The sequence below is a fragment of the Micromonospora noduli genome, from assembly GCF_003264475.1.
Taxonomy (GTDB): domain Bacteria; phylum Actinomycetota; class Actinomycetes; order Mycobacteriales; family Micromonosporaceae; genus Micromonospora; species Micromonospora noduli.
Genome location: NZ_PYAC01000021.1, coordinates 1 through 56,944, shown reverse-complemented (window position 1 = coordinate 56,944; position 56,944 = coordinate 1). Strand labels below are relative to the sequence as shown.

Annotated in this window: 53 protein-coding genes and 2 tRNA genes (1 of these 55 cut by a window edge); 22 read left to right on the top strand and 33 right to left on the bottom strand. The window is 71.0% G+C overall.

Annotation, left to right across the window (positions count from 1 at the left end):
- Positions 1-376: the 3' portion of a snapalysin family zinc-dependent metalloprotease gene (locus tag MED15_RS21015; RefSeq protein WP_112583964.1), read on the top strand. The gene continues 185 nt to the left of window position 1, outside the view; only the last 376 of its 561 coding nucleotides appear in the window; its start codon lies beyond the left edge, outside the window; it ends in the stop codon at positions 374-376.
- Positions 377-430: 54 nt separating this feature from the next.
- Here the strand turns inward: MED15_RS21015 and MED15_RS21010 are convergent, their stop codons facing one another.
- The 5 genes from MED15_RS21010 to MED15_RS20990 all read right to left on the bottom strand — a co-directional run bounded on the left by MED15_RS21010 (position 431) and on the right by MED15_RS20990 (position 8,278).
- Positions 431-1,351, bottom strand: coding sequence for a hydroxymethylglutaryl-CoA lyase (locus MED15_RS21010; RefSeq protein WP_112601220.1), 921 nt, complete (start codon positions 1,349-1,351; stop codon positions 431-433).
- A 142-nt stretch (positions 1,352-1,493) separates the two neighbouring features.
- Positions 1,494-2,831, bottom strand: coding sequence for an acetyl-CoA carboxylase biotin carboxylase subunit (locus tag MED15_RS21005; protein WP_112699494.1), 1,338 nt, complete (start codon positions 2,829-2,831; stop codon positions 1,494-1,496).
- Between the two features lie 71 nt (positions 2,832-2,902).
- Positions 2,903-3,502 (bottom strand): TetR/AcrR family transcriptional regulator, encoded by a 600-nt coding sequence (locus tag MED15_RS21000; RefSeq protein WP_112736722.1) that lies wholly within the window; start codon positions 3,500-3,502, stop codon positions 2,903-2,905.
- 100 nt (positions 3,503-3,602) lie between these two features.
- Positions 3,603-6,488: a hypothetical protein gene (locus tag MED15_RS20995; RefSeq protein ID WP_112736720.1), complete on the bottom strand. Its 2,886-nt coding sequence runs from the start codon at positions 6,486-6,488 to the stop codon at positions 3,603-3,605.
- A gap of 2 nt (positions 6,489-6,490) precedes the next feature.
- Entirely contained in the window at positions 6,491-8,278 is a 1,788-nt protein-coding gene (locus tag MED15_RS20990) for an HSP90 family protein (RefSeq protein ID WP_112584013.1), read from the bottom strand.
- 120 nt (positions 8,279-8,398) lie between these two features.
- Here MED15_RS20990 and MED15_RS20985 point away from each other — a divergent pair, with 120 nt between their 5' ends.
- On the top strand, positions 8,399-9,622 hold the full coding sequence (locus tag MED15_RS20985; protein ID WP_112583960.1) for an MFS transporter: 1,224 nt from the start codon (positions 8,399-8,401) through the stop codon (positions 9,620-9,622).
- Here MED15_RS20985 and MED15_RS20980 read toward each other — a convergent pair.
- The gene (locus tag MED15_RS20980; RefSeq protein WP_112736747.1) at positions 9,619-10,776 is read right to left on the bottom strand and encodes an FAD-dependent oxidoreductase; all 1,158 of its coding nucleotides are present in this window, start codon (positions 10,774-10,776) and stop codon (positions 9,619-9,621) included. The genes MED15_RS20985 and MED15_RS20980 overlap by 4 nt on opposite strands.
- 105 nt (positions 10,777-10,881) lie before the next feature.
- Here MED15_RS20980 and MED15_RS20975 point away from each other — a divergent pair, with 105 nt between their 5' ends.
- The 3 genes from MED15_RS20975 (at position 10,882) to MED15_RS20965 (ending at position 13,273) form a co-directional block, all read left to right on the top strand.
- A complete protein-coding gene (locus MED15_RS20975; RefSeq protein ID WP_112583959.1) occupies positions 10,882-11,463 on the top strand; it encodes a TetR/AcrR family transcriptional regulator in 582 nt (193 codons plus the stop codon).
- A gap of 71 nt (positions 11,464-11,534) precedes the next feature.
- Positions 11,535-12,083, top strand: a complete 549-nt coding sequence (locus tag MED15_RS20970) for a SigE family RNA polymerase sigma factor (protein WP_112583958.1) — start codon at positions 11,535-11,537, stop codon at positions 12,081-12,083.
- Positions 12,080-13,273: a hypothetical protein gene (locus MED15_RS20965; RefSeq protein WP_112736718.1), complete on the top strand. Its 1,194-nt coding sequence runs from the start codon at positions 12,080-12,082 to the stop codon at positions 13,271-13,273. The genes MED15_RS20970 and MED15_RS20965 overlap by 4 nt, the downstream gene beginning before the upstream one ends.
- Positions 13,274-13,400: 127 nt before the next feature.
- Here MED15_RS20965 and MED15_RS20960 read toward each other — a convergent pair whose 3' ends face one another.
- From MED15_RS20960 to MED15_RS20935, 6 genes are all read right to left on the bottom strand, one after another.
- A complete protein-coding gene (locus MED15_RS20960) occupies positions 13,401-14,303 on the bottom strand; it encodes a sulfurtransferase (protein ID WP_112699498.1) in 903 nt (300 codons plus the stop codon).
- Positions 14,304-14,322: 19 nt separating this feature from the next.
- Entirely contained in the window at positions 14,323-14,769 is a 447-nt protein-coding gene (locus MED15_RS20955; RefSeq protein ID WP_112699499.1) for an imidazolonepropionase-like domain-containing protein, read from the bottom strand.
- A gap of 2 nt (positions 14,770-14,771) precedes the next feature.
- Positions 14,772-15,539, bottom strand: coding sequence for an SGNH/GDSL hydrolase family protein (locus tag MED15_RS20950; protein ID WP_112583954.1), 768 nt, complete (start codon positions 15,537-15,539; stop codon positions 14,772-14,774).
- 173 nt (positions 15,540-15,712) lie between these two features.
- A complete protein-coding gene (locus MED15_RS20945; protein WP_112726605.1) occupies positions 15,713-16,843 on the bottom strand; it encodes a TolB-like translocation protein in 1,131 nt (376 codons plus the stop codon).
- Between the two features lie 227 nt (positions 16,844-17,070).
- Positions 17,071-18,240: a TolB family protein gene (locus MED15_RS20940; protein ID WP_112726604.1), complete on the bottom strand. Its 1,170-nt coding sequence runs from the start codon at positions 18,238-18,240 to the stop codon at positions 17,071-17,073.
- Positions 18,237-18,767: a SigE family RNA polymerase sigma factor gene (locus tag MED15_RS20935; RefSeq protein ID WP_112583951.1), complete on the bottom strand. Its 531-nt coding sequence runs from the start codon at positions 18,765-18,767 to the stop codon at positions 18,237-18,239. The genes MED15_RS20940 and MED15_RS20935 overlap by 4 nt, the downstream gene beginning before the upstream one ends.
- A 140-nt stretch (positions 18,768-18,907) precedes the next feature.
- Between MED15_RS20935 and MED15_RS20930 the strand changes: the two genes are divergently transcribed.
- From MED15_RS20930 to MED15_RS20915, 4 genes are read left to right on the top strand one after another with little or no spacing between them, the layout of a single operon-like run.
- Complete coding sequence (locus tag MED15_RS20930; RefSeq protein ID WP_112699502.1) at positions 18,908-20,677, top strand: proline--tRNA ligase; 1,770 nt, start codon at positions 18,908-18,910, stop codon at positions 20,675-20,677.
- Between the two features lie 57 nt (positions 20,678-20,734).
- Positions 20,735-21,160, top strand: a complete 426-nt coding sequence (locus MED15_RS20925; RefSeq protein ID WP_030487636.1) for a CBS domain-containing protein — start codon at positions 20,735-20,737, stop codon at positions 21,158-21,160.
- Between the two features lie 35 nt (positions 21,161-21,195).
- Positions 21,196-21,624, top strand: coding sequence for a SufE family protein (locus tag MED15_RS20920; RefSeq protein WP_112736716.1), 429 nt, complete (start codon positions 21,196-21,198; stop codon positions 21,622-21,624).
- Positions 21,625-21,644: 20 nt separating this feature from the next.
- Positions 21,645-22,286: a DsbA family oxidoreductase gene (locus tag MED15_RS20915; protein WP_112736714.1), complete on the top strand. Its 642-nt coding sequence runs from the start codon at positions 21,645-21,647 to the stop codon at positions 22,284-22,286.
- A gap of 74 nt (positions 22,287-22,360) precedes the next feature.
- On the opposite strand, the gene MED15_RS20910 is transcribed toward MED15_RS20915, so the two are convergent.
- The 6 genes from MED15_RS20910 to MED15_RS20885 all read right to left on the bottom strand — a co-directional run bounded on the left by MED15_RS20910 (position 22,361) and on the right by MED15_RS20885 (position 26,512).
- Positions 22,361-22,909 carry a YbaK/EbsC family protein gene (locus tag MED15_RS20910; protein WP_112601232.1) on the bottom strand — a complete coding sequence of 183 codons (549 nt, stop codon included), beginning with the start codon at positions 22,907-22,909 and terminating at the stop codon, positions 22,361-22,363.
- 95 nt (positions 22,910-23,004) lie between these two features.
- Positions 23,005-23,199, bottom strand: coding sequence for a hypothetical protein (locus MED15_RS20905; RefSeq protein ID WP_030331904.1), 195 nt, complete (start codon positions 23,197-23,199; stop codon positions 23,005-23,007).
- Between the two features lie 37 nt (positions 23,200-23,236).
- Entirely contained in the window at positions 23,237-24,019 is a 783-nt protein-coding gene (locus MED15_RS20900; protein WP_112736712.1) for an SDR family oxidoreductase, read from the bottom strand.
- 79 nt (positions 24,020-24,098) lie between these two features.
- On the bottom strand, positions 24,099-24,752 hold the full coding sequence (locus MED15_RS20895) for a GAP family protein (RefSeq protein WP_112601234.1): 654 nt from the start codon (positions 24,750-24,752) through the stop codon (positions 24,099-24,101).
- Positions 24,753-24,803: 51 nt separating this feature from the next.
- On the bottom strand, positions 24,804-26,192 hold the full coding sequence (locus MED15_RS20890; protein ID WP_112736710.1) for an MFS transporter: 1,389 nt from the start codon (positions 26,190-26,192) through the stop codon (positions 24,804-24,806).
- A gap of 59 nt (positions 26,193-26,251) precedes the next feature.
- Positions 26,252-26,512, bottom strand: a complete 261-nt coding sequence (locus MED15_RS20885) for a hypothetical protein (RefSeq protein ID WP_112583944.1) — start codon at positions 26,510-26,512, stop codon at positions 26,252-26,254.
- A gap of 218 nt (positions 26,513-26,730) precedes the next feature.
- Here MED15_RS20885 and MED15_RS20880 point away from each other — a divergent pair, with 218 nt between their 5' ends.
- Positions 26,731-31,203: a cation-translocating P-type ATPase gene (locus MED15_RS20880; protein WP_112736708.1), complete on the top strand. Its 4,473-nt coding sequence runs from the start codon at positions 26,731-26,733 to the stop codon at positions 31,201-31,203.
- A 12-nt stretch (positions 31,204-31,215) separates the two neighbouring features.
- Here MED15_RS20880 and MED15_RS20875 read toward each other — a convergent pair whose 3' ends face one another.
- Positions 31,216-31,518, bottom strand: coding sequence for a hypothetical protein (locus MED15_RS20875; RefSeq protein WP_244220527.1), 303 nt, complete (start codon positions 31,516-31,518; stop codon positions 31,216-31,218).
- A gap of 9 nt (positions 31,519-31,527) precedes the next feature.
- Here MED15_RS20875 and MED15_RS33590 point away from each other — a divergent pair, with 9 nt between their 5' ends.
- Positions 31,528-31,671 carry a hypothetical protein gene (locus tag MED15_RS33590; RefSeq protein ID WP_167457699.1) on the top strand — a complete coding sequence of 48 codons (144 nt, stop codon included), beginning with the start codon at positions 31,528-31,530 and terminating at the stop codon, positions 31,669-31,671.
- A gap of 96 nt (positions 31,672-31,767) precedes the next feature.
- Positions 31,768-32,568, top strand: a complete 801-nt coding sequence (locus MED15_RS20870; RefSeq protein WP_112736706.1) for an MBL fold metallo-hydrolase — start codon at positions 31,768-31,770, stop codon at positions 32,566-32,568.
- 226 nt (positions 32,569-32,794) lie between these two features.
- Here MED15_RS20870 and MED15_RS20865 read toward each other — a convergent pair whose 3' ends face one another.
- The 8 genes from MED15_RS20865 to gyrB all read right to left on the bottom strand — a co-directional run bounded on the left by MED15_RS20865 (position 32,795) and on the right by gyrB (position 41,106).
- Positions 32,795-33,214: a CBS domain-containing protein gene (locus tag MED15_RS20865; protein ID WP_091396513.1), complete on the bottom strand. Its 420-nt coding sequence runs from the start codon at positions 33,212-33,214 to the stop codon at positions 32,795-32,797.
- Positions 33,215-33,597: 383 nt separating this feature from the next.
- Entirely contained in the window at positions 33,598-34,701 is a 1,104-nt protein-coding gene (mraY, locus tag MED15_RS20860; RefSeq protein ID WP_112583941.1) for a phospho-N-acetylmuramoyl-pentapeptide-transferase, read from the bottom strand.
- A 373-nt stretch (positions 34,702-35,074) separates the two neighbouring features.
- Positions 35,075-35,150: transfer RNA gene (locus tag MED15_RS20850), tRNA-Ala, on the bottom strand.
- Between the two features lie 41 nt (positions 35,151-35,191).
- Positions 35,192-35,320: a DLW-39 family protein gene (locus tag MED15_RS34290; protein ID WP_209444550.1), complete on the bottom strand. Its 129-nt coding sequence runs from the start codon at positions 35,318-35,320 to the stop codon at positions 35,192-35,194.
- Between the two features lie 42 nt (positions 35,321-35,362).
- Positions 35,363-35,436, bottom strand: a tRNA-Ile gene (locus MED15_RS20845).
- Positions 35,437-35,587: 151 nt separating this feature from the next.
- Positions 35,588-36,502 carry a DUF3566 domain-containing protein gene (locus MED15_RS20840; protein ID WP_112583940.1) on the bottom strand — a complete coding sequence of 305 codons (915 nt, stop codon included), beginning with the start codon at positions 36,500-36,502 and terminating at the stop codon, positions 35,588-35,590.
- 4 nt (positions 36,503-36,506) lie between these two features.
- On the bottom strand, positions 36,507-39,029 hold the full coding sequence (gyrA, locus tag MED15_RS20835; RefSeq protein WP_112583939.1) for a DNA gyrase subunit A: 2,523 nt from the start codon (positions 39,027-39,029) through the stop codon (positions 36,507-36,509).
- A gap of 130 nt (positions 39,030-39,159) precedes the next feature.
- Complete coding sequence (gyrB, locus tag MED15_RS20830; protein ID WP_112583938.1) at positions 39,160-41,106, bottom strand: DNA topoisomerase (ATP-hydrolyzing) subunit B; 1,947 nt, start codon at positions 41,104-41,106, stop codon at positions 39,160-39,162.
- Positions 41,107-41,627: 521 nt separating this feature from the next.
- Here gyrB and MED15_RS20825 point away from each other — a divergent pair.
- On the top strand, positions 41,628-42,182 hold the full coding sequence (locus MED15_RS20825) for a hypothetical protein (RefSeq protein ID WP_112583937.1): 555 nt from the start codon (positions 41,628-41,630) through the stop codon (positions 42,180-42,182).
- Here the strand turns inward: MED15_RS20825 and MED15_RS20820 are convergent.
- The gene (locus MED15_RS20820) at positions 42,167-42,655 is read right to left on the bottom strand and encodes a MarR family winged helix-turn-helix transcriptional regulator (RefSeq protein WP_112732028.1); all 489 of its coding nucleotides are present in this window, start codon (positions 42,653-42,655) and stop codon (positions 42,167-42,169) included. The genes MED15_RS20825 and MED15_RS20820 overlap by 16 nt on opposite strands.
- A gap of 124 nt (positions 42,656-42,779) precedes the next feature.
- Between MED15_RS20820 and MED15_RS20815 the strand changes: the two genes are divergently transcribed.
- Positions 42,780-43,007: a hypothetical protein gene (locus MED15_RS20815; protein ID WP_091396532.1), complete on the top strand. Its 228-nt coding sequence runs from the start codon at positions 42,780-42,782 to the stop codon at positions 43,005-43,007.
- 35 nt (positions 43,008-43,042) lie between these two features.
- Here the strand turns inward: MED15_RS20815 and MED15_RS20810 are convergent, their stop codons facing one another.
- The 5 genes from MED15_RS20810 to dnaA form a co-directional block, all read right to left on the bottom strand.
- Positions 43,043-43,654: a DciA family protein gene (locus MED15_RS20810; protein ID WP_112601241.1), complete on the bottom strand. Its 612-nt coding sequence runs from the start codon at positions 43,652-43,654 to the stop codon at positions 43,043-43,045.
- Complete coding sequence (gene recF / locus MED15_RS20805; protein ID WP_112583934.1) at positions 43,644-44,777, bottom strand: DNA replication/repair protein RecF; 1,134 nt, start codon at positions 44,775-44,777, stop codon at positions 43,644-43,646. The genes MED15_RS20810 and recF overlap by 11 nt, the downstream gene beginning before the upstream one ends.
- Positions 44,778-44,793: 16 nt before the next feature.
- Complete coding sequence (gene gnd, locus MED15_RS20800) at positions 44,794-45,666, bottom strand: phosphogluconate dehydrogenase (NAD(+)-dependent, decarboxylating) (protein WP_112583933.1); 873 nt, start codon at positions 45,664-45,666, stop codon at positions 44,794-44,796.
- Positions 45,667-45,706: 40 nt separating this feature from the next.
- Entirely contained in the window at positions 45,707-46,840 is a 1,134-nt protein-coding gene (dnaN, locus tag MED15_RS20795) for a DNA polymerase III subunit beta (RefSeq protein ID WP_112583932.1), read from the bottom strand.
- Positions 46,841-47,615: 775 nt separating this feature from the next.
- Positions 47,616-49,442 (bottom strand): chromosomal replication initiator protein DnaA, encoded by a 1,827-nt coding sequence (gene dnaA / locus MED15_RS20790; protein ID WP_112584010.1) that lies wholly within the window; start codon positions 49,440-49,442, stop codon positions 47,616-47,618.
- Between the two features lie 625 nt (positions 49,443-50,067).
- Between dnaA and rpmH the strand changes: the two genes are divergently transcribed.
- The 8 genes from rpmH to MED15_RS20750 all read left to right on the top strand — a co-directional run bounded on the left by rpmH (position 50,068) and on the right by MED15_RS20750 (position 56,256).
- Positions 50,068-50,205, top strand: a complete 138-nt coding sequence (gene rpmH / locus MED15_RS20785; RefSeq protein ID WP_007453904.1) for a 50S ribosomal protein L34 — start codon at positions 50,068-50,070, stop codon at positions 50,203-50,205.
- Between the two features lie 34 nt (positions 50,206-50,239).
- Complete coding sequence (gene rnpA, locus MED15_RS20780; protein ID WP_112583931.1) at positions 50,240-50,656, top strand: ribonuclease P protein component; 417 nt, start codon at positions 50,240-50,242, stop codon at positions 50,654-50,656.
- Positions 50,653-50,949, top strand: coding sequence for a membrane protein insertion efficiency factor YidD (gene yidD / locus MED15_RS20775; protein WP_091396555.1), 297 nt, complete (start codon positions 50,653-50,655; stop codon positions 50,947-50,949). Before rnpA ends, yidD begins: the two co-directional genes overlap by 4 nt.
- 2 nt (positions 50,950-50,951) lie before the next feature.
- On the top strand, positions 50,952-51,941 hold the full coding sequence (gene yidC, locus MED15_RS20770; protein ID WP_112736743.1) for a membrane protein insertase YidC: 990 nt from the start codon (positions 50,952-50,954) through the stop codon (positions 51,939-51,941).
- Between the two features lie 212 nt (positions 51,942-52,153).
- On the top strand, positions 52,154-52,771 hold the full coding sequence (locus tag MED15_RS20765; protein WP_091397533.1) for a Jag family protein: 618 nt from the start codon (positions 52,154-52,156) through the stop codon (positions 52,769-52,771).
- Positions 52,772-52,775: 4 nt separating this feature from the next.
- The gene (rsmG, locus tag MED15_RS20760) at positions 52,776-53,630 is read left to right on the top strand and encodes a 16S rRNA (guanine(527)-N(7))-methyltransferase RsmG (RefSeq protein WP_112736703.1); all 855 of its coding nucleotides are present in this window, start codon (positions 52,776-52,778) and stop codon (positions 53,628-53,630) included.
- Positions 53,631-53,886: 256 nt separating this feature from the next.
- A complete protein-coding gene (locus MED15_RS33580) occupies positions 53,887-55,212 on the top strand; it encodes a ParA family protein (RefSeq protein ID WP_112736701.1) in 1,326 nt (441 codons plus the stop codon).
- A 27-nt stretch (positions 55,213-55,239) separates the two neighbouring features.
- Positions 55,240-56,256, top strand: a complete 1,017-nt coding sequence (locus MED15_RS20750; RefSeq protein ID WP_112583928.1) for a ParB/RepB/Spo0J family partition protein — start codon at positions 55,240-55,242, stop codon at positions 56,254-56,256.
- Positions 56,257-56,944: the final 688 nt, after the last annotated feature.

Sequence of the window (56,944 nt, the reverse complement as noted above, 5' to 3'; positions counted from 1 at the left end):
CAACCTGACGCTCTCCGCCAACTGCGGCTCCAACCTGCGCATCTACCGGATCACCGGCGGCGGCTCGTACGCCCAGCGGACCAGCCTGGGCAACGGCCGGGTCTACATCGACACCCAGCAGGCCGCCCAGTACAGCGTGCTGCGGATCATGACCCACGAGATCGGGCACATCCTCGGCCTGCCGGACAACTACAACGGAAACTGCGCCCTGCTGATGTCCGGCGGCAGCGCCGGCACCAGCTGCACCAACGCCTACCCGAGCTCCGCCGAGGCGAGCCGGGTGAGCAACCTCTTCGCCGGCACGTTCAGCGCCACGGACCGCAGCGCGGACATCTTCCGCGACAGTTGGCCGAGCGCCCTCACCTCAGTGAGCTGATCGACCTGGCACGTGGAAGGGGCCGGCGCGCGCGCCGGCCCCTTCGTCGCGTCCTCAGCTCGGCAGCGGCGTCAGCCGGGTACGCGGACCGGCCCGCAGCACACCGGACGGCAGCTTCTTGCCGAGCAACTCCTCGGCCAGCTCCGCCGCCTCGATCAGGGCCGGCAGGTCGATGCCGGTGTCGATGCCCATGTCGTGCAGCATGTGCACGGCCTCCTCGGTGGCCAGGTTGCCGCTCGCTCCCGGCGCGTACGGGCAGCCACCGAGGCCACCGACGCTGGCGTCGAACTCGGTCACCCCCAGCTCCAGCGCGGTCAGCAGGTTGGCCAGCGCCGTACCCCGGGTGTTGTGGAAGTGCAGCAGGACCGGCACATGCGCGTTGCTGTCGCGTACCGCGGTCAGCAGCTCGCGGACCCGACGTGGGGTGCCCATGCCGGTGGTGTCGCCGAACGCGACCCGGTCCGCGCCGTCGCGGACCACCCGGTCCACGATCCCGGCCACCCGCTGCGGGTCGATGTCCCCCTCGTACGGGCAGCCGAAGCTGGTCGCCACGATCACCTCGACCCGCGCCGACGCACCGTGCAGCAGGTCGATCAGCTCGGCGATGTCGTCCAGCGACTCGTCCGTGGACCGGTTGACGTTGCGCCGGTTGTGGGTGTCGCTGGCCGAGACCACCACCTCGATCTCGGTGAATCCGGCGGCGAGGGCCCGCTGGGCGCCTCGGGTGTTCGGCACCAGCGCGGAGTACCGCACGCCGTCGGCCTTCACCGCCCGCTGCCACACCTCGTCGGCGTCGGCCATCTGCGGGATCGCCTTGGGGTGCACGAACGACACCGCCTCGATTCGGCGTACGCCGGTGCCGGAGAGGGCGTCGAGCAGCCGCACCTTGGCGTCGGTCGGGATCGGGTCCTCGTTCTGCAACCCGTCCCGCGGCCCAACCTCGCGGATCGAGACGGAATCTGGCAGGTCCGCCATAAGGGGTCACCTCACTGTGACGAAAGCAGCGCTTAGGGGGTCCTCCCAGCATGCCACCCCACTGTTGATCAAGAGGTTTGCGTCATCCGCGGGGCAGATCCTGACGGAAACCTCTTGATCACCGCGGGTGGGCGGGGGGCGGTCAGCGCATGCGGGAGACGATGCCGGTGTCGTAGGCGCCGGAGAGAAACTCGTCGTTGGTGAGCAGCTCGGCGAAGAAGGGAACGTTGTTCTTCGGGCCCTCGATCTGGAAGGCCGCGACGGCTGCCTTCGCGCGATCGAGCGCCTCGTCGCGGGTCGCGCCGCTGACGATCAGCTTGGCCAGCAGGCTGTCGTAGAACGGGGTGACCGTGTTGCCCTCGGTGTAGCCGGAGTCCACCCGGACCCCCTCGCCCGTCGGCTCCACCCACGTCCTGATCACACCCGGGCCGGGCAGGAAGCGCTTCGGGTCCTCCGCGTTGATCCGCATCTCGATGGCGTGCCCACCCGGGGTCAACGCGTCCGGGTCGAACGTCGGCGCCAACCCGGAGGCCACCCGCAACTGCTCCTCGACCAGGTCGATGCCGTAGACGTACTCGGTCACCGGGTGCTCCACCTGCAACCGCGTGTTCATCTCCAGGAAGAAGAACTCGCCGGTGGATGGGTCGAGCAGGCACTCCACAGTGCCCGCGTTGCGGTAGCCGACCGCCTCGCCGGCCCGCACCGCCGCCGCCAGCAGCCGGGATCGCAGCTCCGGTGAGACCGCCGGCGACGGGGACTCCTCGACCAGCTTCTGGTTGCGCCGCTGCACCGAGCACTCCCGCTCGCCGAGCGCCACCACCCGGCCATCGGCCAGGCCGAGGATCTGCACCTCGACGTGCCGTACCCGGGGAAAGTACCGCTCGATCAACACCGAACCGTCGCCGAACATCCGCTCGGCGAACGCGCGCACCTTGTCGTACTCGGTGCGCAGCGCCGCCTCGTCGACGGCCACGCCCATGCCCATGCCGCCACCGCCGGCGGCGGCCTTGACCATCACCGGGTAGCCGATCTCGGCCGCGGCCGTCACCGCAGCGTCCAGGTCGGCGGCCGGGTCTGTGGTACCCGGTGCGACCGGAACACCGGCCGCCGCCATCAGGTTCCGGGCGTTGATCTTGTCTCCCATCGCGGTGATCGCGTCCGCGTCGGGTCCGACCCAGATCAGGCCGCTCGCCTCGACGGTACGGGCGAACTCGGCGTTCTCCGACAGGAAGCCGTACCCGGGGTGGATCGCCTGCGCGCCCGTCGACTTCGCGGCGGCGAGGATCGCCTCGGTGTTGCGGTAGCTCAGCGCCGGGTTCGGTGGGCCGATGAGGACGGCCTCGTCCGCCTCCGCGACGAACGGCAGGTCGGCGTCGGCCTCCGAGTGCACCGCGATCACGCGGATGCCGAGCCGCTTGGCGGTCCGGATGATCCGGCGGGCGATCTCGCCCCGATTGGCGACCAGCAGTGACTCGATCATGTTTCCTCCCGGCGTCCGGATGGTGGGACGATGTCAGGGAATCATGACCGGCACGGTTCTGACGAGTCGGCTCAGGCGAGCAGCGCGGCCAGGGTCGCGCCGCGCAGCAACTCGGCGCGACGTCGCCGATCCACCTCACCACCGAGGAACGGCGTCGAGTTCATCAGGCCGAACGCGGCGTGCGCGAGCACCCGCGCCTCACCGTCGGGCATCCCCGGGTGCAGCGCGGTGAGCACTGTCACCCAATCCTCGACGTAGAGCCGTTGCAGGCGACGAATCCGGCGCCGCGGCTCCTCGGGCAGGCGGTCCAGCTCGTGCAGGTGCAACGCGATCACCGCCGGGTTGGCCAGCGCGAACTCGACGTGGAAGTCGATCAGCGACTCCAGCACCCCGCGCGGGTCGTCCGAACCCCCGGCGGCGCGTTCCCGCCCACCGGCCAGCAACCCCTCACTGACCGGAATCAGCGCGGCGGCCAGCATGGCTTCCTTGCCGGCGAAGTGGTGGTAGAGCGCCGGACCGGTGACCCCGGCGGCCGCGCCGATGTCGTCCATCGACACGCCGTGATAACCACGCGCCGCGAACAGACCTACCGCGATCTCCAGGATCTCGTCCTTGCGGGACCTGCGCCGGCCCGCACCCGCCGCACCCCGTGCCTGCTGCTCCACCGTCACCGGGCAAGCCTAGACCGCGACGAGCCCGCGATGGTTGCCGGTCAGTTCCGTCCGCCCCCGGCCGGGCCGCCCCTGACCTGGCCAGGGGCGGCCGGCGAGGTCAGTCGTCCTCGTCCAGGTCATGCTCCGCGCGCAGCGCGGCGGCTTCCGCGGGTCGATCGAGCAGATCCAGTGCCCTAGCCAGCAGCCAGGCCGTCTGGCGGACCTGCCGCGAAGCGGCCGGCAACCCACCGAGCACGCGGCGCAGCAGCGGTTCCGCCTCGGCCGGCCGGTCCAGGCGCAGCAGCAGCTCACCGATCAGGGCCTCCACCTGGGCGGCCTCGCCGAACGCCTCGATCGAGCGCAACCGGTCCGGTACCCCGGTGAGCCGGCCCAGCGCCTCGTCCAGTCGCTCCTCCCCGGTGAGCACCCGCGCTCCGGCCTCGGCCGCCATCGCCAGCTCGTACAGCACCGGCGGATCGGCCTGCCCGGCCAGCTTCGCCGCCAACCCGTCCACCACCTCGACGGCGCGCAACGCCGCGTCCCGGTCGTCGGCCCAGAACCAGGCGTACGTCTCCCGTCGGCGCGCACGCAGCTCGTCCAGCGGCAGATCACCGAGCCGGTACGCCTCAGCCGCCGCGGCGAACCGCTCGCCCGCCGCCGCGTCCCGGTCGGCGTCGTAAAGGATCCCGCCGGCCTCCTCCAGCACCTGCGCCCGGTGCGGAAGATTGTCCGGTCCGTCCAGATTGCTGGCCAACTGCTCCAACAGGGCCAACGCGGGATCGATCTCACCAAGTCCGGCGTAGACGCCAGCCAGCAGGTGCCGGCAGCGGTCGGCCTCCGCCTGGGCGCCCAGCCGATCCAGACCGAGCACGGCCTCCTCGGCGACCTCGGCGGCCTCGGCGAGCCGGCCCACCATCCGGTACGCGTTCGCCAGCTCCCACCGCAGGAACGCGTCCCCCTCGGCGCCCCGCTCCACGCACAGCGTCACCGCCTCGACGAAGTCGTCCACCGCGTCCGGGGCCCGGCCGGCCGCCAGCAACGCCCGGGCGCGAGCGACCCGGACCGGCAGCTCCGCGTCCGCCGGTGCCGCCTCCAACGCCTCGTCGCAGGCGGTCACGGCGTCCGCCGGATCGTCGACCAGCCGCGCGTACGCCAGGGCTGCGCCCGTGACCACCTCGCCGACACCCAACTCCCGGCCGATCCGGCGTGCCTCGTCGACGGCGGCGCGGGCCTCGTCGACGCGGTCCAACTGCTCCAGCAGGTGCCCGCGGTGCAGTGCGATCCGGGCCGCCAGGTGCCGGTCGCCGCCCGCGTCGGCCGGTACCCGGTCGAGCGCGGCGAGCGCGTCCGCCCAACGCTCGCGGTGCAGCAGCGCCAAAGCCACCCGGTCGTGTCCGGCCGCCCGTTGCCGGGCGTCGCCGAGCCGGTCCAGGACCTCGGCCGCCTCCCGGACCAGCAGCAGGCCTTCCTCGCTTTCCTCGTCGGACCGGGTCAACAGCACGCCGAGCCGCCCGGCGACCGTCTGGGCGGCCACCTCCTCGCCCGCCTCCCGGTACAGCTCCACCGCCGCCCGATTCAGCTTGATCGCACCATCGATGTCGTCCTCGTCGCCACGCTCCGACGCGCGCAGCGCCAGCCGGTGCGCGGACGTGCGGGCGGACAGCTCGGCGGAGCCGAACCGGTCGTCGAAGGCGACCAGCGCCGCCCGGAAGGTGGCCCGGTCGTGCCGACCCCAGCTCTGCTCCGCGAGGTCCAGCAGATCGTCCGGGCCGGCGTCGACCGGCAGGGTCACGGCCTGTGGTTCAGCCCCGCCGCTTCGCACTCGCCGGGCCCGGTCGGCTGACGACGCTGGTGTGCCCGCCCCGACGACCGACTGCTCCGCGACCGGGCGGGTCGGGCGGCGACGGACGCTCGCCGACAGGGCTACATGCTCCCCGCTCGCCTGCGCGGCGAGCCGACGAGCGATCCACTCCGACTGCTGGCTCGTGCCGTTACGGGCGTCGAAGCGGGCGGCCAGACCGTCCGCCGTCTCGGCCAGTTCGTCCGCCAACGACGCCGCCGACACCTCGGCGGCCGGCCGGCCCTCGGCGGCCCGGCGGTACACGGTCGACGGCCCGGCCTGACGCAGCGCTGCGGAGGACGCCGCCGCGAAGTGCATGGCGGCGGCCGGCGACGGCGGCCGGTCCAGCCAGTCCAGGTGCCGCTCGACCAGCTCGACCGCCCGCGCCTCGTTGCCGGTCAGCGTGCAGAACTCGATGTGGTCCGCGATGTCCCACAGGTCCGCGAGGTTGCCGCGCAGCCGGCGGTACGCCTCCCGGTGCGCGTCCCGCGCCTCCTCGGCCCGCCCGGTGCGCAGGTACGGCAGGAGCAGCGCGGTGAGGATCGCCTGCGGCTGCTCGGTGCAGGTGAGCCGACCGGCGAGCACCGGCTCGGCCAGCGCCACCGCCTCGGCGTCCCGGCCGGTGTCGGCGAGGTAGCTCACCTGGCTCGTCGGATCACAGCCTGCGCAGTCGGAGAGTTCGTCGCGAGGGGTGGTCTGCCAGAGCCGGTACCAGTGCGCGGCGGCCTCGACGTCGCCCACGTGCTCGGCAACCCGGAACCGGTGCTTGTGCACTGCCTGAAGGCTGTGCCCGCCGGCCCGGTAGCGCCGCTCCATGTCGTCCAGCACCGCGTACGTGCGGTCCAGTGGCACCTCGGGGAACTTCAGCAGGCCGGACGCCATGTACTTGAAGTGCCACAGCAGCTGGTGCAGGTGGCGCTGATGGTAGGGCTGCGGGTCCCTGTCGAACTCGGACAGGCACCAGGAGAAGGTCACGAAGGACTTGGCCGGCTCACCGCCGTAGATGTAGCCGGTGGTGGCCTGCATGCGGGTGACGAACGCAAGGTGCCGGTCGTCGGCGGCGTCCACCCGGCGCAGCAGTTGCTCCAGCGCGGCGATCTGCCCCGCCCCGTACGGCATGTCGGCGATGCCGCGCAGCACCCGCCACAGATCCTCGTCGCTCATGCTCACTCCCGTCCCGGGACAGCCCGGCCGAGCAGGCCGAGGAAGGAATCGTTCAGCAGCGCGGCGTCGGCCGCGCGGATCGGATGGTGGCCGAGCAGCAGCGCCTGCCCGTACAGCGCCTCGATGGCCAGACCGACCAGCTCCGGGTCGCCCAGCATGGTCACCCGTCGTACCAGCGGGTTGCGGTGGTTGAGCACCAACTGCGGACGGTCCGGCGGGGCGGTGGCGGCGAGCGCGTCGAGCACTCCGCCCCACAGTTCGTCGGCCCGGTCCCGACTGGCGGCGAGCTGGTCGTTGAACGCCGCCGACCGGCTGACCAGGTAGAGCGCGGGCAGCGAGACCGGGTCGTACGCCCTGATGACCACCTCGCAGCCGGAACGCTCGACGGCCCGCTGCGCCGCCGTGAGGAACTGTCGCAGCGCCAACTCCACCTGCGGGTCGAGCGCGTCGAACCGGGTGGTCAGGTCGCTCGGTTCCAGCCGTTCGATCAGCACCGAGCGGTCCACCACCGGCAGCCGCTCGATCAGTTCGGTGTCGTACGTGTAGCCGGCATTGACCACAGCCAGGTCCTGCGCGGCGGCGACCGCGGCGAGCTGACGGAACTCGTCGAGGCTCGCCGCGTAGCGGACCACGCCGTGGCGTTCGCGGAACTCGGCGAGGGTGAGCGTGCCGACGTTGGTGTCCATGGGCCACCACCGGTCGACCAGCCGGAGCATCTCGTCGTCGTGCAGCGCCAGGGCCTTCACGCCGAGGTGGTGCACCTGGAGGAACTCGGCCAGCCGGTGCGGGTCGTGCCGGGCCAACCGGACCAGCCAGCCGCGCACCTGGTCGCCGAGCGCCTCCCGGGTCGCCGTCAGCAGGGTGTCCTCGTAGAGGGCCTCCCGGCTGGCGGTCGGGCGCAGCTCGGTCGCGTCCACCACGCAGTGCGCGAAGAACGCCCACTCCGGCAGCAGCCCGTCGGCGTTCTCGGTGAGCAGCATCCGCTTGAGGTAGACGCGGTGCCCGGCCCGGGCCGCCGGGTTCACCGGCGTCGGCAGGATGACGGCGACACCGGTCAGCCCGGCCTCCGGCACGGCCAGCGGCAGGACGTCGAACGGGTCCACGCCGAGCGTCTCCCGGGCGTAGCGGATCAGCGCCGCGCGGTCCAGTGGCGCACCCGGCGTGGTCGGCCAGGGCGGCTCCCCGGTGGTGGTGACGACGTCGCCGACGCGGACGGTGACCGGCAGCAGCGCGCCGAAGAGCCGGGCCAGGTCGGTGACTGTCGCTGTGGTGAACCACTGGTCCGCGTCGCGGCGGGGCACCAGCGTGACGGTGGTGCCCGGCTCGGCGCGGGCGGCTTCCGGCGGGGCCACCGTCACCGCGTAGCGGCCGTCGGCGTACCCGGTCCAGCGAACCGTGGGGTTGTCGCCGTGCCTGGTGAGCACCTGGATCTCGTCGGCCACCAGGAAGCAGGAGAGCAGGCCGATGCCGAACTGGCCGAGGAACTCGTGCCGGGAGAAACCGAGCTCGTCGCGCTTCGAGCTGCGGCCGATGGTGGCCAGCAGCTCGTGCACCTGCGCCTCGGTCAGACCGATGCCGGTGTCGTGCACCCGTAGCGTGCCGTCGCCGGTGCTGTCCGGGGGTTCGATGCGTACCAGCGCCGGCGCGTCCGGCTCGGTCCTGCGTCGGGCGGTGATCGCGTCCACCGCGTTCTGGAGCAGCTCGCGGACGTAGACCCGCGGGCTGCCGTAGAGGTGATGACTGAGCAGGTCAACCACGCCACGTAGGTCGACCTGGAAAGTGTGGTCCACGCCTGATGTCTCCCCGGTCCCGATGCCGGCGCTCACCGTACCCATGATCACCGACAGGCGCGGTCCCCTTCTGCCCGGCGGCTTGACCCTCGACCCGGTCGAACCGGCACGGTCGCCGGCATGACTTCCTCCGCTCTGGGCCGGGACTTCCGGCTCCTGTGGTCCGCGGCCGTCTCGTCCCGGTTCGGGGACGCGCTGCGTACCCCGGCACTGGCCCTGCTGGCCGCGACAGTGACCCGTGATCCGCGGATCATCGCGGCGGTCACCGTGGTCGGGCAGTTGCCGCCGCTGCTCTTCGGCCTGCTGGGCGGTGTGTACGCGGACCGCTGGGACCGCCGTCGAACGATGGCAGTGGTCGACGGGGTACGCGCTGCCGTGGTGGCGGCGCTGGCCGTGGTGGTCGCACTCAACCGGGTCAGTGTCCTGGTGCTGCTGGTGGCGGCGTTTCTGCTCGCCACCCTGGGCACTCTCTTCGACTCCGCGTCGTTCGCGCTGCTCCCCGCGTTGGTGCCGCCGGACGCGCTGCCCCGGGCGAACGGCCGGCTCCAGGCGGGGTCGGCGGTGGCCGGTGGCTTCCTCGGAGCGCCCGCCGCCGGTGTCCTGTTCGCCGTCGCCCCGGCCCTTCCGTTCGCCCTCGACGCCGTGACCTTCGCGGCGGCCGCCCTGCTCGTGCTGGCTCTCAGTCCGCCTCTCGCTATCACCCCGGGGACTGCGCGGCGGCGCGGCTCGGTGTGGAGCGAGATCGTCGAAGGGCTGCGTTGGCTGCGGGCGCACCGGACCCTGTGGCGGGTCACGCTGCTCACCGCCGCGAGCAACCTGGCGATCAGCGGAATCATGGCGGTGCTGGTGCTCTACGCGCTGGACGTGCTGCGGGTGCCCCCGGCCGGGTACGGGCTGTTCACCGCCGCCGCCATCGTCGGGGGCGTGGCGGGGGCGCTCGGTGCGGGGCGGCTCGCCGCCCGGCTCGGCACGGTGCCGGCGCTGCGTGCGGTGCTGGCCGTGGAGACCGTGGCACTGACCGGGTTCGCGCTGGCTCGGCATCCGGTGTCGGGCGGGATCGCGCTGGCCGTCTTCGCCGCCGGCACCGTCGTGTGGAACAGCCTGTGGGCGTCGTACGGGCAGCGGCAGGTGCCGAGCGAACTGCTGGGCCGGGTCGGCGCGGCCCAGCGGATGGTCGGTCTGCTCACCGCACCGCTCGGGGCGGCGCTCGCCGGGTTGGCCGCCGCGGCGTACGGCACGGCGCCGGTGGCGGGCGCGGCGGCGGCGACGTTCGCGCTGGTCACCGGCGCCGCGTGGCGGACACTGCGACCGACCGCGCCCGTCGTGATGAGCCGCGCGGGCTAGCCCGGCGTCCGCTCCCGGTGCGACAGCCCGGACAGGCGCAGCGCGATGCGCCGACGGGCCGGTGGGACGGCACCGAGCAGCCGGAGCAGCACGTCCCGGGCGGGCCGACGAGCCGGGGAGACGCCGGCCAACCTGGTCAGCCCGGCGGCGAAGCTCAGCACGTCCTCGGCCATCGGCCGCTGCCGGGCGCTGTAGTCGTCGAGCAGCGTCTCCGGGCCGCCGTCGAGCACGTCCGCCACGGCGGTGCCGAGCGCGACCGCGTCGCAGATGCCGAGGTTCATGCCCTGCCCACCGGCCGGGCTGTGCACGTGCCCGGCGTCGCCGGCCAGCAGCACCGGCCCGGCGCGGAAGGTGTCGGCGATCCGGTGGTGCACCCGGAACCGGGAGCCCCAGAGCACCTCGGTCACCCGGTCGGGTCGTCGCGCCGGGCCGCGCTCGTCGAGCAGCGCCTGGAGGTAGGCCGCGTCCGGTTCGGCCGGGGCGCTCGCCACGGCGGCGACCAACCGGACCACCCCACCGGGCAGTGGTGCCCAGACCAGCGGTCCGGGCCGGGCGAGGAAGAGCGCCGCCTCGTCGCGGGGCAGCACACTGTGCACCCGCACGTCGGCGAGCACGAAGGACTCCTCGTCGCTGCCGCCGGTGAAGCCGATGCCGGCCAACTGCCGGACCGTGCTGTGCAGGCCGTCCGCGCCGACCACGAACCGGGCCCGCAGCGCCTCGTCGTCGACCTGCGCGAGCATGCCGTCACCGGCGCGGCTCAGCCCGGTGAGCTGGCACGGCCGTCGTACCTGGACACCGAGTTCGGCCAACTTCTCGGTGAGCACTGCCTCGGTGACCGCCTGGGAGACCAGCAGCGCGTAGGGGAAGCGGGACGGCAGCTCGTGGAACGGCACCGACAGCAGCACCCGGTCCCGGTCGCGCACCGTGAAACGCGGCGTCCGCACCGCCTCGGCGATCAGCGGCGCCGCGGCGTCGATCCCGTCCAGCACCTCCAGGGTGTACGCGTGCACGACGGCGGCGCGGGAGGTCGTCGGCGGCGCGGCCAACCGGTCCAGCACTGTCACCTCGACCCCGCGCCGGGCCAACGTCAACGCGGTGGCGAGACCGGTGGGGCCGGCGCCCACCACCAGAACGTCGGTGCTCGTGGGCAGCATGGCCACCTCCAGAAACCATTGCCAACATCTGTTGGCAAACACTTGTTGGCAACGCTAGGGCCCTCCTGATTGCGTGTCAACACCTGTTGGCCTACGGTCGTTGGCATGACCCCGTCCGCGCAGTCGACCCAGCCCCGCCGCTCCGACGCCACCCGGGCGGCGATCCTGCGAGCGGCCCGGGAACGGTTCGCGGCCGACGGCTACGAGCGCGCCACTATCCGGGCCATCGCCGCCGACGCCCAGATCGACCCGTCGATGGTGATGCGCTACTACGGCAGCAAGGAGGGGCTCTTCGCGGCGGCGGCCGAGTTCGACCTACGCCTGCCCGACCTGACCTCGGTGCCGCCCGCTCAACTCGGTGAGGTGCTGGTCCGGCACTTCCTCGCCCGCTGGGAGGGCGACGAGACGCTGGTGGCGCTGCTGCGGGCCGCCAGCACCAACCCCGGTGCGGCCGAACGCATGCGCGGCATCTTCGCCGACCAGCTCACCGCCGCGGTGGCCACGTTCGGCAGCGACCCGGCGCTGACCGCCCGACGGGCCGGCCTGGTGGCCAGTCAGGTCCTCGGCCTCGCCTTCACCCGATACATCGTCCGCCTGCCGCCCATGGTGGACACCACGCCGGAAGAGCTGGTCTCCTGGATCGCGCCGACCCTCCAGCGCTATCTGACCGGAACGCCACCGAGCTGACCCAACCTTTTCCCACCTCCCGTGCGTCTGCCAGATGACGCGTACAGCGCGACGGCCGGGGAGGGGGGCGGATGGCGCCGACGAGGGACGACGGACGCGACGGCTACCTCGCCTTCGTGGAGAACCACCAGCACCGGCTGCTCCGCGCGGCCTACCTGATCTGCGGCAACCGGCATCAGGCCGAAGACCTCCTCCAGGACGCGCTGCTGAAGCTGGCGCTGCGCTGGTCCTCGGTCCGCGACGGCGACCCCTCCGCGTACGTGCGCGCCATCCTCTACCGCGACTCGGTGTCGTGGTGGCGTCGCCGACGGCGGGAATGGCTCAGCGCCGCGCCGCCGGACCAGGTGGCCCACGACCGTGACGGCGCGTTACGGCTGACGATGCACGACGCGCTGGGCCTGCTGCCACCGCGGCAGCGGGCCGTGCTGGTGTTGCGCTACTACGAGGACCTGACCGAGGTCGCCACCGCCGAAGCGCTCGGGGTGACCGTCGGCACCGTGAAGAGCCAGTGCCATGCGGCGCTGCGCCGACTCCGCGAGGTCGCCCCGGAACTCGCCCGCGATGCCCGACCGGGCCGAGGCTCGGCCGATCTGGCCAGCGGTCTGGAGGTGAACCCGTGAACGAGCAGGAACTACGCCGACTGCTGACCGTCAGCGTCGAGGACGTGCTCCCCAGCCAGCCGGCCGCCGCCGGATGGGAGCGGGCCCGCCGTACCCGGCGTACCCGGCGCGCCGTCGCAGTGGTCGCTCTGGCCGTGGTGCTGGTCGGTGGTGGCACTGTGGCGGCGCTGCGACCGCCCGCCGACCCGGCGCCGGCCCCTCCGGTCGGCCCGACGGTGACCCCGACCGTCGACCCGTCCCACGCGGGTCCGGTGCAGAAACCGCCCGCCGAGCTGACCTTCCCGCCCGATCCGTTGGCCAGGCTCGGCGACCCGGCGACAGTGCCGCTCTCCGAGCGACCGGTCCAGCGGGCACTGGCGTTGTTCCAGCCGCTGACCGAGGAGGGTAGCGAGGACGGCCCGGTTCGGGTGCTCGGCAACGACGGCGTGGTGCGCAGCCTCGACGTGGTGGCACTGGCACCCACCCGGGACGCGGGCGGCAACGAGGCAACGGCCCTGAAGCCGGGAGTGCTGTCGCCGGACGGCCGGTCGGCCGCGTTCGCGCAGACCAAAGAGCTGATCATGATCGACCTCACCACCGCAGCCGTTCGCCGGATACCGCTCGACGGCTACCTGGAGCAGGTGGTGTGGGCGCACGACCGGGTGCTGGTCGGGGGTGACGACCGGACGTACGCGGTGGACAGGGTCACCGGGGCGGCCAGCACGATCGACGTGTCGACCTGGGAGTTGATCGCCCCCGACCCGGCCGCCGGCCGCGAGGCCCCGTTGATCGACATGTACGGCCAGGGGGCCAGCCTGAAGCTACGCACCCGGACCGCCCGGGAGGGCGAACTCCGCTCCGAACAGCCGGTCACCGCCGCGGCGCTGCCCTCGCCCTACCAGGTCAACGAGTTCTACGGCCGAGGCTGGCTGCACGGCGAGCGAATGGCGCGGGCAGCCTGGATCACCAGCAGCGAGATCGACGGTGCCGAGGGAGCCGCGGTGCTGGACGCGCGGACCGGGGCCGTGCTGCACCTGCTCGACCTGGGCCGGGATCGCAGCAAGGGCTGCTGTGTCGTGCTGGGCTGGGACAACAAGGGCGCGGTGCTGCTCCGGCTGGAACCGGCCGCCCTGGCGCGCTGGCACCCGGAGACCGGCGAGATCACCGGCATCGTCCGCGACCTGCGCGGCGTGTTCGCACTCGCCAGCTGACAAGGGTCGCGTCGTCTCGACGTGATCGACTCGGGTTCGTTGATATCGCGGTGTCCGAGCGAGCGGGACGGCCCGACATCAGGAAACCCGAGTCGATCACACGACGACCGACCGGTGGCCGGCTTGGTCAGACGGCCAGGCCGCCGGGCTGGTCGCCCTTGACGACTGGTGCCCGGACCAGGTTGCCCCACTCGGTCCACGAGCCGTCGTAGTTGCGCACCTGCGGGTAGCCCAACAGGTGCCGCAGCACGAACCAGGTGTGGCTGGACCGCTCGCCGATCCGGCAGTACGCGATCACGTCGTCGTCCGGGCTCAGCCCCAGCTGGTCGGCGTAGATCGCCTTCAGCTCGTCGGCCGACTTGAACGTGCCGTCCTCGTTGGCGGCGGACTTCCACGGCTTGCTGAGCGCGCCCGGGATGTGTCCACCGCGCAGCGCACCCTCCTGCGGGTAGTCCGGCATGTGCAGCATCTCGCCGGTGTACTCACCCGGCGAACGGACGTCGACCAGTGGCCGACCGGAGGCGACGTGCGCCATGACCTGCTCACGGAAGGCCCGCAGCGGCGCGTCGTCGCGCAGCGGCACCGGGTAGTCGGCGCGCGGCCGAGCCGGCTTGTCCCGGGTCACCTCGCGTCCCTCGGCGATCCACTTCTGCCGGCCGCCGTCGAGCAGTCGCACATCGGCGTGACCGAAGAGCGTGAAGACCCAGAGGGCGTACGCCGCCCACCAGTTGAAGTTGTCGCCGTAGAAGACGACAGTGTCGCCCCGGCCGATGCCCTTCGCGGCACACATCTCGGCGAAGCTCTTGGCGTCCAGGTAGTCCCGGGTCACCTGATCGTTCAGCTCCAGGTGCCAGTCGACCTTGACCGCACCGGGAATGTGACCGGATTCGTAGAGCAGCACGTCCTCGTCGGACTCGACGACGACGAGGCCCTCATCGCCCAGATGCTCGGCCAGCCACTCGGTGGTGACCAGCCGCTGCGGGTCCGCGTACGACTGGAGGCGGGGATCGGGATCGTTCGGCACAGACATGATCCCCAAGGTACGCCGTTCAGGCGCGACGGTGGGCGATCCGACCAGCGACGACGGTCACCAGACAGGTCCCGTCGACGCCGTGCACCGCGAGGTCGGCCCGCCCGGCCGACCGCAGCGTCGGCGCCACTGCGGTGGCCAGCACCAGCAGGTCGCCACGCTCGGCGGCGGCCCGCAGGGCGGGGTCGGCCAGGTGTTCCGCCAGCACCGCCGTCACCCCGGTACGCAGCAGCGCGTGCACCCGCTCACGCGGGGTCGGCGCGGGCGGCAGCGGACCGTCGTGCAGCAGACCCGGCCCCAGCGTGCCGGGCCAGCGGCGAACGCGGGCGTTGGCGTACGCCGAACTCAGCTCGGCGAGCGGGCCGACGGCCTCGATCCGGTCGCCACTGACCAGCACGGCGTGGTCGGGCAACGACTCGCCGTCGGGGTCGCGGCGCAGCAGGGCCGCCGTGTGCAGGGTGAGCATGCTCAGTCGACGAGCGGGCCGAGTTGCGGGCGCTTCGCCGTCACCGTGTCGCCGGACGACCGACCAGTCAACCGCCGCTTCACCCAGGGGGCGAGGTACTGACCGGCCCACCGCAGGTCGGAAGCGCGGGCGGCCAGCCACGGCGACGGCGCCGGGTGCGGCGGAACCATCAGCCACTCCTCGTCGCAACCAACCCCGAGGGCGTTCAACACCTGCCCGGCGACCCGGCGGTGCCCGGCCGGGGAGAGGTGCAGCCGGTCGGTGCTCCAGAGCATGGGGTTGAGGAACGTGTCGTCGGCGTACAGGTCGACCATGATGGCGCCGTGCCGCTCGGCGGTCTCGCCGACCGCCTGGTTGAGCAGCTGCACCCGGGGGGCGACGAGGCGTTGGCCGGGCAGGCGGGCCATCACGTCCGCGAACCGGAAGAGAAGCACGTCCGCGCCGCCCGAGCGCAGTTGCCGGACCACCTCGTCGAAGCGGGCGACAAGCGTGTCCGGGTCGAAGGTGCGGCGCAGCACGTCGTTGCCACCGGCCGCGAAACTGATCAGATCCGGCTTCATCGCCACGGCGGAGGGCACCTGCTCGGCGACCACGCTGGGGAAGAGCCGGCCCCGGATGGCCAGGTTCGCGTACCGGAAATCGGGCCCCGCGTCGGCGGCGAGCCGGGTCGCCACCAGGTCCGCCCAGCCCCGGAAGGTGCCGTCCGGGTACGCGTCGTCCATACCCTCGGTGAAGCTGTCCCCGACCGCGACAAAACTGCGCCAGCGCACCCGCGCCTCCCTCACGCCACTCGTTGCCTGCGGCGACCAGTCTGTCACCGCAGGAACGCCCGGCACCGCCCCGAATCCAGTACGTGTCGGAGGTCATTGCGCAGACGACGGGCGGAACCGGCCACCCCCGTGAGTGGCCGGTCCCTCGTACCCGGTGACGCCGCACCGGGAGCTCAGCCCAGCAGACCGCCCCACGGCTGGCCGGCGGGCACCGACGCGGTGGCCAGCACCCGGCCGCTGGCGGCGTACCGGACCAACCGGTACGCCGGCGCACCGTCGGCCGGCGTCGCCGCGTTGACCTGCACCACCGAGCCGCCGTCGGCCAGGACGACCCCGTCGATGGCTTCGCCGTGCCCGGTCGGCTGCTTCCACGCCGAGTCCACCGGCGCCAGCTCAGTGACGGCCCCGCTGGCGGCGTCGAGCCGGTAGTTGCGGAACCGCCAGCCGCAGCCACATCCCCCGGGGCTGGTCGTGTGGGCGCTGATCACCAGCGTCCGGCCGTTGGCGGAGATCGCCGCCACCCCACCAATGACGAGGCCGGCGGGGAGGCGCGGGCTGATCGCGCGTCGGACGCCTCGCTCGTCCCCGATCGCCACGGTCTGCGCGCCGACCTGGGCGATCCATCCGCCGGACACCGTCGGGCACTTCGGGTAGTGGGTGGCGAGCACCTTCCGCCCGGTCCCGTCGGCGTTGACCGCGATGAGCGTCAGCTCTTTCTCCCGCCCCAGGCCGTACAGCACCCGCCCGGAGTCGAGCCAGCTCGGCGCGCAGGTCTGCTGACCCTGGGTCGGGATGACGTGCCGCTTCGTGCCGTCGAACGCGCTGATCACCAGCCGACGGGCGGACCCTTCCACCCAGGCCACCCGTCGGCCGTCGGGAGAGACGGCGAGCGGGCCGTTGAGGGCTTTACCGTTCTCGGGACGACCCGAACGCACCAACTCCCACGTCCCAGCGGGGGTACGCCGCCAGATCCGGGCCGGGTCGTTCTCCTTCTGGCCGTGCTCCTCGGCGGTGTACCAGGTGAGCTGCGGCCACTGCGTCGAGCCGACGGCCGGGCGGGCCGGCGCGACGGCCGGTGCCGCATCCGGCACGGAGCCGCCGGTGCCGGCGGCCGAGGTGTCGCCGGCCGAGGGAGCGGCGGTGGCGGTGGCCGTTTCGGCCGGAGCGGGCGCGGCCTTCCGGTCGGCGGTGCCGCAGGCAGCGGCACCGAACGTCAGGAGCAGCAGGGCGGCGGTACCGGCGAGCGCGCCGGAACGGCGGGCCGAGGCGGGACGGGTGGTGTGGGTGAACGGGCCGAGGTTCATCGTTTCGATCCTTTGTGGAGACTTACCGTGCCTGACACCACCCAAGACGAGCGCCTGGCCGTGGCGAGTTGCCGCCGTGGCGCGCTACTACCTGACAGTCGGATCCGCTCGCACCGGCAACCTTTTTCGCAGTTCACCGACCGTGAACAACACTGGGCCGTCGACGGTTCGCAGACCCAGAAAGGGCGGGCCACCCGAGGGTGACCCGCCCATCTCGCGCTGATTGGTCAGTCGACGACGGCCAGGATTTGCTCGTCCTTCAGACTCGCCGGCTCGGCGGTCTCGGAGACCTTCCTGCCGTCCTCGTCCACCAACAGCACCGCATATCCGCTACCGGACTGGACCCGCACGACCATCGAACCGTCCGACTGGAAGTAGACCTGGTGCAGGGTGCGCCCACCCAACGGCAACGAAACCTGCTTGCCCGTACGCGTGTCCAGCACCACGTTGACCCGCAGATCGCGAGCCCCGTCGCCGGCATCCCCATCCGGCTTGTGGCGCAGCAGCGCGACCAGCGAGCCATCCGGGGAGAGACTGACGACGTCGTCGGTCTGCCATCCGTCTCGGGAGAAGCCTGGGACGACTCGCCTCTTCGTGCCGTCCGCACCGTAGAGCGTGACCCCGTAGTCGGTGGTCATAGCGATGGTCTCACCGTCCGCCGACCAGACGGCGTTGCATGCGTCTGGTCCGGTGGTCCACCAGCGCACGGTCTTTTCCGCCGAGCGCATGTCCAGCATGCCGAACCGACCGGGTCCGCCGGGTTCTGCCAACTCGCGGAACAGCAACTGCCGCCGGTCCGGCGACCAGGCCGCACCGACGCAATACGCACTGACATTCGAGCGGATCTTCTGCTTGTTCGAGCCGTCGGCGTCGGCGACGACAAGGTCGTTGTTGTCCTCCGCCCATGCCACCCGGTGGCCGTCTGACGAGACGCTCATCTTGCCCCTGAACGCGATATCGGGCAGTGCGAGAAGCCGTGTCGTACTGCCGCCGGGGCGCCAGGACCGCAGGTTCGCGGTCTTTACCCGGGCCACGCTGGCGGGGCCGTAGAAGAGCTTGCCGAACTGCACGGACGGGGTGTTCGTGCCGGTCCCGCCGCTGGGCGGAGCCCCGGGGGTGTCGCCGGCGCTGGTGGACGGCGTCGGGGTGGGAGTCGGCGTCGGCGTCGCGGTGACCGACGGGGTGTCAGCCGGCAGCGGGGTCGGGGACTGGTCCGGTCGGATGGCGAAGGCGGTACCGGCCGCCGCGGCGATCAGCACGAGCGCGGCTGCCGACGTGGCCACCGCCCGTTGGATACCGAGCCGGCGGGACGTGCGCAACGTACGGTCCCGCAGGTCGACCGAGGTGACCTCGTCGGCCAGGGCGGTCAGGTCGAGCCGGAGGCGCTGGTCGTTCATCGGGTACTCCCTTCCAGGACGTACAGCTCGGCGAGTTCGGGCGCAACGGTGCGCAGCCTGGCCAGTGACTTGGCCGTCTGGCTCTTCACGGTGCCGATCGTGACGCCGAGCAGGTCCGCCGCCTCCGCCTCGGTGCGGTCCTCGAAGAACCGCAGCACCAGCACGGCACGTTGCTTCGGGGAGAGCTTCGCCAGTGCCGCCCGCAGGGTGAGCCGCAGACTGGTCTGGTGGGCGTGGTCCGGGGCCGAGTCGCCTCCGCGTGGCTCGGGCAGGTCGCCCGGCATCGACTCGGGTACCCGGCGCCGACGCCACCAGGACACCTGTAGGTGGTACATGGTCTTGCGGGTGTACGCCTCGGCGTTGCCGCTGTGATGCAGGCGGTTCCAGGAGCGGTGGGTCCGGGCCAGGGCGGACTGGACGAGGTCCTCGGCCAGGTGCTGGTCGCCGGTGAGCAGGTAGGCCGAGCGCAGCAACGCCGGCGTGCGGGTACGGACGAACGAGTCGAACTCACTCAGCAGAGGGTCCACACGGGCCAATCCTTCAGGTCGGATACGAGCGCTTGGTGTCCTTGCAGACGCCAGCAACGGCGCCGATGGTTGCCGGGGTCGGGTCCGGATCGGATCGAAATGGATCGCTCATCCTGCCGCACCGGCCGTAGGCTGCGCGGATGCTGCTACGCATGTCGACCCTGTTGCTGCGGACCCTGCGCGAGGATCCGGCCGACGCGGAGGTGCCGAGCCATCGGCTGCTGCTGCGCGCCGGCTACATCCGTCGTGCCGCACCGGGCGGCTACACCTGGCTGCCGCTGGGCAAGCTGGTGCTGGATCGGATCACCGAGGTCGTGCGCGCCGAACTGCTGGCGATCGGCGACCAGGAGGTGCACTTCCCGGCGCTGCTGCCCGCCGAGCCGTACCGCACCAGCGGCCGGTGGACGGAGTACGGCGACGACATCTTCACCCTCGCCGACCGGCGTGGTGCCGAGCACCTGTTGGCACCCACCCACGAGGAGATGGCGGCGCTGCTGGTCAAGGACGTGTTCACCTCGTACCGGGACTTCCCGGTGACGCTGTTCCAGGTGCAGACGAAGTTCCGCGACGAGGCGCGGCCGCGGGCCGGGTTGCTGCGCGGCCGGGAGTTCCTGATGAAGGACGCGTACTCCTTCGACCTGGACGAGGCGGGGCTGCGGGAGGCGTACGGGCGGCATCGCGCCGCGTACCAGCGGATCTTCGACCGGTTGGGGCTGGACTACACGGTGGTGCAGGCGATGTCCGGCGCGATGGGCGGGTCCGCGTCGGAGGAGTTCCTGGCGGCAACGCCGGTCGGCGAGGACACCTTCGTGGGCTGCACCTCCTGCGACTTCGCGGCGAACACCGAGGCGGTGGCCACCCGGGTGCCGAGCGCCGGTGATCCGAGCGCGCAGCCGGCCGTCGAGGTGCACGACACTCCGGAGACTCCGACGATCGCGAGCCTGGTGGAGTTGGCCAACGCGCGCCGGTTGGGCGGCCGGGACGGCTGGACCGCCGCCGACACCCTGAAGAACGTCGTGTTGTCAGTTCGTCAGCCGGGTGCCGACCGGGCCGAGCTGCTGGTCGTCGGGCTGCCCGGTGATCGGGAGGTCGACCTGAAGCGGGTCGGTGCCGCACTGCACCCTGCACAGGTGACCGTCTTCGAGGAGTGGGCCGAGCATCCGGAGCTGGTTCGCGGCTACATCGGACCGCAACTGCTCGACAAGCTGGGCATCCGCTACCTGGTCGACCCTCGGGTGGTGACCGGGTCTGCCTGGCTGACCGGGGCGAACGAGCCGGGCCGACACGCGACCGACGTGGTGTGCGGACGGGACTTCACCCCCGACGGCACCATCGAGGCGGCCGACGTCCGCGCCGGCGACCCCTGCCCGGAGTGCGAGGCGGGCGAGCTGACCATCCGGCGGGGCATCGAGATCGGGCACATTTTCCAGCTCGGCCGCCGCTTCACCGACGCCTTCGCTGTCGACGTGCTCGGGCCGGCCGGCAAGCCGGTCCGGCCGACAATGGGCTGCTACGGCATCGGGGTTTCCCGGGCGGTGGCGGCCGTCGCCGAGCAGCATCACGACGACCGAGGGCTGGTCTGGCCGGCGGCGGTCGCGCCGTGTGACGTACACCTGGTGGTTGCGGGCAAGGGCCCGCAGCTCGACGCGGCGCTGGAGCTCGGCGGGCGTCTCGCCGCCGCCGGCCTGCGGGTGCTTGTCGACGACCGCACGCACGTCTCGGCCGGGGTCAAGTTCACCGACGCCGAGCTGATCGGCATCCCCCGGGCCGTCGTGGTCGGCCGCCGGCTCGCCGAGGGGTACGTCGAGCTGCGCGAGCGGGCCGGTGACGGGCGTACCGAGTTGCCGCTGGACGGTCTGGTGGATCGACTCGTCCACGACGTACGCCACGAACGTGCGAGCCTGGTGTAGCTGTCGCGTCACGGGGTAGTGCAGTCGGATCGGGTGGAAACGTCTTCGGAGGCTCTCATGACCGGTTACCGGGTCAGTGACGTGATGACCAAGCAGGTCGTGTACCTGCCGGCCGAGACCACCCTGGACGAGGCGGCCAGGGTGATGAAGGAGGCCGACATCGGTGATGTGGTGGTCACCGACGGCGCCAGCCTCGCCGGCATGCTCACTGACCGGGACATCGTGGTGCGGGCCGTGGCGGAGAACAGCTCCCCTGCGGCCACCACCATCGGCTCGATCGTCACCCGTGAGGTCGTCATGATCGAACAGCACTGCACGGCGGGTGAGGCGGCGGCGCTCATGCGGGACCGGGGCATCCGACGCGTGCTGGTCTGTGACAGTGACCGCAAGCTGGTGGGGATCGTCTCGCTCGGCGACCTGGCCATGCAGCTCGATCCCACCAGCGCGCTCAGCGAGATCAGCGAGCAGTCGCCCACCGTGTGACCGGGGCCCCGACACGACGGCGGTAGCCTCGACGCATGGCTGACATGCCGGCCCGACTGGCCGAGATCGTCGACGAGTTCGCCGCCGCGCCGCGCGACCTGGTGCTGGAGATGCTCCTGGAGTACGCGGACGTCATCCCGGCGCTGCCGGAGGGCGCCGCGGAGCGCGAGGGCATGGAACAGGTGCCCGAGTGTCAGACGGCGTTCTTCCTGCGCGCCCGGGTGACCCCGGAGGGCACCGTGGAGACGCTCTTCGACTGCCCGCCGGAGGCGCCCACCACCCGGGCGTTCGCCGGGATCCTCGCCGAGGGGTTGGCGGGGGCGAGCGCCGAGCAGGTGCTGGCCGTGCCGGACGACCTCTATCAGCGGATGGGGCTGGCCCAGGCGATCAGCCCGCTGCGGGTCCGCGGCGGTACGGCGATCCTGGGCCGTCTCAAGCGACAGATCCGGGAACAACTCGGCTGACCGCGAGGTTGGCACCGATCATGGAGATCGAGATCTACGCGGACGTCATCTGCCCGTGGTGCTACATCGGCAAGCGCCGCCTGGATCAGGCCCTCGCCAGCTACGAGGGTGAGGTGACGGTCCGCTACCGGCCGTTCCAGCTCGACCCGTCGCCGGTGCCACAGCCCCAGCCGCTGGTGGAGGCGCTGGCCGGCAAGTTCGGCGGCCCGGAGCGCGCCCGGCAGATGGTCGACCACGTGACCCAGGTCGCGGCGGCCGACGGGCTGCGGCTCGACTACGACCGCGCGGTGATCGCCAACACCTTCGAGGCGCACCGGCTGGTCTCCTGGGCGACCGACCAGGGCAGGGCGGCCGAGATGGTGGAGGCGCTTTACCAGGCGCACTTCAACAACGGGGTCGACGTCGGCTCGCGGGAGGCGCTGGCAACCCTGGCCGGTGAGATCGGCCTGGACGCGGCCGACGCGCGCCGGTTCCTCGACTCCGAGGAACGCGTCGCCGACGTCGCCGCCGACCTGGCCGCCGCCCGGGACCTGGGCATCACCAGCGTGCCGACCTTCGTGCTGGCCGGAAAGTACGCGGTCTCCGGTGCGCAGGAGGTGCAGACGCTACTCGCCGCGTTCGCCGAGGTCGAGCAGCGCGAGTCCGCAGCACACTCACACTGAGTCACCGACGGCCGGGCGTCCGGCATCGATGATCACGATGTTTCACGTGCAACAACATCGATGCCGATGCCTGGTCAGACCGGCCTGGCCAGCCCTTCCACCACCTGGGCTCCGGGCAGCGCACCCAACGCCGGCCCCGGCAGCGCTATCTTGCTGTGCCGTACGCCGGACCCGACGATCACGTGCGGTGTGGCGATGACGCGCGCGTCCACCAGGATCGGCCACTGCGCCGGCAGCCCGATCGGGGTGATGCCGCCGTACTCCATGCCGGTCAACTCGACAGCATCGTCCATCGGGGCGAAACTCGCCTTGCGGACGTCCAGCGCCCGGCGGGCCACCCCGTTCACGTCGGCCCGCGTGGTGGCCAGGACGATGCAGGCCGCGTAGCGGACCACGCCCTCGCGCTTGCCCGCCACCACGACACAGTTGGCGGACACGTCCAGCCCCACCTCGTACGCCGCGCAGAACGCCGCGGTGTCGGCGAGGTCGGCGTCGATCGGCGCGACCAGCACGTCGTTGACGTCCACCGGCGCGTCGGCGGGCCACTGCGCGATGGCCTCCGCGACCGGCGGGGCGAGCAGATCCAGGCGGGCGCGGGCCGGTTCGGTCTTCAGCGTTCCCATCACGGGTGCGATCCTCGCATCCGCGACGCTGAACCGCCCAGCGGCTCCCCGACCCCCCGGTGACGCCACCGGCCCGGGCCGGATCGATCCGGTGCTCAACTGCCGGCGAGGAAAGCGTTGTCGCGCATGAAGGAGCGGTCGCGGGCAGCCGCCAACTCCTCCTCGCGCTGGGCCTTGGCCCGTTGCAGCTCCAGATCCTCGAAGGCGTGCCGGACACCCAGCCGGATCACGCCGTAGAGGAAGACGAAGCCGAAGACGTAGAGGATCACAGTGGTGACGACAGCGAACATGGCGTCACGGTAAGACGAACGTGAACCGTTGTTGCTCTCATTTCCGGCCGGTTCCCCCGTACGTGTCGGCCAGGTGGTCGGCCCAGGTTCGTACGCCCCGGGGCAGCGCCTCGGTGGCCAGACCACCGGCCCGCAGCTCGCGACCGAGTCGGCCGGGAATCCGCACCGGCAGCAAGGGTCGGCGCGAGCCTCGGGCCGCTCGCCAAGCCCGGGCGGCCTCGTCGAAGCGGAGCACCTGCGGCCCACCCAGCTCCTCGACGCCGCCCAACGGGCCGGCGACCAGTCGGGCCGCCAGCCGCGCCGCCACCTCGCGCGGGTCGACCGGTTGGGCGAGCACCGCCCGGTCCCCGATCACCGGGCCCAGCCGCGCGCTGGCGGTCAGCATGTCGTCAAGGAACTGGGGAAACTGGGTGGCCCGAAGCACCGACCAGGGCACCGGACCGGCCGCGATCACCTGCTCGGCGGCGAGCTTGTGGCGGTAGTACGGGATCGGCACCCGATCAACCCCGACGATCGAGATGTAGACGATGTGCCGGACACCGGCCGTGCCGGCGGCCACCACCAGTCGGCGGGTGCCCAACACGTCCACCTGGTAGGTCTGCCGACGCCGAGGCGCGGATGCCAGGTGCAGTACGGCGTCCACCCCGGTCACCGCCTCGGTCAGCCCGTCCCCGGTGGCCAGGTCGGACACCACCCACTCCACGTCCGAGCCGGCGGGCGGCCTGCGGCTGGTGGCCCGGACGCTGATCCGATCGTCGCGCAACCGGCCCAGCACCGCACGGCCCAGATTGCCAGATGCCCCGGTGATCAGAACCTTCATCTCGTCCTCCTGCGAACCCGTCCGACCCTTACCTCGTGTCGACGAAACGACACGGCATCCCGTGACGACGGGCGGCCACTCACCCCGATCGAATCAGGTCCAACACGGTGAGCAGCGCGAAGAACGCGATCACGATCTCGTTGACGATCCAGGCGTGCCCCTCGGCCCAGTTCCGCATCCGGGTCAGCACCCGCGAGGCGCTGCTCCCCAGCAGCAGCAACGCCAGCAGGGGCAGCGCGAGCAGGAGCACTGTGAGCAGCACGAACGGCACCAGGTGCCACCACGGCAGATCATGTCGGGCCACGCTCGCACCGACGGTGGCCATGGTCAGGTCGTCGGTGGGCGTCGCCACGAAGAGCAGCGCACCCAGCCGCAGCGCCTGCGGCGGACCGGCATGCTCGATGCTCCCCAGCCAGCGCGGCGGTCCGGAGCGGTCCCGGCGCACCCAGATCAGCACGGCCAGGCACACCAGCAGAGCCAGCACCACCAGGTCGATGGCGGGGCCGCGGTCGACCTTCCCGGCGACGGCACTGGCGTCGGCGGCCACCCCACCCACCAGCTTGGCCAACAACCAGGCCACCGTCACCCCGGCGGCGACCACCAGCCCCGCGCCGGCGAGGAAGCCCAGCGACGCCGCCCGGGGCCGATCCGACGAAGCCAGGAAGACCGCCACCACCAACTGCGTCCCGGCAACCATGACCACGGCGAGGGGCAGCACGGTCAGGAAGTTCATCGCCCGCCATCCTTCCGGCACGAGCGGGCGGGACGCGGCGGAATCCGCGGATCACCCGGCCTGTCGCACACCCCCGTCCACCACGACCCGGCCGGCGAGCAACGCCCCGAGCAGCGCCAGCCCCGCGGTCACCACGAGCGTCGTCGTGTAGCTGGCCGGGCCCGGCGCGCTTCCTGCCGCCAACACGGCCCCGGTCAGCGCGAGCACTGTCGCCGCGAAGAGGGAGTCACTCAGTTGCAGTGACGAGCTGTTGCGGCCCTGCTCACCCGGCGCGGACAACTCCAGGGTGAGCACCGACAACGGCGGATAGAGCAACCCCATGCCCAGACCGGCGATCGCCCAACCGGCCACGGCGACGGCCACCGGCAGCTCGGGCCGGACGGCCAGCGCCACAGTGGCGGTGCCGACGGTGATGCAGCTCAGCCCGGCGCGCGGCAGGCTGGCCCGCGACGCCGGCACCGGGATCCGGCCCTGCAACCAGGAGCCCGCCGACCATGCCAGCGCGCCGACCGTGAGGACCAGCCCGGCCGCGGTCGGCGAGAGGCCCCGTTCCCGGGAGAGCATCAACGGGATGACCACCTCGCTGCCGACGAAGGCCGCCGACGCCAGGCCACGCAGCCCCACGACGGTGGGCAGCCCCCGTGCTGCCCGAAGGAACCCGGCCGGCAGCAGGCGTGGGGCACAGACCAACAGGCCGACAACGGCGAACGCGACCAGCACCAGGGCCGTGGCGCCGCGCTGCTGCCCCCCGATGTGCAGCAGTGCGGCACTCACCGCGGCCCCGCACGCCCAACCGATCCGCGCCGCCGCACCCGTCGGCGGGCTCGTCGCCGCACTCCGGCCCAGCGACCGCAGGCCGGGATGGATCAGCAGCCCCGCCGGCACCGCCACCGCCGGCACCGCCAGGAAGACCCACCGCCAGCCCAGGTGCTGCACGATCAGGCCGGCAACCGCCGGCCCGACCAGCGACGGTACGACCCACGCCGCCGCGAACGCCGCGAAGATCCGCCGGTGCAGGTCCTGCGGGTACGCCTGCCCGACAATCACGTAGAGCGCCACCGAGAGCAGCCCGGAGCCGAAACCCTGCACGACCCGCCCGACGACCAGCGCGCTCATCACGGGGGCGGTCCCGGCGATCAGCAACCCGACCACGAACCAGGCGACGCCGTGCCACATCGGCCCCTTCGGACCCCGGGCGTCGCACCAGATGCCGGAGACCACCATGGCCAGCACACCGGTGGCGAACGGGCCACCGAACGCGATCCCGTAGAGCGCCAGCCCGTCCAGGCTGCGCGCGACGGTCGGCATCGCCGTACCGACCGCCAACGCCTCGAACGCGAGGAGTGAGATCAGCGCGACGCTGCCCACCGTCATCGCGCGCAGCCGGGGTGCGAAGAGTCCCGGTGCGGCGGGTGCGGCGGTGACGGCTGTGCTCGGCATCGACCGAGCATGCGACTTCAACCCTGATTCATGTCAACCGTCCGGCGACCCGGCTCTCGTCAGGCGTCCTGCAGCGCCTCCCCGACACCGCGCACCAGTCCGGAAAAATGCTGGTCTGCCAGCAGGTGACCAGCGGTGATCACCACAGCGATCGGCCACTCGATGACCTGTAGCGCGGCGAGCACTCCGAGCCCTGCGTAGTAGGCGACCTTGTCCGGTGGCGGCACCGCCACCTCGCCCAGCATCGGCAGTTGCACCCGCCGGTTGTACATCTTGACGTTCTCCCGCGAACCGTTGAGATGTCGCGTCAGCGTGCTCATGCCGGCCTCCCCATGTCCGGTGATGGTCGTCGGGTTCCACGGCCCATCCCGTCCATGCGCCAGCGACGGCGCAAAATTCCGCCGCTCAGGGGGCATAACGGATGGCAGGTCGGGAAGCCAGGCCGCCGGACGTGAGTGCGGTGGGAGGACGACATGGCCAAGGTCAGGACGAGCGGCAACAGGGAGCCGGGCCGGCGCCCGTCCACCCGTACGCCTCGATGACGGCGGCGGGCCGCGCTGCCGGCCGCATCCTGCCGTCCTTCGGTGTGCCGCACCTGGTCGGAGAAGCGTCCCGGTCGATCAGCTCGGCCGCAGTCCGGCTGGCCCGGACGGCCGGGCTGACGCGGCGTCGGGTCTGGTCCCGGCCGGGCCGGCACCACATCGAGGTGCACGGTGTCTGCCAGGACGGTGGCAATCGGCTGGCCCGTCAGGTGGAGGACGCGCTGGAGCAGATGCCCGGGGTGGCCTGGGCCCGGGTCAACGCACCATCCGGCCGGGTGGTGGTCGCCGTCCAGACCCCAGAGCCGACGTTGCGCGACCTGATCGCCACTATCGACCGCGTCGAGCGGACCTGCGACCACGAACCCGACCCGGAGATCCCACCGCCGCACCCGCCGGAGGAAGGGCCGCGCACCCCGCGCACCCTCGGCGCGCTCGCCTCGGACGCACTTGGCCTGACCATCTCGGCGGCCACCCGGATCCTGCCGTTCGCACCGCTGCCCGGTGAGGTGGCCGGCCTGCTCTCCGCAGTGGATCTCCAGCCGAAACTTCATGAGTTCATCGGCAAACGCCTGCGCTCCGACCCGCGCGCCGACATCCTGTTTCCGCTGGCCGAGGCGGTGGTGCAGGGCTTGACCGGCCGCTGGACGGGCATCGTCCTGGACGGCGCCCAACGGGTCGTGCAGTGGGGTGAGGATCGGGCCCAACTCTCCGCCTGGGAGAAGGCCGAACCACGGCTGACCGGCGACGCCGAACGGGCCACCGCCCGCTGGCCGGTGATCGAACGTCCACGGCTGAAGCCGGACGGCCCGGTCGAGCGGTACATCAACCGGATGCTCGCCGCCGGCGCGGCCGCCGGCGCGGCGGCGGTGCCGTTCGCCGGGCCGAAGCGGGCCACCGCGCTGGGCCTGTCCGCGCTGCCGAAGGCGCCGGGCAGCGGCCGCGAGGGGTACGCGGCTCAGCTCGGCCGGATGCTGGCCCGGCGTGGTGTGATCGCGATGGACCGGAGTGTGCTGCGCGAACTGGACCGGATCGACACGCTCGTGCTCGACGCCTCCGTGCTCGGCTCGGACCGGGGCGTCCTGGCCGATCTGGCACCGGCGTCCGACGCGGACGTCGACCAGGTGGCCGAGCGGGCCTTCGCGTTGTTCGACCCGGACGACCCGGCCGCTTCCCGTACGGCGGACGGCTGGCGGCTCGGGCCGCTGGACCGGATGCCCGCGAACGATCCGGACGACATCCCGGACGCGGCCCGGCTGCGTTCCGCCGGCGGGCAACTCCTCGGCCTCGCCCACGGCGACCGGCTCGCCGCCCTGTTGCGGGTCGAGCCGGAACCCGCGCCCGGCGTCGACGGCCTGCCCTCCGCCGCCCGACACGCCGGCCTGCGGCTGGTCGTTGCCGGCGGCGACGAGCAGCGGTACGGCTTCGCCGACGCGATGCTCCCCGGCGGGGACCAGTTGGCCGAGTCGGTACGCGCGTTGCAGCGCGACGGCGCGGTGGTGATGCTGGTTTCCGCGGACCGGAAGGCGCTCGGCGCGTCCGACTGCGGTCTCGGGTTCGCCGCGCCGGAGGAGCTGCCGCCGTGGGGCGCGCACCTGCTGGTCGGTGCCGACCTGCGGGTGGTGGCCCTGGTGATCGAGGCGACCGGGGTGGCTCGGCGTACGGCCCAGCAGAACATCCGGCTGGCCATGGCCGGCACCGGTCTCGGGGCGCTGGGCGCGTTCACGGCCCCGCCGACCGAGCTGCCCGGCCGGTCGCTCGTCGCGGTCAACGGCGCGGCCGGGCTGGCCTTCGCCAACGGAGTCTGGCAGGCCCGCCGGTTGCACGACCAGTCGGACACCCCGGCGCCGGTGGCAACCGCCTGGCACCTCATGCCGGTCGGCACCGTGCTCGATCACCTGCGCTCCACCCCCGACGGCCTGGGCAGCGCCGAAGCGCAACGCCGACACCACGGCGCCGGCGGAAACGGCAATGCCGGGCCGGGGAGCGGAGGGCTGCTGCGTGCCTTCGTGGACGAGTTGTCCAACCCGCTCACCCCGGTGCTGGTGGCCGGGGCGGTGCTCTCCGCGTCGTTCGGATCGCTGGTCGACGCCGCCCTGGTGGGCAGCGTCGTCGGTGGGTCCGCCCTGATCGGGGCGGTGCACGAACGCAACACCGAACGGTCACTGGCCGAACTCCTGTCCCGTTCGGCGGTGACCGCACGGGTCCGCCGCGACGGGGCCGAGCAGGTTCTCGCCGCCGAGGACCTGGTCCTCGGAGACGTCATCACCCTCGAACCGGGTGACTCGGTGCCCGCCGACTGCCGGGTGCTCGAGTCGGTGGGTCTGGAGGCGGACGAGTCGTCGCTGACCGGCGAGTCGCTGCCGGTCGCCAAGTCCAACCGACCGGTGGTGGCCGCCGCCATCGCCGACCGACACTCGATGCTCTACGAGGGCACCACAGTCGCCGCCGGGCACGGCACTGCAGTGGTGGTGGCGACCGGGTCGGACACCGAATCCGGCCGCAGTCTCGCGCTGGTCAAGCAGGACCCGCCGGCCAGTGGAGTGGAAGCTCGGCTCGGCTCGTTGACCAGCGCCGCGATCCCGTTGGCGGCTGGTTCCGCCGTGGCGGTGGCCGGCGCCGGCCTGCTTCGAGGCGTACCCCTGGCCGAAACGGCGGCGACCGCCGCGAACCTCGCCGTGGCGTCGGTGCCGGAGGGGCTGCCGTTCCTGGTCAGCGCGGCGCAGCTGGCCGCGGCCCGGCGGCTGGCCGAGCACGGCGCGTTGGTCCGCAACCCGCGCACCATCGAGGCGCTGGGCCGGGTGGACGTGCTCTGCTTCGACAAGACCGGCACCCTCACCGAGGGCCAGTTGCTGCTAGCCGGGGTCGGCGACAGCGTCGGCGACCGGTACGCCCCGCTGGACCGGTTGGACGACCGGCTCCGGATGACGCTGGCCGCGGCGCTGCGGGCCACCCCCGCCGCGAAAAATCCGGAGGAGTTGGCGTTGCAGACCGACCGGGCGGTCCGGCGGGGGGCCGGGGAGGCCGGGGTGGTGGAGCAGACCGGCGCCGCCGGGTGGCGGGCCGCCGGAGGGCTGCCGTTCGAGCCGTCCCGCGGCTACCACGCGAGCATCGGACAGACCGACGGTCACCTGTTGTTGAGCGTCAAGGGTGCTCCGGAGACGGTGCTGCCGCGCTGTTCGTCCCGACGCATGGACGGTCGTCAGGAGCCGCTGGACGACGCCGGCCGCGCAGAGCTGGAGCGGATGCTCGCCGACCGGGCCGGCGCGGGAAACCGGATCCTGGCCGTCGCGGAGTGCCCGGTGAACGATCCGACGGTGACCGACTCCGACGTTCGAGGGTTGACCTTCGTGGGCTTCCTGGCCCTCGCGGACGGTGTCCGGGAGAGCGCCGCCCCGGCGGTACGCCGAATCCGGCAGGCCGGCGTGCACACCATCATGATCACTGGTGATCACCCGGCCACCGCCGAGGCGATCGCAGCCACCATCAGCGAGCACGACGAACAGCGGGTGGTCACCGCCGCTGAACTCGACCAACTGGACGACGACGCGCTCGCTGAGCGGTTGGCCAACACCGACGTGGTGGCCCGCTGCACCCCGGCCCACAAGGTGCGGATCATCCAGGCGTTGCAGAAGTGCGGGCGGACCGTGGCGATGACCGGCGACGGTGCCAACGACGCCCCGGCGATCCGGCTGGCCGACGTCGGCATCGCCCTCGGCCAACGGGGCACCCCGGCCGCACGGGCCGCGGCCGACCTGGTGGTCACCGACGACCGGCTGGAGACCATCATCGCCACCCTGATCGAGGGGCGCGCCATGTGGTCGTCGGTACGGCACGCGCTCAGCATCCTGGTCGGCGGCAACCTCGGCGAGATCGCGTTCAGTGTGCTCACCGCCGCGGCGACGGGCCGCTCCGCGCTCACCGGACGACAACTGCTGCTGGTCAACCTGCTCACCGACCTGGCGCCGGCGCTGGCCATCGCGGTCCGGCCACCCGCGTCGGACCGCACCGACGCGCTGCTGCGGGAGGGCCCGGACAAGGCGCTCGGCGAGAGCCTCACCAGGGAGATCGGGCTGCGGGCGGCAGCCACCACGATGGGCGCGACAGCAGGCTGGACGTTGGCCCGCTACACCGGACGCCGTCAGCGGGCCGGCACTGTCGCCCTGGTCTCCCTGGTCGGCACCCAACTCGGGCAGACCATCCTGGCCGGCGGCACCAGCCCGGCCGTGCTGGCCTCCACGGCGGCGTCACTGGGAGTCCTGGTCGTGGTGGTGCAGACCCCGGGGGTGAGTCAGTTCTTCGGCTGCACCCCGCTCGGGCCGGTGGGCTGGACCATCGGGGCCGGTTCGGCGCTCGGCGCGACCTTCGCCAACGGCGCGCTCACCAAGCTGATGGAACACCTCCCGGAGGCCCGTCCCAACCGGTCCGGCCCCGGTGCCGAGCCCGCGGCGGACGGTGGTTCCGCCGACTGACCATCGGCGCCACTAGCGGGCCGGGAAGGCCTCCCGCACTGGGCCCGACTCGGCCCAGCAGTGGCCGCCCCGAAACTCGACGCCTGGGATGTTGTCGACGAGTCGGCTGATGTCCGCGACGCTGCCCAGCGAGACGGTCAGGTCGCGCCGCAACTCCTCAGCGGCCGTGTCGAGGTCGTCCTCCTCGGTGGACCAGTCGATCCCGGCGGATCGCAGATCGGCGACCGCGTGACCGGTCACAGCAGCCGGATCGGTGACCACCACGTCGACACGGCAGTACAGGTGCAGGATGACGGGCTCCGGCTGTTCGTCCACCGCTGAATCATGGCGAGCGCGGTGCCGGGTGGAAAGCCGATTCCTCGGTGCTGGTGGGTTTACCGACCCACCAGCACCGACGCGGACTTCTTGCTCGGGCTGGAGTTGATCCTCGACGGCGTCGCCGTCCGGATGGCGCGCTCCGACCCCTGACCCACGCGCGTGCGCTGGTCGGTCGTAAGTGGCGCCAGCGCCTGAGCCGCATGCCGACGGCGCATCGGGGTACCGGAGCCGGAGGAGGTGGGCACGATGGCGGAGCAACCCCAGGTCACGTTCATCGGTACCGCGACGACGGTGCTGCGGATCGGCGGCTTCACCCTGTTGACCGACCCGAACTTCCTGCACCGGGGTCAACGGGCGTACCTGGGCAAGGGGTTGTGGTCGCGCCGACGCACGGACCCGGCGCTGCGGATCGCCCAACTCCCAGAACTGGACGCGGTGGTCCTCTCCCACCTGCACGGCGACCACTTCGACCGGGTGGCCCGTCGGGAACTGGACCGCCAGCTGCCCATCGTCACCACCCCCGCCGCGGAACGCAAGCTGCGCCGCTGGGGCTTCCAGGCCGCCCAGGGCCTGCCGACCTGGTCGTCGCGAGAGCTGCACCGCGACGGTATGACAGTGCGGCTGACCTCGATGCCCGGGCAGCACGGGCCGGGCGCACTGGACCTGCTGATGCCCGACGTGATGGGCACGATGATCGACGTGGAACGCTCCGGGCGGCGGGAGTTCCGGCTCTACGTCACCGGCGACACCCTCAACCGGCCGCTGCTCACCGCCATCCCCGAACGCTACCCGGACATCGACGCGATGCTGATCCACCTTGGCGGCACGAAGGTGGCCGGAATCCTCCTCACCATGGACGCCCGCCAGGGTGCGGACCTGGTGGAGTTGGTTCGGCCGAAGCTGACCGTGCCGATCCACTACAACGACTACCGGGTGTTCCGCTCACCGCTGGCGCACTTCGTCGACGAGGCCCGCCGCCGAGGTTGGGCAAAGCAGGTACGCACCATCGCCCGTGGCGAGACCGTGCCGCTCACTCCGCCCGCCTGACCGCACTGTCGGCTCCGGGGGCTCCGGCCCGGCTCCGGCGGCCTCCGAGGGCTCCGGGGCCAGATGGCAAAGAGCGGTATACCTCAGAGTCATATTCATACCCCAGAGTCATAACGCTCGCACCGAATACCTCGCCCCACCCCGACCTGCCGGCACGGATCGCCGGAGTACGCGAATCGCCGCCTGCCGGCGAACCGGCGGCGGCGATCATTGACAGGCGCGAAGGTCAGCTGCGCTCGGAGATGGCCTCGATGAGGTCGCCGACCGGGCGCTCCGGAAGGGAACGGGCCACATCGGCCACCGCCACGATGCCCACCAGCTCGTGGCCATCGATCACCGGCAGTCGGCGTACCTTGTGCTGGCCCATGGTGCGAAGGATCTCGGCCGCGTCGTCGTCCGCGCCGATGGTCACCGCCTCGCCCTGGGCCAGCTCACCGGCCGTCACGTTGGCCGGGTCGCGACCCTCGGCCAGCACCTTCACCACGATGTCGCGGTCGGTCAGCATGCCCTTGAGCCGGTTGTCGTCGCCGCAGATCGGCAGGGCGCCGACCCCCAACTCGGCCATCCGCTTCGCGGCCGACTTCAGGTCGTCCTGCTCGCGGACACAGGTCACGTCGTTCGTCATGATCTCGCGTGCCGTAGGCATTGGTATGACACCTCACTTCCGGGGGGTTGTTGCCGTTTCTCCTACCCCGGTCGGCGCCTGCCATGCCGCCCACTGTGGTCGGCCCTGCAGGCTCGTCTGCGGACCGTTACGTGCCACGCCTCGCTCGCGGCATCAGGTCCTGTCGCAGGGTCTTCAGCAGAGCTGCGTGTCGGGCCGTTGTTGCGCGTCTCGCTGACGTCTTGCTGACGGAGGGCGGGAACGCCGGAGGCAAGAGGTACCCAAAACAGCTTCGGTCACAGCCACCCCGAAATTCCGCGTAGCTCACGGCCGCTGTCATGCTCGAATGATCAGCTGGAACCCGGTGGGGAACCAGGCTGCCAGGTGGATCCGTCGGTGGCGCGACAAGGCTTGTCGCGTGGCTCTTATCCAACGACCGCCAGAAAATCCGAGTAGAACAGGCCCAGGCCGACCGCCACGCAGACGCCGGCCACGATCCAAAACCGGACCACAATATTGACCTCGCTCCATCCGGCCAGCTCGAAGTGGTGGTGCAACGGCACCATCCGGAAGACGCGTCTACCGGTGGTCCGGAACGAGACGATCTGGATCACCCAGGTCGTCGTGATGATGACGAAGAGCCCGCCGATCATGATCGAAAGCAGCGTGGTGCGGGTTACCACCGCGAGCCCGCCGATCAGGCCGCCGAGTCCGAGCGCGCCCACGTCACCCATGAAGATCCGCGCCGGGGACGTGTTCCACCACAGGAAGCCCACGCAGGCGGCGGCCGCCGCCGCCGCGATTATGGCGATCTCCAGGGGATCCCGGACCTGGTAGCAGTAGTCGTTCACGCGGCCGTACGCGTCGTCGGCGCACCAGTGCCGGTACTGCCAGAAGCCGATCAGCGCGTACGCGCCGAGCACCAGGATCGACGCGCCGGTGGCCAGGCCGTCGAGGCCGTCGGTGAGGTTCACGCCGTTCGACATCGCCGTAACCACGAAGACGATGACCATGACCGCGCCGACCTTGCCGACGTCGAGCCAGCTGATGTCGCGGATGAGCGAGATGTGCTCGCTGGCCACGGTCTGGCCGTTGGTGCTCGGCACGTAGAGCGCGGCGATGCCGAAGCCTGCGCTGACGATGGCCTGGCCGAGCAGCTTGCCTTTGGCGGACAGTCCGTCGGAGTTGCGCTTGCGCACCTTGAGGAAGTCGTCGAAGAAGCCGACCGCACCGCAGAAGACGAACAGGCCAAGTAGCACCAGGGCCGTCATTGTCGGGCCCTCCTGCGCGATCTGCCGCTCGGGCAGGGTGGTCAGGGCGATGTGCCCGGCGACGTAGGCGAAGACGGTCGCCACGATGAAGACGACGCCGCCCATCGTGGGCGTGCCCTTCTTGCCCTGGTTGCTGGCGAGCCCGATGGATCGGATCGGCTGGCCTGCCTTGAGCGCGGTGAAGACGCGAATCGCCACCGGCGTGCCGAACAGGGAGATGATGAACGCGACCGCGGCCGCGACGATGACCGCCCTCACGGGCGAACCTCCACGCGATCCGGACTTCTCACGGCGTCCCCACCGAGCTTCCAGATCAGCGCCTGACGTCTCGGCCTGAGCTGGCGGTGCAGATAGTCCTTAGCGAAGTCATGGATCATGAGGCATGAGCTTGCCATCCGACGGCGAGCAGAACAGCCCGGGACCTCACAGCGCCGTGGTCCGTAAACTCGCCGACGCGCATCCGACGACGACCTTGCAGGCCAAGCCCGCTTGACCCGCTGGAGGAATCCGGAGGTGTTGCTTGGGGGCCCTGACCGGTAGATGCCAACCGAGGGAAGATCATTCCTGAGGTGTGCCGGATCTCTGCCCGATGATCTCGAACTTAGCTCCGGTACAGCTCACAGGCTGTGCGTGGTGGAGCCCAGGGGACTCGAACCCCTAACCCCTGCCTTGCAAAGGCAGTGCTCTGCCAGTTGAGCTAGGGCCCCGTGGGTGGCTTGGCGATGATCGCTCGTCGCCGGGCCGAACGTCAGCGCAGGTCGGGCGCGGTGGTCGCCTCGTGCCACAGGGCACGCTCGTCGTTCGACGCCTTGATCTTGTTGAACACGACGGCAGCCACACCGACGACGCCAGCCAGAATCAGCAGCTTCTTGAACATGGGGCGACCCCTCGCGCTCGACTACCGTCGGACGACATGCGGTGGGGCTAGATGGAATCGAACCATCGACCTCAGAGTTATCAGCTCTGCGCTCTAACCGACTGAGCTATAGCCCCCCGTTGCGACGAGCAAGATTAACCCATCCGCTCCGCCGGCCCCAAATCGGGGTCCGCGCTTGCGAGTCAGGCCCGTCGCCGCCTGCAAAACCTACCCGAGTACGGGACGCCGGAGCGACCGCATTCCGCGGTGCCCCGGCGTCCCGGTCACTCAGTCCCGCTCGGCGAGCGTCAGCTCGATCCCGCCGACCAGGTCGGCGCAGACGTTGTAGACGAACGCGCCCAGGGTGGCCAGCGCGGTGAACAGCACCACGTTGACCAGGCCGATCAGCGCAGAGCTGAGAATCACGCCCTTAGCGGTGATCTGGAAGCCGCTGGTGCTCTGGCCGCCGCCCGCGTTGACCAGGTCACTCAGGCTCTCGTTGACGCTCTGGAACACACCCATCGCGTCCAGCGCCAGGTAGAGCACCGAGGTGGCGACCACCACGACGATGAAGAGCACCACCGACACCGCGAATGCGAACTTCATCACGGACCACGGGTCGATCCGCTTGAGGTTCAGCCGGGCCCGACGCGGCCCGCGGGAGGCGGCCGAGCTGACCGACGTACGCGCCGCACGCACCGCGTCACCGACGCGGGCTGCGCCGACGGCCGACGCGTTGCCGATCCCCGGTGGCAGGCCACCGCCGCTGGCCGGGCGGCCGGCGGTGGCGGACGTACGCGCCGCGTCCGGCTGCGGCTGGGTCATCCCGGGTGTGATCCGCGGCTGGGTGCCGGTGGACCCGGTTGACGCCGCCTGACCCGGCCGGAGACCGATCGGCTGGGTGGTCGCCGGACGTGCCGAGGGTGCCGCCGCCGGACCCGGAGGATTGGCGGCGGCCGACGTCGGCGCCTCGGCGCTGGGCGTCTCGGTCTTGTCGCCGGACTCGCCATCTTCGCCCGGCTGTTCCGGCGGGGGTGTCATACCTGGAGCCCTGGTGAACTTCGGGGCAGGCGCATCGGCGGGGACCGTCGCCCGGCCCACGGCCGCGCGGCCGGTCGCTGGTGTGCCGCCCTTGGCGGCCTCCTCGTCGACCGGTTTGGCCGAGGTCCCCGAGTTCCCCGACTTCGCCTGTGTCTCCGTCATTCAACTAGTCCTGTTCGTCAGGCTCGTCGGCATTGCGAGCAATCGCCACGATAGTCACGCCGTCCGGGAGGTCCATCAGCTTGACCCCCATTGTGTTCCGGTCACGCGTACGCCGTACAGGCTTCACCGGAGTCCGAATGACACCACCGTTGCTGGTGATCGCGAACAGCTCGTCGTCCGGGTCGATCACCACCGCGCCAACCAGACCACCGCGCCGTTCGGTGATCTTTGCAGTCAACACGCCCTTACCTCCCCGGCCCTGCACCGGGTATTCCTCGATCGGGGTTCGCTTCGCGTATCCCCCGTTCGTGGCCACCAGAACGTCCAAACCTTCCCGCACGACCTCCATGGCGAGCAGGACGTCGTCGTCCGTGAAGCGCATGCCGATCACACCCGAGGTGGCCCGGCCCATCGGCCGCAGCGCCTCGTCCGAGGCGTTGAACCGGATCGCCTGTGCCTTCTTCGAGACCAGCAGCAGGTCGTTCTCCGGCGCAACCAGCGCAGCACCGACCAGCTCGTCCTCATCGCGCAGGTTGATCGCGATGATGCCGCCGGAACGGTTGGAGTCGAACTCCTCGAGCCGCGTCTTCTTCACCAGGCCGTTCTTCGTGGCCAGTACCAGATAGGGGGCTACCTGGTAGTTCGGGATCTCAATGATCTGCGCGATCTGCTCGTCGGGTAGGAAGGCGAGCAGATTGGCCACGTGTTGGCCCTTGGCTACCCTACTGGCCTCCGGCAACTCGTAGGCCTTGGCCCGGTAGACGCGGCCCTTGTTCGTGAGGAACAGGATCCAGTCGTGGGTCGAGCATACGAAGAAGTGGCTGACGATGTCGTCCTGCCGCAGCGTGGCGCCACTGACGCCCTTACCGCCGCGCCGCTGCGAGCGGTACAGATCGACCTTGGTCCGCTTGGCGTACCCGGTGCGGGTGATCGTGACGACCACGTCCTCCCGGGCGATGAGGTCCTCCATCGAGACCTCGCCGTCGAACGGGATGATCTGCGTCCGGCGGTCGTCGCCCCACTTGGTGACGATCTCGCCCAGCTCCTCCGAGACGATCTTCCGCTGCCGCTCGGGCTTGGCGAGGATGTCCTTGAGGTCGGCGATCTCGATCTCGAGCTTCGCCAGGTCGTCGATGATCCGCTGCCGCTCCAAAGCGGCGAGCCGGCGCAGCTGCATGTCCAGGATCGCGGTCGCCTGGATCTCGTCGATCTCCAGCAGCCGGATCAGGCCCTGCCGGGCGTCGTCCACTGTCGGGGAGCGCCGGATCAGGGCGATCACCTCGTCCAGCGCGTCCAGCGCCTTACCCAGGCCGCGCAGGATGTGTGCCCGCTCCTCGGCCTTGCGCAGCCGGAACGCGGTCCGCCGGCGGATGACGTCGATCTGGTGCTCGACGTAGTAGCGGAGGAACTGGGCCAGGTTGAGCGTGCGCGGCACCCCGTCGACCAGGGCCAGCATGTTGGCGCCGAAGGTCTCCTGGAGCTGGGTGTGCTTGTAGAGGTTGTTCAGCACGACCTTCGCGACGGCGTCGCGCTTGAGCACCAGGACGATCCGCATGCCGGTACGACCGGAGGACTCGTCGCGGATGTCGGCGATGCCGGCGAGCTTGCCCTCCTTGATCAGCTCGGCGATCCGCTCGGCGAGGTTGTCCGGGTTGACCTGGTAGGGCAGTTCGCTGACGACCAGGCAGGGGCGACCCCGCTTGTCCTCCTCGACCTCCACGACGGCGCGCATCCGGATCGAGCCGCGACCGGTGCGGTACGCGTCCTGGATCGCTGTGGTGCCGACGATCAGGCCGTGGGTCGGGAAGTCCGGGCCCTTGACGATGCCGAGCAGGGCCTCGAGGGTGGTCTCCTCGTCCTCCTCCGGGTGCTCCAGGCACCACTGCACCGCCGCACCGATCTCCCGCAGGTTGTGCGGCGGGATCTTGGTGGCCATGCCGACCGCGATGCCCTCGGAGCCGTTCACCAGGAGGTTGGGGATCCGCGACGGCAGGATGGTGGGCTCCTTGGCCCGGCCGTCGTAGTTGTCCTGCAGGTCGACGGTGTCCTCGTCGATGTCCCGCAGCATCTCCATGGCGAGGGGGTCGAGCTTGCACTCGGTGTATCGCATGGCGGCGGCCGGGTCGTTACCCGGCGAGCCGAAGTTGCCGTTGCCGTCGACCAGCGGGTAGCGCAGCGACCAGGACTGCGCCATCCGGACCAGCGCGTCGTAGATCGCCGAGTCGCCGTGCGGGTGGAACTGACCCATCACGTCGCCGACAACGCGGGAGCACTTCACGTAGCCGCGGTCCGGACGGTAGCCGGAGTCGAACATCGCGTAAAGGATCTTGCGGTGGACCGGCTTGAGGCCGTCCCGGACGTCCGGCAGCGCGCGACCGACGATGACGCTCATCGCGTAGTCGAGGTAGGAGCGCTGCATCTCCACCTCGAGCCCGACCGGTTCGATCCGGTCGTGCGCGACCACTGCGGCGATGGCCTCGGCGGGAACCTCGGGCTCGTTCGGTGTGGACTCGGGAGAATCGGTCACTGTATACCCTTATCAGACTCAGAGTCGTTTTCGTGCTGTGGATAACGGCTGTGGATACCGGCCAAGCTGTGGATAACTCTGTGGACCGCCGGATCGGCCGGGCAGTGCCCGACCGATCCGGCGCAGTCCGTCAGATGTCCAGGAACCGCACGTCCTTGGCGTTGCGCTGAATGAACGACCGGCGCGCCTCGACGTCCTCACCCATCAGCACACTGAACAACTCGTCGGCGGTCGCCGCGTCGTCGAGAGTGACCTGACGCAGGGTACGCGTCGCCGGGTTCATAGTGGTTTCCCACAGCTCGGGATAGTTCATCTCGCCGAGGCCCTTGAAGCGCTGAATGTCGTCCGGCTTAGCGTTCGGCTTCTTCTGCTGGCGCAGCAGGATCAGCCCGTCCCGCTCGCGGTCGGAGTACGCGTACTGGGCGTCGTCGCCCTTCTTGTTCCACTTGATCTTGTAGAGCGGCGGGGCGGCCAGGTAGACGTGCCCCATCTCGACCAGCGGACGCATGAAGCGGAACAGCAGGGTGAGCAGCAGCGTCTGGATGTGCTGGCCGTCGACGTCCGCGTCGGCCATCAGCACCACCTTGTGGTACCGCAGCTTCTCCATGTCGAAGTCGTCGTGGATGCCGGTGCCCAGCGCGGTGATCAGCGCCTGGACCTCGTTGTTCTTCAGCACCCGGTCGATCCGGGCCTTCTCCACGTTGAGGATCTTGCCGCGGATCGGCAGGATCGCCTGGGTCCGTGGGTCGCGACCCTGCTTGGCCGAGCCGCCGGCCGAGTCACCCTCGACGATGAACACCTCGGACTCGCGGGGGTCGGTCGACTGGCAGTCGGCCAGCTTGCCCGGCATCGAGCCGGACTCCAGCAGCGACTTGCGCCGGGCCAGCTTGCGCGCCTGCTGCGCGGCGATCCGGGCGCGGGCCGCCTGGGACGCCTTCGTGATGATCATCTTGGCCTCGGCCGGGTTGCGGTCGAACCAGTCGACCAGCCGGTCGTTGCAGACCCGCTGCACGAAGCTCTTCACCGGGGTGTTGCCCAGCTTGGTCTTGGTCTGACCCTCGAACTGCGGGTTGGCCAGCTTGACCGAAATGATCGCCGCGAGCCCCTCGCGGATGTCCTCGCCGGAGAGCTTCTCGTCGCCCTTGAGCAGCTTCTTGTCGGTGCCATACCGGTTGACCACGCTGGTCAGCGCGGACCGGAAGCCCTCCTCGTGGGTGCCGCCCTCGTGGGTGTTGATCGTGTTGGCGAAGGTGTAGACCGACTCGCCGTACGACTCGTTCCACTGCATGGCGATCTCGAGGGACATGCCCTCCTCTTCGGCCTCGAACTCGACCACGGTCTTGTGGATCGGGCTCTTCGAGGCGTTGAGGTGCCGGACGAAGTCCGCGATGCCGCCCTCGTAGTAGAAGGTGACCTCGCGCTGCCGGCCGTCCTCCTCCTCGGCCACCCGCTCGTCGAGCAGGTGGATGCGCAGGGCGCGGTTGAGGAAGGCCATCTCCTGCAGGCGTCGGTAGATGGTCTGGAAGTCGAAGTCGACGGTCTCGAACACGTCGGGGTCGGGCCAGAAGGAAACTGCCGAGCCGGTGCGGTCGGTGGTCTCGCCCTTCTCCAGCGGGCTCGGCTTGGAGTTGGTGTAGTGCTGCCGCCACACGGAGCCAGACTTGTGGATCTCGACGAACATCTTGGTGGAGAGCGCGTTCACCACGGAGACACCGACGCCGTGCAGACCGCCGGAGACCGCGTACGCCTTGCCGTCGAACTTTCCGCCCGCGTGCAGGATGGTCAACGCGACCTCGACACCGGGCTTCTTGAGCTTCGGGTGAAGGTCGACCGGGAAACCACGGCCGTTGTCGGTGACCCGGACGCCGCCGTCGGCGAGCAGCACCACGTCGATGGTGTCGCAGTATCCGGCCAGCGCCTCGTCGACCGCATTGTCGACGACCTCCCAGACGAGGTGGTGCAGACCGCGCTCGCCCGTGGACCCGATGTACATACCGGGCCGCTTGCGAACCGCCTCCAGCCCCTCGAGAACGGTGATCGACTCTGCGCCGTACTCCTGCTTGTCCTGCGCTGCCACCCTCGGCCACTTTCTCGCGTCAGCCGCGCCGGTAGGGCGCGTCGGGCGCGGGTTCGGCGGACAGGACGCGACGTCGGCGCGTGGACCGGCGCCGGAGACCTCCGGACAGCGGGTCGAACGCGCCGGTCGCCGCGGTTGCCCGCGGATCGCGATCGGCTCGACCCGACGTGGAGAATGAATCTGGGGCCACCGGCCCCGTCCCACTCCCGCACCGGGTCTTCGTCTCACTGTCAATCCTACTGTGCGCGGGGGACAGAACCACCACTCGGCACCCTCAACGAGGCGGCTGAGAAGTCCATAGCCGGCAGAACCCCGCCGCCCACGACTCCCCCCACACGCCAGGCCCCCATCGCACGCGCCGCCCCGGAACGGGTTGACCCGCGGTCGGGCGGGTCGGGGGTCGCGGCCAAAGCGTCAGTGCCGTACGTTTGCGGCGCCCCGGAACCAGCCTTGATCTTTACCGGTTGGAACCGGGACGATCGACCCGATCGACCCGACACGTGCTCTTTAAGAGGTGACAGATGGGGCTGGACAACGTCGCGGTGCACTGGCCGCGTACCGGCCGCTTCTACGATCCGGTCGCGCCGGCCGAGTTCGTCGACTTCGGCGAGATCGTCGACCTGCCGCGCATCTCCGCGCCGACCGCGGCGCTGGCCGAGCTGATCGCGAAGACCGGCACCATCCGCGCGACCGCGTACACCGAGCTGGTGGATCTGCTGCTCGGCCTCGAAGGTGTGTTGTACGCCACAGACGCTGCCGCCGAGGACGAGGACCCGGTGATCGACCCGGACGGCTGCTCCTGGATCGCGAGCGGCATCGAACGGTTCGTGGCCGCGCACCGCCCGACCGGCGAGGCGGTCACCTTCGAGTCGGTGAGCACCGTGCTGCGCTCCCTGCTCGGCGACGGTCGGTTGGCCGAGCAGCAGCTGCGCTGGCTGGAGAGCCGGCTCGACGCGCTGCGCGACGAGCGCGGTGACCCGCCGCAGTGGAACTTCACCTGCGCCGAGCTGGGCGTGCTGGCCGCGTTCTACCGGCGCTGCGCCGAGCGCGGGTTCGCCGTCTACGCCGACGCCTGAGCCGCCCCGTCGGTCTCCGGGGCGGCCGGTCGGTTGGCGGCCGAGATCAGCTGCGTGAGCACCGCGTGCAGGTGTTGCAGGTCCTCGACGGGCAGCCCGAGCCGCTGCACGATCGCGGCCGGGATCAGCTCGGCCTGACTCCGCAGCGCGGCACCGCTGGCGGTGAGGGTGACGGCGAGGCTGCGCTCGTCGCTCGGGTCGCGCTCCCGGCGCAGGTAGCCGGCCGCCTCCAGTCGCTTGAGCAGCGGTGAGAGCGTGCCCGGGTCGAGCTGGAGCAGGCGACTGAGGTCGCGACCGGACAACGGTGCGTGCTGCCAGAGCGCCAACATCACCAGGTACTGCGGGTGGGTCAGCCCCATCGGCTCCAGCAGCGGCCGGTAGACGGCCACCACGCTGCGCGCGGCGACCGAGAGGGCGAAGCAGACCTGCTGCTCCAGGGCCAGCGGGTCGACCCCGTCCGGTCGTTCGCTCATCGGTTGCCCTCTCTCCGCACGGTGACTATCGTACCGATCATTGGTACACCAACCATTGGTGCCCCAAAGGTAGGCTCGTGCGACGGGCGAGAACCGGCGAGGCGACGCGGGAAGAGGACGGCAGATGAGCGAGGACGGCGCGATCACCAGGGCCCCGGGCGAGGGCGGCCGATTGATGCGTTGGGCCTTCCGGCACCTCGCCGGGCCGGCCGAGGGTGTGCAGGGCGCGGTGCAGGGCGGCTCTGCCGAGGCCCGCGAGGCGTGGAAACGTGACCTGGCCGAGCGCAAGCGCTTCACCCGGGAGCAGCGGGAACGCAAGCGGGCAGCCCGCGAGGCCGACCGGCGCGGCTGAACGGCGCGGCTGAACGGCGCGGCTGAACGGCCGGCTCAGCCGTACGTGTCGCGCGGACCCCGGCCGCGTACCCGGCGTGGGCCCTTCCCCCAGGAGGGCGCGGCCGGGCCGTGAATGTGCAGCTTGCGCACCACGTTGTGCCCGACCTCGCTGGCGATCTGCTTGAGCAGCGAGCCGGCGAGCAGCCGCAGCTGGGTGGCCCAGGCGGTCGAGCGCGCCTCCACTGTCAGCTCGCCGTTCTCCAACTTCACCGGGCGGCTGTTCTGCGCAACCTCCGCGCCGACGACCCGCTCCCAGGCGCCGAACACGGTGGCCTCGGCGGCCGGCTGCTGCCAGCCGCGCGCCTTCACCAGCCGGTTCAGCACGGCACTGAGCGGCTGCGGATCGCGCGGGTCGGGGCCGGGGCCGGAGTAGCCGCGCAACCGCCGCCCCGAGCCCCCGGCAGCGTCGCCGCCGCCGGGGGTACGCCGGGCGCGGGCCGCCGCCTGCCGTCGGGACAGCGCCGCGTCGAGCACCGCCCGGGCCAGCTCCGGCCCGCTGGCGGCCGCCGCCGGCTCACCGCCCGCCGATCCCTCCGCCGCCTTCGGGGTACGCGCAACCGGGCCCTCGCCGGCCGATGGTCGATCGGTGCCTGGCTTATCCGACACGGCGTACCGTCCCTTCGCCGACCTGGTAGCGGGTGCCGCGCAGGGCGGCCGGCACATCGTCGTCCACCGCGCAGGTGACCAGAAGCTGACTCGCCCCGCCGACCAGCTCCGCCAACCGCTCCCGGCGGCCGGTGTCCAACTCCGCGAAGACGTCGTCGAGCACCAGCACCGGCTCGATGCCGTCGGCGCGCAACAGGTCGTACCCGGCCAGCCGCAACGCGAGGGCGAACGACCACGACTCGCCGTGGCTGGCGTACCCCTTGGCGGGCAGTGGGCCGAGGCTCAGCGCCAACTCGTCGCGGTGTGGGCCGACCAGGGTGGTGCCCCGCTCGATCTCGGCGGAGCGGGACGCGGCCAGGGCCGCCGTCAGCGCCTCGGCCAGCGCGGCCCGATCGGTGGTCGGCTCGGCCAGCTCGATCGAGGGCCGGTAGGTGATGCTCGCCGCACCCCGACCGGCGGCCACCGCGTCGTACGCCTTGGCCACGTGCGGGGTGAGCGCGGCCACCAGCTCCAGGCGGCCGGCGAGCAGCTCCGCGCCGTGCTGGGCCAGGTGGGTGTCCCAGACCGCGAGGGTGCCGAGGTCGCCACCCCGGGACCCACCGGTCTTGCGGGCCAGGTACGCGGTGCGCAGTAGGGCGTTGCGCTGCTTGACGACCCGCTCGTAGTCGGCCCGCACGCCCGCGAACCGGGGTTGCCGGTTGACCAGCAGGTCGTCCAGGTAGCGGCGGCGCTCGGCCGGGTCGCCCCGGACCAGCTCAAGATCTTCCGGGGCGAAGAGCACCAGCCGGAGCGCCCCGAGCACGTCCCGGGCCCGCCGCGCCGGTGAGCGGCCCAGTCGGGCCCGGTTGGCCTTGCCGGGCACGATCTCCAGCTCGACCAGGAGTTCGCGGCCGTCGTGCACCACCGCGCAGCGGATCACCGCGGACGTGGCACCCATCCGGACCAGAGGCGCGTCGGTGGCGACCCGGTGCGAGTCCAGGGTCGCCACGTAGCCCAGCGCCTCGACGAGGTTGGTCTTGCCGACGCCGTTGGCGCCGATCAGGACGTTCGCTCCCGGCTGGAGGTCGACGGCCACCCGCTCGTACGAGCGGAAGTCGACCAGTTCCAGCCGGTGAACGTACACAGGTTGTGGATACCGCTCAGCGCTTGTGGACGGCGTGGCCACCGAACTGCTGACGCAGCGCGGAGACGGCCTTCATGGCGGGCGAGTCGTCCTGCCGCGAGGCGAACCGGGCGAACAGCGAAGCGGTGATGACGTTCAGCGGCACCGCCAGCCGGACCGCCTCGTCGACCGTCCACCGGCCCTCGCCCGTGTCCTCCGTGTAGCCGCTCAGGTCGGCCAGCTCCGGGTCCTCGTCGAGCGCCCGGTCGAGCAGGTCAAGCAGCCAGGAACGGACGACGGTGCCCTCCCGCCAGGACTTGATGACGCCCGGCACGTTGGTCACCAGCTCCGAGGCGGCCATCAGCTCGTAGCCCTCGGCGTAGGCGTGCATCAGGCCGTACTCGATGCCGTTGTGCACCATCTTCGAGTAGTGCCCGGCACCGACGGGGCCGGCGTGCACGAAGCCGAACTCACCCTCCGGCTTGAGCGCGTTGAAGATCGGCATCAGGCGGTCCACGTGCTCCTGGGCGCCACCGACCATCAGCCCGTAGCCGTTCTGCCGGCCCCATACGCCGCCGGAGACCCCGACGTCCATGTAGCCGATGCCCCGCTGGTTGAGCCGCTCCGCACGGGGCGCGTCGTCGCTGAAGCGCGAGTTGCCGCCGTCGATGATGATGTCGCCCTCGCCAAGCACCTCGGCGAGCTCGTCGATCGTGGCGTCGGTGACACCGGCGGGCACCATGACCCAGACCGCGCGCGGCGACTCAAGCTTCTCTGCCAGGCCGGCGAGGGTCGTGACGTCGCTGATCTGCGCGTTGTGGTCGAAGCCGACCACCTCGTGCCCGGCCGAACGCAACCGCTCCCGCATGTTGCCGCCCATACGGCCGAGTCCTACCAGGCCGAGCTGCATGTGTTTCTACCTCCGTGGATCTGGGTGTTGCTGGGCGCGATCAGCGCGAGACGCGGATCGGCATGATGAGGTACCGGTACCCCGGAATGACCTCGCCATCCTCGCCAGCGGGAGAGATCACCGCGGGCTTGAAGGCGTCGACGAACGAGAGCACGGCCGTCTGAGCGCCCAGGTTTGCCAGACCGTCGATGAGGTACTGCGGGTTGAAGCCGATGGTCAGTGGTTCACCGGTGAAGGTGGCCTCCATCGCCTCGCTGGCCCGTGCCTCCTCGGAACCGCCGGCCTCGACCACCAGGCCGTCGGCGCTGAAGCTGAGCAGCACCGGGGTGGTCCGTTCGGCGACCAGCGCGACCCGCTTGACCACCTCGATCAGCGTGCTGACCGACACCCGGGCCGCGGCGTTGTGCGTGGCTGGGAAGAGCGACCGCACCGGCGGGTAGTTGGCGCCGTCGAGCAGCCGGCTGGTGGTACGTCGGGTGCCGCCGGCGAGGCCGACCATGCCCTCGCCCGCAGCGCCCTGGGCGAGGGCGAGCGTGACCTCGCCGCCCAGCGGACCGAGGGCCTTGGCAGTGTCGTTCAGCGTGCGTGCCGGCACCAGGGCGTTGATGCTCACCTCGGGGTCGTCCGGCCGCCACTGGATCTCGCGCAGCGCCAACCGGTAACGGTCGGTGGCGAGCATCGACAGGGTGTCACCCGACAGCTCGACGCGGACGCCGGTCATCATCGGCAGCGTCTCGTCGCGACCGGCGGCGATGGCCACCTGGGCCACCGCGGTGGCGAACGCCGCGGCGTCGACAGTGCCGGCGCTCTGCGGCATCTCGGGCAGCGCGGGGTAATCCTCCACCGGCATGGTGGGCAGGGTGAACCGGGCGCTGCCGCAGACCAGCTCGAGGTGTGCGCCGACCGCGGCGATGTCGACCGGCTTGGCCGGCAACGCCTTGGTGATCTCGGCGAGCAGGCGGCCGGAGACGAGTGCGGCGCCGTCGGCGTCGCCCTGCACCTCGACGGTCACCTGGCTGGAGACCTCGTAGTCGAACCCGGAGACCCGCAGGTTGCCGTCGGTGACGCGAAGCATCACCCCGGCGAGCACCGGTACGGATGGCCGGTTTGGCAGGCTCTTCGCGGTCCACGCCACAGCCTCGGCGAGCGCGTCGCGCTCCACTCGGAACTTCATCAATGCCTCCGCGTCGACGTCAGCGACAACTCTCTCATGCCGACCGCTGCCTACCGTCCCGCCCGACCGTGCGGGTACCCATCGCACCTTAGGGCGCGGGGACATCGGCTGTGCGCCCGACCCCATGGATCGTGTCGATGCTGACCGGTTGATCCGACAGCGTTCGGCCCGATCCACAGAAAGCCCAACGGTGATGATTGGTTTTTGTTCTCTTAGAAGAGATAACTCATCGTCTTCATCGCACCTGTGCAAACTGTGGAAAACCGAGGTCTGCGCAGGTCAGACAGGTTATCCACCGGTGATTTAGCTGTGGAGAACCGGGGGTACAACCGGCTCGTGTGTCCACAGCCCGGCGACGACGGCCGGTTGTCCACCGTTGTCCACCGGTTGTCCACCGGTAATCCACCGACTTTCTCCCCAAGCCTGTGGATCGCGGGGAAGATCACCATTGCCGTCATCCCCAGAACCTTCAACAGCTCGTACACAGGTTGATGATGATCGGTGGATAACCTGACGGTCGTCCCCAGGCGTCCACAGCTTCGTACACAGGGTTTCTCCACAGCCTGTGGGTAACTGGCGGAGGACGGACCGTAGTTATCCACCGACGGTGGATAACGAGCTGTGGACAACGAGTGGGGATCGAGGCGGTCACGGCCTCAATGCTGTGGTCTCCACCATGTCGAGAGTCCAGCTGACTGACCAAAAAGAACGCCCGACCGGCGATCCGGTCGGGCGTGTCCTGCGGCTGTGCGCCGCGCGACGGCGGTCGTACGCCTCAGCTGTTCTGCTTGATGCGGTTGGTCAGCTCGGCGATCTGGTTGTACAGCGAGCGGCGCTCCGCCATCTGCTGACGAATCTTGCGGTCGGCGTGCATCACAGTGGTGTGGTCCCGGCCACCGAACGCCTGCCCGATCCGGGGCAGCGACAGCTCGGTCAACTCCCGACACAGGTACATCGCCACCTGGCGGGCGTTGACCAGCACCCGGGACCTGGACTGGCCGCGCAGATCCTCCAGGCTCACCCCGAAGTAGTCAGCGGTCGAGGCCATGATCTGGTCAGCGTTGATCTCCGGACCGGCGCCGTCGGGCATGAAGTCCCGAAGCACCTCCTCGGCCAGCGACAGCTCGACTGTCGACCGGGTCAGGCTGGCGAACGCGGTCACCCGGATCAGCGCGCCCTCCAGCTCCCGGATCGAGTTCGACACCCGGGAGGCGATGAACTCCAACACGTCCGGCGGGGCGTACATCCGCTCCTGCGCCGCCTTCTTCTGCAGGATCGCGATCCGGGTCTCCAGATCCGGCGGCTGGATGTCGGCCAGCAGCCCCCACTCGAACCGGGTTCGCATCCGGTCCTCGAGGGTCGCGAGCTGGCGCGGAGACCGGTCAGAGGTGATCACGATCTGCTTGTTGGCGTTGTGCAGCGTGTTGAAGGTGTGGAAGAACTCCTCCTGGGTGCGCTCGCGGTTCTCCAGGAACTGGATGTCGTCGATCAACAGGATGTCGACGTCGCGATAGCGCCGCTGGAACGCGCTGGTCTTGTCGTCCCGGAGCGAGTTGATGAAGTCGTTGGTGAATTCCTCGGTCGAGACGTACCGGACCGAGCGGGCGTTGCCCAGCGTGGTGGCGTAATGCCCGATGGCGTGCAACAGGTGCGTCTTGCCCAACCCGGAGTGCCCGTAGATGAACAGCGGGTTGTACGCCTTGGCCGGTGACTCCGCCACCGCCACGCTCGCCGCGTGGGCGAAGCGGTTGGACGAGCCGATGACGAACGTCTCAAACATGTACTTCGGATTGAGCCGGTTGCCACCGGTATCGGCACCGGGCAACCGACGGTCGTCGCGGCCACCGGTGCGATGGTCCACCGCGCTGCGACCCGGGCCGCTGTCCGTTCCGCTGTCCCGGGGCAGCGAGCGGATCACGTGCTGGTCGCGCGGTGACGCCGAGTCGTCCCGGTAGCGGGGCTCGTAGGGCCGGGTGTCGGGGCCGGACGGATCCAGGCGGGCGGCCTGCTCGTCGTAGCCGCGCCGGTCCGGACCCGGCCGGGAGGGCCGCAGGGGCTCCGCGAAGGCAGCGCTGAACAACGCCTCCTGCCCGTCCCTGCTGGCGGGAATCAACCCGGCGCGATGCCCGTCGACGGGCGGCGCGAGCGGCGGACCCGCCGGCGCGGGCGGCGGACCCGGATCGGGGGTACGCGGCGCGGTTGACTGCTCAGGGATCATCGCGTCGGCGGACGGTCGAGCGCCCTGGTCGTCGTCGAACGCCATACCCGGACCGTCGATGTCGAGCTGCCCGGTTTCCGGGGCACTGCGGTAGACGGTGCCGGCCGGTCGGCCGGTGGCGTCCTCGGCCACCCGAACGGTGACCGCGACCTGGATCGGTCGGCCCAGCCGGCGGGTGAGCGCCTCGGTGATCGCCGGGCGCAGCCGTGACTCGATCACGTCGCGGGTGAACGCGTCCGGAACGGAGAGCAGTGCGGTGTCCTCGACGATCGCTCGCAGCCGGGTCAGTCGGAGATAGGCACGCTGCTGGGCGGAGATGATCTCGTCGGCGAGCTCGTCGGTCGCCGCTAACCACACTGCGGCAAGGTCGGTCGTACCGGCCACCGTCGTGCCACCCCCTCGCTTCTGCTCCCGGCCGCCGCTGTCTGCCAGCCGGCCGTCCCGGGCCCGCCGCGTTCGCGGGTGGAACAACACCCACCCGGACGGTCGACCGGTGGTCATCCACAAGTTATCCACAGCCTGTGTACCGACCGATTGTGGCCGCCGCCGGACGCGGGTGGGACCTGCCCCTGCCTGAACGGGCGCTGAAGCGGGTTCACCGTGCCGAACGATTCACTGCCATGTCCGGTCTTGCCTGCGCGACGACCGGAGCTTCCGACGCTCACCGCAATCGGGCACGGTAACAGCGTTGTCCCTGCGCCATCAACCGGCGACGCGGCGGCGCCCTTGTCGGCATCAGCGAAAACCGCCCTTCGGCCTCGGGCGCGTCCCGTTGTCCCCTGCTCGAGGTGTTTGACGGTCATTGCCCCCCTGCGTAGGCTGGAACGGCTGCTTTCTCGCCCTCTGCTAGGGTGATGGGTGCTTGCTGTCCGCGGTCGCATCCCCGCATCGCCGAGGTCCCGCTCCGCCGGACAGCACCGATCGTGGGCCACCGTCGAGGTGGCCTGGACCACCACACGACCCCGGCGATCCCGTCGCGCGGGGCGCGTACGAAAACGGAGAGCCTGACGTGAGCAAGCGCACCTACCAGCCGAACAACCGCCGGCGCGCGAAGACCCACGGCTTCCGGCTGCGCATGCGCACCCGTGCCGGCCGTGCCATCCTGTCGAGCCGTCGCGCCAAGGGTCGCACCACCCTGTCGGCCTGAGCCGACCGGGCCGGTCCAGGGGACGTGGGCAGTCGTGCTGGCCGCCGCACAGCGACTGCGGCGCAGCACTGACTTCGCCGCAGCGGTTCGTGGTGGCCGACGCGCCGGACGTGGCGCCGTCGTGGTCCACCTCACCGTGCCGGTGACCGTCGACCCCAGCACACCGACCTCGCCGGAGCCGGTACGGGACAACAGTGCGGAGCAGTCGTCCGTGCCGTCCCGTGCCGGCTTCGTCGTGTCCAAGGCGGTCGGTAACGCGGTGATTCGCAACCGGGTCCGGCGCCGACTGCGGGCGCTGGTCCGGGAACGGTTGACCGACCTGCCCGCCGGCAGCACCCTGGTCGTCCGGGCGCTCCCCGCCGCGGCGCAGGCGTCGTACCCTCGGCTCGCTATCGACCTGGACGCTGCCATCGCGGTCGCCCGGTCGCCGCGCGAACGGCGGTCCCGATGAGCGGCACCGAGCAGAGCAGCCCACGGCCGTCGACAACCGGTGCCAAGGTGCTGATCGCGCCCATCATCGCGTACCGTCGGTGGATAAGTCCGGCACTGCCGGCTCGCTGTCGGTTCTACCCGTCGTGCAGTGCGTACGCCCAGGAGGCGGTCGTTCGGCATGGCGCGCTTCGGGGAGCCGTGCTGGCGGCCCGGCGGTTGTTGCGTTGCCACCCCTTTCACCCTGGTGGATATGACCCGGTGCCGGAGCCGGGCGGCCGCCGTCGTGCTGATGTGACTGGAGCCCCGAATTGAGTCTGAGTCTCGACTGGATCTACTACGCGATTTCGTGGATCCTGCTGACCTGGCACTCTGCCTGGGACGCCATCGGGGTGCCCGTCGGCGCGGTGATCGGCACCAACTTCGCCTGGATCCTCTCCATCATCTTCCTGGTGGTCACCGTCCGGGTGATCCTGTTCCCCGTCTTCGTCAAGCAGATCAAGTCGCAGCGGGCGATGCAGGCGCTCCAGCCCAAGGTCAAGGAGCTTCAGGAGAAGCACAAGGGTGACCGGGAGACGCTCCAGAAAGAAATGATGGAGCTGTACAAGAAGGAGAAGGCCAACCCGCTTATGGGTTGCCTTCCGATGTTCCTTCAGATCCCGGTCTTCCTGGGCCTCTTCCACGTGCTGCGCCGGCTCGACCCGGACAAGCGGAACCAGACCCTCTACGGCTGGACCGCCGACCAGTTCCAGAGCGCCTCGCAGGCGAAGCTCTTCACCGCCCCGATCGCCGGCAAGTTCGGCTCCACTGCTGACGAGCTCGCCAGCCTCGGCGCCAACGGCAGCACCGTGAAGATCATTGCTGGTGTCCTGGTCCTGGTCATGATCGCCACCACCTACCTCACCAGCCGTCAGATGATCCTCAAGACCGGTTGGGCCGAGGACCCGCAGCAGCGGATGATCCAGCGACTGATGCTCTACGGCATCCCCGCGTCGCTGCTGATCTCCGGCGCGATCTTCCCGATCGGCGTCATCATCTACTGGGTCACCAACAACCTCTTCACCCTCGGCCAGCAGCAGTGGGTGCTGCGGAAGTTCCCGCCGCCGGTGACCGCCAAGAAGGCCGTCGCGCCCGCCGCCAGCCGTAACCCGGTGCAGCCCGCCAAGTCCGGTGGCCTGTTCGGTCGTGGCAAGACGGCCCCGCCGGCACCGGTCAAGGCGTCCGCGCCCAAGGTGGCCGGGCCGAAGCCGGGCGCCAAGCCGGTGAACAACCCGAAGAAGAGCCGCCCCGCCAAGCGGCAGGGCTGACCTGCGAGGGCCGCCGCCGGATCACCGGCGGCGGCCCGTTCCGCACCGCGCAGCCGCCGTACGGCCGGCGCCGGGCGGAACCGACCGCGCACAGCGCGGCCACGGGCGACACTGCCCGTACAGACGTGCCCGTGGGCACCGGCGACCTCCCGCCGGCCCCGGGAAACCAGTCGGACCCGACGGTCCGGCCGAGCGAGTACGGAGATGAGACCGTGACCGAGACCAGCATCCCCCGCGCTGAGCAGTCCCTGGACGAGGAGGAGACCGCCACGCTCGCGGTGGACGGCGACGACACCGAAGCCGACGACACCGAGGCGGACGACGACACCGACACCGCCGCTGGCACCCGGGTGAAGAAGGCTGTGGGCGAGGGCGACCTGTTCCGGCAGAGCGAGATCGCCGCCGACTACGTCGAAGGCCTGCTCGACATCCTCGACTACGACGGCGACATCGACGAGCTGGTCGCCGCCGGCCGTCCGATGGTCGAGGTGGTCGGCGAGCGGCTGCAGAATCTGGTCGGTCAGCGCGGGGCCACCCTGGAGGCGCTCCAGGAACTGACCCGCCTTGCCGTCTTCCGGCAGACCGGTACGCCGAGCCGTCTGCTGCTCGACGTCGGTGGCTACCGGGCGAACCGTCGCAAGGAACTCGCCGCGGTCGCCAAGAACGCCGTCGAGAAGGTCAAGGAGTACGGCGAGCCGGTCCGCCTGGAGGCGATGTCCGCGTTCGAGCGCAAGTGCGTGCACGACGTCGTCAACGCCATGTCCGGCGTGGCGAGCGAGTCCGAGGGTGTGGAGCCGAACCGGCGCATCGTCGTACGGCCGGCGGACTGACCGGGTGACCCACGACGACATCACGGCCGACGCCGTGTCCGGCCCGGGCGGCACGCCGCCCGGGCCGTCCGCTGTCCGCCCCGCCACCGTCGACGCCGATGCGGAATCGACCGGGCGTGACGCCGCCCCGTCACCGGCCGACGCGGCGTTGCCGCCCGAGCTGGCCCCGGCCGCGCTGACCCTTTTCGGTGACCGTCTCGACCTGGCCGCCGCGTACGCCGAACTGCTGGCCACCGACGGGGTGGTCCGTGGCCTGATCGGCCCCCGGGAGGCGCCCCGCATCTGGGACCGGCACCTGCTCAACTGCGCCGCGGTCGCCGAGCGGATCCCGTCCGGCGCGACGGTGCTCGACGTCGGCTCCGGCGCCGGTCTGCCGGGTCTCGTCCTGGCCATCGCCCGTCCCGACCTCACGGTCACCCTGATCGAGCCGCTGGCCCGGCGGACGTCGTTCCTGATCGAGGTCGTCGAGCGACTGGGTCTGGCCAAGTCGGTGCGGGTGTTCCGTGGCCGGGCCGACGAGGCGGCCAGCGGGTCGAGCGGCCGGGAGCCGATCAGCGGAGATGTGGTGACCGCGCGCGCGGTCGCGCCCCTGGATCGGCTCGCGGGCTGGAGTCTTCCCCTGGCGGTTCGCGGTGGTCGACTGCTGGCGCTCAAGGGCTCGTCCGCCGCGGCCGAGATCGAGGAGCACGCCGAGGTGGTCGCGCGACTCGGCGGCGGGGAGCCGGCCGTGCAGCTCTGCGGCGTCGGGGTGATCGATCCGCCCACCACGGTCGTGGAGATCGTGCGCGAGCGGATGGTCGGCCCGCCCCGGCCGGCGGCCAAGAAGCGCGCCCGGGGTGGACGCTCCCGCCGAGGTTGACACTTCGCGTCATCGGGCTTCCGGCCGGTGGGTTGCCTCGTTGTACCGGTACGGATGGACGAGGGGATGAGAACCCGACGTGGACCGGCCGCGCCCGTCCGCCGTAGGCTGACCGCGCGTCGATAGTGTGGAGCGGGTGACGGACGTCGCGGGTCTCCGACCGCTCCCGCGGGCCGTACGCTCCGGGTTGCGGGCGTGGATGCGGCCAAGTTGACCGGGGCGCGGACCGACCATCCGAAGCGGGCAGGGATGACAGGTGCATGACGACGGCAGGTACGACGATCCACGCGTGACCGGGTCGACCAGCGATTCCGTTTCACGTGAAACCGACTACCCGAGCTGGTCGCCCGGCGCGACCGGGCCATCGAGCCGACCTACCGACAGCGACCCGCCGGCACCGCTCGACCCCTCGTCGGGTGCCGGGCGGCCGGAGGGCTCGGCCGTTCCGGAGCCGGCGAGTGGTCGTCGGACGCCGGAGGCGTCGAGCCGACCGGTCAACGCCGCCGAGGTGCGGTCGACCTCGGGCCGCCGTAACACCGCCGCTGCGGTTCGCTTCGAGCCGGCCGTCCCGCACCAACCCACCGCAGCGGCCGCTCGGGACGCCGCGCCGGCGGTCGCCGACGCACCGGTCGCTTCGACCGAGTCGTTGGCCGCCGTGGCGGCCGATCCCTCGTACGTTTCACGTGAAACCCCGACGCGCGAAGAGGATGACCCACCGTTGGCTATGGAGGCGATGCGCGCCGTGCAGATCCTGAATCCCAGTGGCGAGGTGACCATGCCTCGGCCGGACCGGACCCGGGTCATGTGCGTCGCCAACCAGAAGGGCGGCGTGGGTAAGACCACCACCACCGTCAACCTTGCGGTGGCGCTCGCCCTGCACGGCAACCGGGTGCTCGTGGTCGACCTCGACCCGCAGGGCAATGCCTCGACCGGGCTCAACGTCCCACACCACACCGGAATCCCCGACGTGTACGACTGCCTGATCAACAGCGTGCCGCTGGCCGAGGTGGCACAGGCGGTCGAGGGCATCCCCAACCTCTGGTGCGTACCCGCGACCATCGACCTGGCCGGCGCGGAGATCGAGCTGGTGTCGGTGGTGGCCCGCGAGTCGCGCCTGGACCGGGCGATCGCCGCCTACCCGGGCGAGTTCGACTACGTCTTCATCGACTGCCCACCCTCGCTCGGCCTGCTCACGGTCAACGCTCTGGTTGCCGCGCAGGAGGTGCTGATCCCGATCCAGTGCGAGTACTACGCGCTGGAGGGGCTCAACCAGCTGATCAACAACATCAACCTGGTACGCCAGCACCTCAACCCGAAGCTCGACGTCTCCACCATCCTGCTGACCATGTACGACCGTCGCACCCGGTTGGCCGACGCCGTCGAGCAGGACGTCCGGAACCACTTCGGTGACAAGGTTCTCCAGGCGGTCATCCCCCGCAACGTCCGGGTCTCCGAGGCGCCGAGCTACGGCCAGTCGGTGATGACCTACGATCCCGGTTCGCGGGGGGCCACAAGTTACTTCGAGGCCGCCCAGGAGATCGCCGAGCGAGGCGTCAAGGAGCCGGTGGGCCGGAATGCGTAGTGCGGACGAATCGCTGGGAGGCGTGGCATGAAGAACCGTCCTCGGGGCGGTCTGGGTAGGGGCCTGGGGGCGCTGATCCCGACCGGGCCAGCGCCGGCTGCCGCTGGCACCGCGACGGCCGAGCCGGAGAACGAGCACCTGGACGACGCGGGCACCGTCGCTGTCGCCCCGGTGTCGGCCGGAGCACCGGTCCGCGAGCCGGAGCCCGTGCTCAGCCCGGTGCCCGGTGCGCGATTCGCCGAGATCCCGGTCGACGCGATCATGCCCAACCCGAAGCAGCCCCGCCAGGTCTTCGACGAGGAGGCGCTGGAGGAGCTGAAGACTTCGATCCAGGAGGTCGGCTTCCTCCAGCCCATCGTCGTTCGGCAGCTCGACGACGAGAAGTACGAACTGGTGATGGGCGAGCGGCGCTGGCGGGCCGCCCAGGCGGTGGGGCGGGAGAGCATCCCGGCGATCGTCCGGGACACCCGTGACGACGCCATGCTCCGCGACGCCCTGCTGGAGAACATCCACCGGGCGAACCTGAACCCGTTGGAAGAGGCCGCCGCCTACCAGCAACTGCTGGAGGAGTTCGGTGCCACCCACGAGGAGTTGGCCCGCCGGATCGGCCGGAGTCGCCCGCAGATCTCCAACACGATCCGACTGCTGAACCTGCCCGCACAGGTGCAGCGCCGGGTTGCCGCCGGCATCCTGTCGGCGGGGCACGCCCGCGCTCTGCTGAGCCTCGACGAGGCGGAGGCGCAGGAACAGCTGGCCCTGCGGATCGTGGCCGAGGGACTGTCGGTTCGGGCGACCGAGGAGATCGTGGCCTTGGCACTCAACGACGGGCCGGCGAAGGGTCAGGCAGCGAAGCGGCGACCCAAGGCGCACGCGCCGGCCCTGACCGATCTCGCCGATCGGTTGTCGGACCGGTTCGACACCCGGGTGAAGGTCGACATCGGCCGGAGCAAGGGCAAGATCACCATCGAGTTCGCGACGGTGGACGACCTTGAGCGGATCGTCGGGATCATCGGAGTGCAACAGGAGGAGAGCGGGGAGGACTGACCCCGCCCGCTCGCCTACGGCCGCGCTACCCCACCGGGAGCGCGGCCGTTCTGCATCCCGGGTCGTCGCGGTTTCACGTGAAACCGGCGGCGGCCCTGATTTTCGAGATCGGCATGACCCGTGGACCGTCGCCATTCTCGCTTCGCCAGCCAACTGGGGGTCCCGCTCTAGCCGCAGGAGAGGTCGGCGGGAGTGGTGAGCGGACGGGTCGGTCGGGGCGCGCTGGCCCGCGCGTTCGAAAGCACAATCCGCAAGCGCTCGCGGCTCGCGGGTCGCGGCGGGCGCGGCGGGCGGTCGGCGCGGCGATGGGTGTCGCGACGGGCGAGTCGGTGGGCGACGAGGTCGGCGTCGCGAGCGGCTGGTGGCGGAGCGGACGCAGCGGCGGGCGGCGGCTGCGGTGCCGAGCGACTGGCGGCGGCCACTGGGGTGAGTGCATGGTGCCGAGTGGATCCTCTGCACGCGTCGCAGAAGGCTCCGGAATGGTCCACTCGACCGCAACCACCCCCTGCGCCGATCAAGGCGCCAGCGAGCCGCTGAGTGGCGCTAATCGACGTCTCCGTGGTCATCCGCAGGTGGGCGGAGCATCTCGATCGCGGTCAGTCTGGCGGAACAGCCTCCCAGCGACCTCGGTTGGAGTCCGCCGGATCACCGAGCCGCCGCGCAGCTGGACCGCGTTGGGCCGCTGGGG

Excerpts from the sequence above, each read along its gene's own strand:
- MED15_RS21010 (WP_112601220.1), bottom strand. The coding sequence starts at position 1,351 with ATGGCGGACCTGCCAGATTCCGTCTCGATCCGCGAGGTTGGGCCGCGG.
- MED15_RS21005 (WP_112699494.1), bottom strand. The coding sequence starts at position 2,831 with ATGATCGAGTCACTGCTGGTCGCCAATCGGGGCGAGATCGCCCGCCGG.
- MED15_RS20995 (WP_112736720.1), bottom strand. The coding sequence starts at position 6,488 with ATGAGCGACGAGGATCTGTGGCGGGTGCTGCGCGGCATCGCCGACATG.
- MED15_RS20985 (WP_112583960.1), top strand. The coding sequence starts at position 8,399 with ATGACTTCCTCCGCTCTGGGCCGGGACTTCCGGCTCCTGTGGTCCGCG.
- MED15_RS20980 (WP_112736747.1), bottom strand. The coding sequence starts at position 10,776 with ATGCTGCCCACGAGCACCGACGTTCTGGTGGTGGGCGCCGGCCCCACC.
- MED15_RS20975 (WP_112583959.1), top strand. The coding sequence starts at position 10,882 with ATGACCCCGTCCGCGCAGTCGACCCAGCCCCGCCGCTCCGACGCCACC.
- MED15_RS20970 (WP_112583958.1), top strand. The coding sequence starts at position 11,535 with ATGGCGCCGACGAGGGACGACGGACGCGACGGCTACCTCGCCTTCGTG.
- MED15_RS20960 (WP_112699498.1), bottom strand. The coding sequence starts at position 14,303 with ATGTCTGTGCCGAACGATCCCGATCCCCGCCTCCAGTCGTACGCGGAC.
- MED15_RS20955 (WP_112699499.1), bottom strand. The coding sequence starts at position 14,769 with ATGCTCACCCTGCACACGGCGGCCCTGCTGCGCCGCGACCCCGACGGC.
- MED15_RS20945 (WP_112726605.1), bottom strand. The coding sequence starts at position 16,843 with ATGAACCTCGGCCCGTTCACCCACACCACCCGTCCCGCCTCGGCCCGC.
- MED15_RS20940 (WP_112726604.1), bottom strand. The coding sequence starts at position 18,240 with ATGAACGACCAGCGCCTCCGGCTCGACCTGACCGCCCTGGCCGACGAG.
- MED15_RS20930 (WP_112699502.1), top strand. The coding sequence starts at position 18,908 with ATGCTGCTACGCATGTCGACCCTGTTGCTGCGGACCCTGCGCGAGGAT.
- MED15_RS20925 (WP_030487636.1), top strand. The coding sequence starts at position 20,735 with ATGACCGGTTACCGGGTCAGTGACGTGATGACCAAGCAGGTCGTGTAC.
- MED15_RS20920 (WP_112736716.1), top strand. The coding sequence starts at position 21,196 with ATGGCTGACATGCCGGCCCGACTGGCCGAGATCGTCGACGAGTTCGCC.
- MED15_RS20915 (WP_112736714.1), top strand. The coding sequence starts at position 21,645 with ATGGAGATCGAGATCTACGCGGACGTCATCTGCCCGTGGTGCTACATC.
- MED15_RS20910 (WP_112601232.1), bottom strand. The coding sequence starts at position 22,909 with ATGGGAACGCTGAAGACCGAACCGGCCCGCGCCCGCCTGGATCTGCTC.
- MED15_RS20905 (WP_030331904.1), bottom strand. The coding sequence starts at position 23,199 with ATGTTCGCTGTCGTCACCACTGTGATCCTCTACGTCTTCGGCTTCGTC.
- MED15_RS20900 (WP_112736712.1), bottom strand. The coding sequence starts at position 24,019 with ATGAAGGTTCTGATCACCGGGGCATCTGGCAATCTGGGCCGTGCGGTG.
- MED15_RS20895 (WP_112601234.1), bottom strand. The coding sequence starts at position 24,752 with ATGAACTTCCTGACCGTGCTGCCCCTCGCCGTGGTCATGGTTGCCGGG.
- MED15_RS20890 (WP_112736710.1), bottom strand. The coding sequence starts at position 26,192 with ATGCCGAGCACAGCCGTCACCGCCGCACCCGCCGCACCGGGACTCTTC.
- MED15_RS20885 (WP_112583944.1), bottom strand. The coding sequence starts at position 26,512 with ATGAGCACGCTGACGCGACATCTCAACGGTTCGCGGGAGAACGTCAAG.
- MED15_RS20880 (WP_112736708.1), top strand. The coding sequence starts at position 26,731 with ATGACGGCGGCGGGCCGCGCTGCCGGCCGCATCCTGCCGTCCTTCGGT.
- MED15_RS33590 (WP_167457699.1), top strand. The coding sequence starts at position 31,528 with ATGGCGAGCGCGGTGCCGGGTGGAAAGCCGATTCCTCGGTGCTGGTGG.
- MED15_RS20870 (WP_112736706.1), top strand. The coding sequence starts at position 31,768 with ATGGCGGAGCAACCCCAGGTCACGTTCATCGGTACCGCGACGACGGTG.
- MED15_RS20865 (WP_091396513.1), bottom strand. The coding sequence starts at position 33,214 with ATGCCTACGGCACGCGAGATCATGACGAACGACGTGACCTGTGTCCGC.
- MED15_RS34290 (WP_209444550.1), bottom strand. The coding sequence starts at position 35,320 with ATGTTCAAGAAGCTGCTGATTCTGGCTGGCGTCGTCGGTGTGGCTGCC.
- MED15_RS20840 (WP_112583940.1), bottom strand. The coding sequence starts at position 36,502 with ATGACGGAGACACAGGCGAAGTCGGGGAACTCGGGGACCTCGGCCAAA.
- MED15_RS20825 (WP_112583937.1), top strand. The coding sequence starts at position 41,628 with ATGGGGCTGGACAACGTCGCGGTGCACTGGCCGCGTACCGGCCGCTTC.
- MED15_RS20820 (WP_112732028.1), bottom strand. The coding sequence starts at position 42,655 with ATGAGCGAACGACCGGACGGGGTCGACCCGCTGGCCCTGGAGCAGCAG.
- MED15_RS20815 (WP_091396532.1), top strand. The coding sequence starts at position 42,780 with ATGAGCGAGGACGGCGCGATCACCAGGGCCCCGGGCGAGGGCGGCCGA.
- gnd (WP_112583933.1), bottom strand. The coding sequence starts at position 45,666 with ATGCAGCTCGGCCTGGTAGGACTCGGCCGTATGGGCGGCAACATGCGG.
- dnaN (WP_112583932.1), bottom strand. The coding sequence starts at position 46,840 with ATGAAGTTCCGAGTGGAGCGCGACGCGCTCGCCGAGGCTGTGGCGTGG.
- yidD (WP_091396555.1), top strand. The coding sequence starts at position 50,653 with ATGAGCGGCACCGAGCAGAGCAGCCCACGGCCGTCGACAACCGGTGCC.
- MED15_RS20750 (WP_112583928.1), top strand. The coding sequence starts at position 55,240 with ATGAAGAACCGTCCTCGGGGCGGTCTGGGTAGGGGCCTGGGGGCGCTG.